This window comes from Pseudomonas migulae (assembly GCF_024169315.1).
Lineage (GTDB): Bacteria > Pseudomonadota > Gammaproteobacteria > Pseudomonadales > Pseudomonadaceae > Aquipseudomonas > Aquipseudomonas migulae_B.
This window is the reverse complement of record NZ_JALJWR010000001.1, coordinates 1,469,355-1,525,041: the sequence shown is the minus strand read 5'-3', so window position 1 is coordinate 1,525,041 and position 55,687 is coordinate 1,469,355. Positions and strand designations below refer to the sequence as shown.

The window sequence follows — 55,687 nt, the reverse complement described above, 5'->3', positions numbered from 1 at the left end:
TCCTTGTTATATCGAGGGGCTTTCGCAGCCCGTTTCAACACGATGGTCGAAGTTTGCGATCCAGAACTCAAACGCATAAATTTAATGGCATCCAGTTGAGAGGCGAATTGATCGTGCAAGCCAGCGACCTTGAGATCGACCTGCTGCGGGCGTTCATTGCCGTGGCGGAAACCGGCAGTTTCACCGCCGCCGCCGAGGTGATTGCCCGTTCGCAATCGGCGGTGAGCCAGAAGATTATCCGGCTCGAGGAAATCCTCGGCATGCGCGTGTTCGAGCGCACCAGCCGCACACTGACTTTGACTCCGGACGGTGAGCGACTGCTGCTGGGCGCGCGCAAATTGATGGTGCAGGTCGACAGTTTCATGCGGGAAATCAAAGCGCCCGCCACGGTCGATCTCCTGCGACTGGGCATCTCTGAAAACCTCGTGCTCACCCAGCTTCCAAAGCTGTTGTCGCGCTTCTGCACCTTGTATCCCGACGTGCAGCTGGAGCTCACCACCGGCCTGAGTCATGACTTGCTGGCGGACCACGAAGCGGGGCGCCTGGACGTGGTGATTGCCAAGCGCAAAATCAGTCCCGGCGCCCGGCGCGGACGGGTCATCTGGCGTGAACCGCTGGTCTGGATCGCCGCGCAGGATTTTGAGATCGAAGCGTCCCGGCCGTTACGCCTGGTGATGATGCGGCCACCCTGCGCCTACCGGGCAATCATGATCGAAGCCATGGCGTCGGTGCGGCGGGAATGGACGTGCGCATGCCTGGCCAGCAATTTGATGGGCGTCCAGGCTGCCGTGGCCGGCGGGTTGGGGATTACGGCGTTGGGCACTTCGTTTCTGCAGGAGGGGATGCGCATTGTGGAACCGTGCGAAAAACTGCCGCCGTTGCCCTCCACCGAAGTGGCGGTGATCGGTGACGAACCGCGCACACAGCATCTGGTTCATCCGCTGGTTTCACTGCTCACCGAAGGTTTGATGTCGGGTACTCGTCTGGCCTGATACCAATTGGCCACTACCTTCGGTAAAGTGTGCGCCGCTCGGGAGATGGATCCCGGGCGTTTACCCATGGAGTTACGCAGTGAATTACCTCAGCAAAGTGCTTGCCGTTTCCCTGTTCGGTCTGGTTCTGGCAGGTTGCACCGGCGCGCCGATGAAGACCCAGCAATACGATGCCAGCCAATACACCGTCGTTGGCCACAGCGAAGCCAGTGCCACCGGCCTGATGCTGTTCGGCGTCATTCCAATCCGCCAGAACAGCCGTTTCGTTCGCGCACAAGACGCGGCGATCAAGGCCAAGGGCGGCGACGCACTGATCAACACCCAAGTGCAGGAAAAATGGTTCTGGGCCTGGGTCCTGACCGGTTACACCACCAAGGTGTCCGGTGATGTGGTCAAGCTGAAAAACGTTCAGTAAGCAGTCACCGCCAGCGCAGCTTGCCGCAATGGCAGGCCGCGCTTGTCGTTCCGGTTAAACCAGGTTGATCACGACGTCGATATTGCCCCGGGTCGCCTTCGAGTACGGGCAGGTCTGGTGCGCGGCATCCACCAGCGAACGGGCGACAACAGGATCCAGGCCCGGCAGGCTCACGCTGAGACGTGCCTGAAGGAAAAAGGCGTTTTCGGTCTTGCCCAGGTCCACTTCGGTATCGACAGACACGTCGGTCGGCAACGTCACTTTCAATGCGATCGCGGCTTTACCCATGGCGCCGATGAAGCAGGCGGACCAGCCGGCGGCCAGCAGTTGCTCAGGGTTGGTGCCACTGCCTGAAGATCCAGGCGCGGAAAGCTTGATATCCAGACGCCCATCGTCACTTCGCGACTCGCCGTTGCGGCCTCCGGTCGTGTGGGTCTTGCCGGTGTAAAGCACGGTGTCGATTGCATTGATCATGGCGGGTTCCTGCTCAGGTGTGTGGGCTCTTCAGCATCTGTCGCTGGGTTCATCGGAGAATGTGAGTCGTTCCGACGGGGCTCACTTTTTCACCTTCATGTAGCGCAGATGTGTCCTGATTCGGCGCTTATGTAACGTTGTGTAAGATCAACCGAGAAAATACAAACCAGTACACAATCGCCCCTGAAGCGGGTGCCTCCAAAGGCACTTTTTTTAATGCGTGGGGTAACCTTTTCTATCCCCGCTGCGGCGCCGTTCATTGATTAGATGGCTGATGCGTGGGGAGCTCTGTCAACCCGTATTCGACAATACGCCATCGGTGTACTAGCGTTTTGCTACTAATCGGTGAGTCAAACGGTGTGTGTCACATCGCAACCATCGCCACCTCAGACCGGTTTAGATCTAAAACATACCGTCGACTAACCTGAGGAACCGTGATGAAAGGACGCCTGTTTATAGTTTGCATGGCCGCTTTTCTTGCTTCTTGTTCAAGTGTTCAGTCTATAAAAGATCCTGGCCCGAAAGATCTGGATGGTTTGGTTTATTACCTGCCCATGAAAGATGTGATTTTAACGGTGACAGTGGGTGATACTAATCAACCGACTACGGCGGCCATCAGTACCACAAGTGCGTACGCGGATAGAAGTCATCGTTATGTGCTGCGGCAGAAAAATGCGATGTTTGCAGATAACGATCTGAACGTTGGTATCGGCGTAAATGGTCTCTTGAGCTCTGCGAAAGCAGAAAGCACAAGCCGGGTGAGTGATGTGTTCAAGAATCTGGGAGATTTGGTCGGCACAGTAAGTACAAAGAGCAACGTTCCACCTCCACCCAAAGAATGCTCGAAGGGTGTGCATACGTTTGTTTTCACCCTGAGTGCTTTGAAAGCGGGAGAAACGCAATGCGGTGTGACAGTCTCCGCCAAGCGATACGATCGTATAGATCAACAAAATAATAAAGATCCAGGCGCTTCAAAGGATTCCGAAGAGAAATACTCTGGAATATTCTATAAGCAAGCGATTCCCTACTTGGTGACAGCGAAAGCAGGCAACAGTTTGAATGTTTCTGAGATTTTGTTTTCCCCTTCTGAGTCTCCCGTGTATTTTTTGCCAGTCACAGGTACTTTTTTCTCCAATAATGATGCTGACTTCACGTTTATTGACGGGATGCCAACAAAGTACTCCCAGAACACAGACGGGGAGCTTGTTGCTCTTCTGAAACTGCCCGCGGATGTTATCGGTGCGTACTTCGGTGCCGTAGGTATGATTTTTGATAGTTTCAAAAAACGTGATGATAAAGAAGTGTTGGCAAGTAAGGCTGAATTGGCTGCCGAGATTCAAAAAAGAAAGTTCAAGGATTGTATGAGTGCCTTGAAAGCCAATGATACTGATGCGTTGACGAAGCTTGGGTGTGATTCATAAATTTTTATCCGGATCGTATGAACGGCTTCAAATCAGTAAGCTAACAGAAAGCCCAGCGTAGGAGCTTTCTGTTGCCATCATGGAGTTTAGGCAGGTTACATCACTTGAATTGTCAGAGCGCCGGAGGATCGGTTATTTCTTGTGATCAATCATCTTTCCGTTGCCTTGTATCGTCGCAATCGCGCCTTTGGATGAGTATTTTTTTATACCAATTGTCGTTTGGTATTCCAGCGCGATAACGGCTATCTGGAACCGGGTGTCGTCATTCGATTGCCACTCCATAGCGCAGTCAGGCAGGAACTCGTGTTTGACATTGGAGATAATGAGTTTTGGATCCCCGCCAACTCGGTCTACTTTGATGTCGGTTATTTTTAAGCAACCATCCTGGTCTTTGCCAACGCTCCACGCTATTTGTAATGGTGTTTTCCTGTCCTCGATTCCAATTGTAAAATTCTTGGTGTAGTTGGTGATTGCCGACAGGTGCGTATCGGTTTTTACCTGGTATAGAGTTTCTTTTTCCGAAGAGGTATTAGCGCATCCAGTTAAAATTGAAAAGAAGAGCGCTGTAGCTCCAAGAAGGTGTTTCATGTCGTGCTCCATGAAGTGTTGTTGGTGCATTCTGTTAGCGTTTATAACTTTTTGCAGGATTAATTACTGGTTTAGTTGTCTACTTCAATGTGTGTGATTGTCGAAAAATTTGCCATGAGTTCACCGCTGGATGGTTCGCTGTAGCTATAGAATCTAATGTGTTGTCCTTGTCCCTGTAGATAACTTGTATAATCCTGTTTTAGTAACGTTTGGTGGTTGTAGGCAAGTTTCAGGCTGATAACTTGACCATTGGTAAAGCCGATTCTGACTTGTGACATGACGTTCCCTCATCGATTTGCTTTGTGTTATTTGAAAAGTCTTGGTGAGTAAGGCTAGTACATCTTTTGAATCGGGGTGTGGATATAAAAATATTGCCGTAGAGGTCAATATAAGTTTTCGAAAAATGCGATGAAAGTACTGGGTTTCATGACAACGGGACGCTCAGCGTCCCGTTTCTTCATCCCTGCGCCAATCAGCTCCCGGCCTGCTTGTTCAACGCCGCTTCAGCCGCCGCAATTTCCGCCTGGCGCTTGATGATCAGATCGCCCATTGGCGGCCCCTGAAAGCGCCGCGCTTCAAAACCAAACCAGACGATGGCCGTCAGCACCAGGAAACCGATGGTGATGTACAGCGCCCAGTCGTTCGGTGGCTGGATGCCGATGACGAAGATCACCACCATCGAGAGCACCGAGAGGATGGCGAACAACGAATACAACCCGCGTCCCATGTTCCACGGTCCCATGGTCGGCCACTTCGCGGTTCCGTAGGTGAACAGGCCCAGCACGATGGGGATGATGAAAGAGAAGAACAGGAAGATCACCGTGCACGACACCACGATGGTGTAGACCGGCGTGGCCCCGATCGAGATCACCGACGATCCCCAGTCGAACAACACGGCCAGGGTGGCGCCGGTCCAGATGGCGGCTACCGGGCTGCGATATTTCGGCGAGACCGAGGCCAGTGCTTTCGAGCAGGGCAGGCCGCCATCCCGGGAGAAGGCGAAGATCATGCGTGACACCGAGGTCACGGTGGCCAGCCCGCAGAGAAATTGCGAGATGAAAATCGCCACGTAAAGCGCAAATTTGATGTTTGGGTCCACTTGGGTATTCATGGCCCAGAAGAACACGTTCCAGCCCTGTTTCGCCGCTTCGTCCATGCTCGGCAGCATGAGGACGAACGAACTGAGCATTACCCAACCGAACAGCAACGACCAGATCACGGACATGACCATGCCGCGCGGCACCGATATCGCCGCGTTGCGGGTCTCTTCGGAGGTGTGCGCCGAAGCGTCATAACCGGTGATGGTGTAGATCGGCAGCAGCAGGCCGAGCATGAATATCCAGCCGTTCGACACCTGTGGCCAGACGCTGCCGCCGGCTTCGCCGGAATAGTTGCCGAAGGTCCACAAACGGGCGAACTCATAACTCGGTGCCGAGATCAGGCAGACGATGGTCAAGGCGAGCGCCGTGGCAAAGATCAGGTAGCCCGAGAAATCGGTGAGCTTCGCGGTTAGGCCGATCCCCAGATGGTTACACAGGGCCTGTATGCCGGTCAGGATCGCCAGGAAAATCACCCTGACCGTGGTGGTGTCTTCCATGCCGAGGGCCGGTCCGAAGGCACCGAAAAAGAAGTAGTAGGTGCCGACGTTGATGGCGCCCAGCACCGTGACCAGCCCCAACAGATTGAACCAGGCCGTCAGCCAGCCGGTGAAGCGGTTACCAAGAATCGAGCCCCAGTGATAGAGACCGCCAGCGGTGGGGTAGGCCGAGGAAATCTGCGCCATGGCCAGGGCAAACACGCCGGAGATCAGGCACCCGATGGGCCAGCCGATGCCGATCGCAGCACCCCCTGCGCCCGAGGTGCCCTGGGCCAGTGAGTTGATGCCGCCGGAGAGGATGCAGATGATCGAAAAGGAAATCGCGAAGTTGGAGAAAACCCCCATTCGTCGCGACAGTTGCTGGGCATAGCCCATGCTGTGCAACACCTTGACGTCATCGTCGTGCACGTCGGTGCCGGGCTGGCTTGCTGGGTTCATGCTGTGTACCCCTTCAGGTTTTGATTCAATCCATCGGCGTCTGCGCAATGGGCTGGCCTTCAACACCTTGTCGTACTGCTCCTTTTTTCAACCGATACCACTGACTGCTCCGGATCTAGAGACGGCCGTGCAAAGCCGCATCGAAAATTTGCGCCACACCGGCCTTGGTCAGTGGCAGCGGGTTGCCGCCGGCCGAGGGGTCGACGATCGCCATGTCTGCGATCAGGTCGGCCTGCCGGTCATCCACGCCCAGTTCCACCAGCGTATGCGGCACACCGATGTCCTTGCGCAGCTTGAGGAGGAAGGCCAGAAAACTGTCGAAGCCGGGGGAGGGCAGTCGCAGATACGCCGCGAGACGGGTGATGCGCTCCTCGATGGCCGGGCGATTGAATTGCAAGACATAGGGCATGAACGTGGCATTGGTCATGCCGTGATGGGTGTCGTACAGCGCGCCCACCGGATGCGACAGCGCGTGCATGCCGCCCAGGCCTTTCTGAAACGCGGTAGCGCCCATCGCTGCGGCGGCGAGCATTTGCGCCCGCGCCTCAAGGTCCGAGGGGGTGTGCACGGCGCGCACCAGGGCATTGGCCACCAGGCGCATGCCTTCCACCGCAATGCCGTCGGCCATCGGATGAAAACCAGGGGCGCAGTACGATTCCAGGCAATGGGCGAACGCATCCATGCCGGTGCCGGCGGTGACTTTTGCCGGCATGCCGACGGTGAGCGCCGGGTCGCTGATGACCACCCGCGGCATCATTTTCGGGTGGAAGATGATGCGTTTGGTGTGCGTGCGTTCGTCGATGATCACCGCCGCGCGGCCGACTTCGGAGCCCGTGCCTGCTGTGGTCGGCACGGCAATGACCGGGGCGATGCGGCTGTCGTCGGCGCGGGTCCAATAGTCGCCGATGTCTTCGAAATCCCACACCGGTCGGGTCTGGCCGCTCATGAAGGCGATGAGTTTGCCCATGTCCAGGCCGCTGCCACCGCCGAAGGCGACCACACCGTCATGCTTGCCGGCGCGCCAGGCGTCGAGCCCGCCGGCGAGGTTGGCTTCGACCGGATTGGGCTTGAGGTCACAAAACAGCGCGACGCCCAGGCCGGCAGCGCGCATGGCCTCCAGCGCGGCCGTGGCGATCGGCGCGCGCGCCAGGCCACTGTCGGTGACCAGCAACGGTCGCTCAATACCCTGGCTGCGACAGACCTCGGCCAGCTCGGCGATACGGCCGACACCGAAGCGAATGCTGGTGGGGTAGTTCCAGTTTCCAGTCAGGCTCATGACCTACACCTCGTGGCGCAGATGAAAGGATTTGGCGCGGGTCAGGTGCTCGTAACCCAGGCGCGAGAGGGTGACGCCGCGTCCGCTGTTCTTGACCCCGGTCCAGGCCAGCGCCGGGTCCAGGTAATCGCAACGGTTCATGAATACGGTGCCGGTGGCGAGCTCGTTGCCGAGGCGTTCGGCGGCGGCGAGATCCCGCGTCCACAGGGAGGCGCTGAGGCCGAACGCGCTATCGTTCATCAGGGCGATGGCTTCGTCGTCACCAGCCACCGGCATGATGCCGACCACCGGGCCAAAGCTTTCGTCGCGCATGACTGACATTTGATGAGTGACGTCGACCAACACCTGCGGCGCCAGGTAGGCACTGCCCGGCGCGTCGGCGGGGAACGCCTTTGGATCGATCAGCGCCTTGGCGCCTTGGGTGAGTGCTTCGGCAATCTGTCCGCGAACAAAATCAGCGGCGCTCGGTGTCACCATCGGACCCAGCGTCGTGGCTTCGTCCAACGGATTGCCCAACACATAGTGGCCAGTCAGCGCGATGAAGCGCTCGACAAATGCCGGGTAGATTGTCTGATCGACATAGATGCGTTCGATGGCGCAGCAGCTTTGCCCGGAATTGAAGAAGCTGCCATCCACCAGATTCTCCACCGCGTGCTCAAGGTCGGCATCGGCGCGGACGTAGGCCGGGTCCTTGCCGCCGAGTTCCAGTCCCACGCCGATGAAACGCCCCGTGGCCGCGGCTTCCATGGCTTTGCCGGCCTCGACCGAACCGGTGAAGTTGACCTGCTGCACCCGGCCCGAAGCGATGATCGCGGACGTCTGCTGGTGGTCGAGCAGCAAGTTATGGAACAGGCCCTCAGGCAACTTGGCGCGGCGCATGGCTTCGGCGAAACGTTCGCCGACCAGCAGCGTTTGCGTGGCGTGTTTGAGGATCACGCTATTGCCGGCCATCAGCGCCGGGATGATCGTATTCACCGCCGTCAGGTACGGATAATTCCACGGTGCGACCACCAGCACCGTGCCCAGCGGTTCGCGTTTGATGCACCGCCGAAAACCCTCTACAGGCGCGGGCTCCACCGCTGCCAACGCATCCGGTGCGATAGCGATCATGTGACGGGCACGCTCTGCAAAACCGCGCAACTCACCGGCGCCGTAGCGCACCGGTCGGCCCATCTGCCAGGCCAGTTCCGGCACGATGTCCGCCTGCATCGACAGCATCGCGTCCACAACGGCGTTGCACAACGCCGCACGTTCGTTCAGTGGTCGGCGCTGCCATGAAACCTGGGCGGTGGCGGCCGCCGACAGGGCCTGCTCGACCTGCACCGCAGAGGCACAATCGCGCTCGGCATAGACCCGGCCATCGACCGGTGAAACAAGCTGAACCTTGGCCGTCATGATGTTCTCAATAGCGCTCGAAGCCGCGCTGCAATTCCCAGTCGGTGATTCGCCGGTCGTACTCTTTCTGCTCCCACTCGGCGGTGTGCACGTAGTGATCGACCACTTCATCGCCGAAGGCCTCGCGCAACATGCTCGAGCCCTTGAGTGCAGAGCAGGCGTCGCGCAGGGTTTTCGACACTTCCGGCAGATGTTCATCGACGTAGGCATCGCCCTCGAACGGCGCTGCGAGCTCGAGCTTCTCGTCGACACCGGCCAGGCCCGCCGCGATCAGCGCAGCGAAGGCCAGATAGGGGTTGAGATCCGCGCCGCCGATGCGGCATTCGATGCGGATGGATTTGCTGCCTTCGGCGCACAAACGGAAGCCTGCGGTGCGATTGTCCCGGCTCCACACCGCCCGCGTCGGCGCGAAGGTGCCGGCCTGGAAGCGCTTGTATGAATTGATGTACGGCGCGAGAAAACAGGTGATGTCGTTGGCGTACTTGAGCTGCCCGGCGACCCAGGCGCGCATCAGTTTCGACATGCCGAACTCGGCTTTCGCGTCGAAGAACAACGGCTTCTTCGCGTTCTTGTCCCACAGCGAATTATGGATATGGCTGCTGGAACCGGCGGCGTCATAGCGCCACTTGGCCATGAACGTGATCGCCTTGCCTTGCAACTGCGCGATCTCTTTGCAGGCGTGCTTGATAATGACGTGGTGGTCGGCCATGGTCATGGCATCGGCGTAACGAATGTTGATTTCTTCCTGGCCGGGGCCCCATTCACCCTTGGAGTTTTCCACGGGAATGCCCGACGCCTGCAGGTGCTTGCGGATCGCCCGCAGCACCGGCTCTTCGCGGGTGGTCTGCAGGATGTTGTAATCCTCGATGTAATGGCCGGCGGTTTTCGGTTGGTGATAGTTGCGCTGGTGGATCGCCTCGTAGCTCTCATCGAACAGATAGAACTCGAGTTCCGAGGCGAACATGCCGGTGTAGCCACGCTCGCGCAGGCGTTCGACCTGTCTTTTCAGAATCGCCCGCGGGCTGTGCGGCAAGTCTTTTCGATGGTGATGATCGAGCACGTCGCACAGCACCAGCGCCGTGCATTCGAGCCAGGGCACGCGCCGCAGCGTGGACATGTCGGGTTTGAGGACGAAGTCGCCATAGCCCTTGCTCCAACTGGCCGCGGCATAACCCGGCACCGGTTCCATGTCGATGTCGTCAGCCAGCAGGTAATTGCAGCAGTGGGTTTCTTCGTGGCCACTGTCGATGAAAAACTCGACCTGGAATCGCTTGCCGACGAGGCGTCCCTGCATGTCGACCATGCAGACCAATACGGTGTCGATTTCACCAGCGGCAGCAGCGCGCTTGAGCGCATCAAAACTGAGGAGGGGCTCGGTCATCACGTCAATCCTGCGTGAAAGGGTTGGGCCTGTCTGAGATAGCTGTTGCAGACGCTCTCCAGAACAACCTAAACCCTGCAGAATCGAGCATCGTGAGCAATGAGCTGATCCAAGCTTAGCCTACTGTTGAAAACTGCAAGTCCTTATAAGCCGCTGGATTCACAGCGTGTAGCCAATCTGGCGCAACAGCTTCGGTGGCGCAAAAGATCCGGCACACCTCAGGAACCGTCTCGACCGTGTTCAGCAGGAAGCTTGAGTGACCGGCGCACGGCGGGCGGCTGTTATCGGGTAAGGTAGGCGCGAAAATGCGCCGGGTGCGCCGATTGACCTCACTGGAACCGAACATGATGAAAGCTGTAGCCCTCACCTTCGTCCTTGCACTGACGGCAGGGGCATTTTGCACACCGGTGGCAGCGGCGGGGGATGTTGAAGCCGGGGCGAAACTGTTCACGCGGATCTGCGGCGGCTGCCATCAAGTGGGCGAGTCGGCGCGGGGCGGTTTCGGCCCGCAACTCAATGGCATTTTCGGCCGTCCTTCGGGAAGCGTGGCGGACTACCAGTACTCCGACGCGATGAAATCCGCCGGCATTGTCTGGACGCGCGAGACACTGACGGCTTACCTCGAAGCGCCGAAGAAAGTGGTGCCGGGCACCCGTATGATTTTCTGGGGGCTCAGCGATCCGGAGAAGATCGAGGATGTGCTGGCGTACTTGCAGACGTTTCAGGCGCAGTAACCGATCAGTCCGTTACACACAACTCACCGGTGGCGCGGATCAGTGCCTGGCCATGCAGGGCATCCTTGATCAGCGCGGATCGCTCTGCGGCCAGCCACTGGGCACAGTTCGGGTCTTTGCGATAAGGCGTGAAATCGGCGTAGTGCTGCAACAGGCGATTTTGCAGCTCGTCCAGCCGTGGCCGGATTTGATTGGCAAGATCCGGCCGTGGCATGTCAGGCGCCTTGCCCGCCGCTTGCCATTGCGCGAGCAGCCCGTATTGCACCAGCTTGTTGGCTTCGATCTGTGCGGCGATCAACTCGGCGACCTCGTCCGGGTCGAGTTTGCGGGTAACGGCCTGCTTCCGGGCGTTGGCGATGACTTGCGCTTCCCGGACGCTGTCCTGGATCGGTTTGTGGCTGTCCCATTTGGTCAGCGCCACCAGATCAGCGATGTTCAGGCGTTCGTTCATCGTCACCAGCAGCGGTTGCAGACTGGCGGGCGCCGGGGAAGGCGTGCCGGCTTGTGCGCCGCAAGCGAGTAAACCGGACAGGGCGCAGGTCAGCAGCAGCGGCAGGCGTGGGGAACACAACATGGGCAAACCTCATTGGGTACGGGACTCGCAATCAGGCTATGTATCACAGGTGAGACAGCGACATTAAGTGGGGACTGATTAATTTGTCCACGAAAAAGCCCGGCGGGTCAGGCCGGGCTTTTTGTTGAGTACCGCGGTAAGGCTATTCATTCATACAGCGCGGCTTTCGATCAGGCGGTCGGAACCACCTTCAGCGACGCGGTTTTCGATCAGACGGTCAGAGCCACCTTCAGCGACGCGGTTTTCGATCAGACGATCGGAACCACCTTCAGCGACGCGGTTTTCGATCAGACGGTCAGAACCACCTTCAGCGACGCGGTTTTCGATCAAACGATCCGAACCACCTTCAGCCACACGATTCTCGATCAAACGATCCGAACCACCTTCAGCCACACGATTCTCGATTAGACGATCCGAACCACCCTCAGCCACACGACTTTCAATCAGACGATCCGAGCCGCCTTCAGCGACAACCGGGTGAGCAGAAGAAGCGGCGAAAGCGTTAACTGCAAAAACCGAGAAAGCGATGCTGAGGAAGAGTTGGCGTTTCATGATGGTGTGCTCCGGGGTGTAGTTGTTTGGTATGGGGCTGATGTTACGCCGCGGATTTTTTAAGAGAACTTCATTGAGTTGATGGTGACTATCGACGTTGGCAATGGTTCTCGGACTCCCTGTTTTTGCGGTGTCGGGGCACGCTGCTGTCGGGGGTGAAACCTTGCGGAACGAGCGGCGGGGGCGCCCGTTTGCAGGCACCGGGCAATCGTTGCTGCGTGTCTGTCGAGGTCAAAGCAGGGTGGCGAGTGGATATCTGCGCGAAGGTGATTATGCTTCAGGAAACCTTGCAGCGATGTGAGGCGGTCAGCCTGTTGCCAGGCTTCATGAAATCCGTAGTCCGATGACTTCAGCCCAGGGCCTGGGTGCGGCAGTGTCAGTGAGGTGCTCCGGCCTACAACAAGAGCAAGACGGAGAAGACTCATGGCCGCAATCGACAACACCACCACGGGCAACGTGCCCAACCACGGGGTCACCAAGGAGGAGCGCAAGGTCATCTTCGCCTCGTCCTTGGGCACCGTATTCGAATGGTACGACTTCTATCTATACGGCTCTCTCGCCGCGATCATCGCCAAACACTTTTTCGCCGGCGTCAACGAAACCACGTCCTTCATCTTCGCGCTGCTCGCGTTCGCGGCGGGGTTTGCCGTGCGGCCCTTCGGCGCGATTGTGTTCGGCCGACTGGGCGACATGATCGGGCGCAAGCACACCTTCCTGATCACTATCGTCATCATGGGTATCTCCACCGCCATCGTCGGTTTTCTGCCCGGCTACGCGACCATCGGTGTGGCGGCGCCGATCATCCTGATCACCCTGCGCCTGCTGCAAGGCCTGGCCCTGGGCGGTGAATACGGCGGGGCGGCGACCTACGTGGCCGAGCATGCGCCGAAGGGCCGGCGCGGTTATTTCACCTCGTGGATTCAAACCACCGCGACCCTCGGTCTGTTCCTGTCGCTGCTGGTGATCCTCGCCTGTCGCACGATCCTCGGCACCGAAGCCTTCGAGGCCTGGGGCTGGCGGATACCGTTCCTGCTGTCGATCCTGCTGCTTATCATCTCGGTGTACATCCGTCTGCAACTCAGTGAGTCGCCGGTGTTCCTGAAGATGAAGGCCGAGGGCAAGGCGTCCAAGGCGCCGCTGACCGAATCCTTTGCCCGCTGGGACAACCTGAAAATCGTGATCATGGCTTTGCTCGGAGGTACTGCTGGCCAGGCTGTCGTCTGGTACACCGGGCAGTTCTATGCGCTGTTCTTCCTGCTGCAGACGTTGAAGATCGACGCGCAGACCGCCAACTTGCTGATCGCCGGCTCGCTGCTGATCGGCACGCCGTTCTTCGTCATATTCGGCAGCCTGTCCGACCGTATCGGGCGCAAGGGCATCATCATGGCCGGCTGCATACTGGCGGCGGTGACCTACTTTCCGATCTTCCACGCGTTGACCCAGTACGGTAACCCCGACGTGTTCATCGCCCAGGAGAAGAATCCGGTGACGGTGGTCGCTGATCCAGACCAGTGCTCGTTCCAGTTCGACCCGGTGGGTAAGGCCAGATTCACCAGTTCCTGCGACCTTGCCAAGACGGTGCTGGCGAAACGGGCCATTCCTTATAAAAACGAGAAGGCTGAGCCGGGCACCGTCGCGCAGGTTCGTATCGGCGACAAGGTGATCCCGAGCTTCGAAGGCACCGGCATGCCGGCCGCCGACTTCAAGGCTCGCAACGACGCCTTCGTCGCCACCCTCGGCACTGCCCTCAAGGATGCCGGTTATCCCGAGAAGGCTGACCCGGCCAAGACCAATTACCCGATGGTGTTGTTGCTGCTGACCATCCTGGTGATCTACGTGACCATGGTTTACGGCCCGATCGCTGCGTGGCTGGTGGAACTGTTCCCGGCGCGCATCCGCTACACCTCGATGTCGCTGCCGTATCACATCGGCAACGGCTGGTTCGGCGGCTTCCTGCCGACGGTGGCCTTTGCGATGGTCGCGGCTACGGGGGATATCTACTACGGGTTGTGGTATCCGATCGTTATTGCGGTGATGACGGCCATACTCGGCATATTCTTCCTGCCGGAAACCAAGGATCGGGAAATTCATCACACTTAGGGTTGTGTCCGAGAAAGCCCGGCGATATGGGGTTGGGTGGGGGTATATCCGTTTTTGCGGTAACGGCGGCTATTGGTTCCGCCCTTACCGCGGGTTACCTGGAAAAGCGCCAAGTAACCAAGCGCTTTTGTCCCTTTCGTTCGGTGGCTCGCTAAGGCTCGCCATGGTCCTGCTCCGTGGGCCTGCCGCCATCGGCCATCCATGCCGAGAACCTCCACTCGGTCTCTCGAGGGGGCGACCACCGCCACCGCACCGCGAGGCGGCCTACCGGCCGGCCTGGCTCTTTGGGTATACGCATCCCCTGTGGGAGCTGGCTTGCCAGCGATGGTCGTTAACGATAACGCGTACTGTCTGATTGAACGCGGTGTCTGGACGTCCATCGCTGGCAAGCCAGCTCCCACAGGGAAACGCGTTCAGGCGGGCCGCAAGTCGTAAGTGATAGGATCAAACGTCTGTAACTCGCCAAGAGATTTGCCCATGGATCGCTTGTCTACGTTGTTCTCGCAGTTCGGCGTACGCGCACACCTGTTTTATAACGGCAGGCTTTGCGGTATGGCGTCGTACGATGGCGCCGACCAGCGTGGTCATTTTCATCTGCTGCAAGCCGGTAGCGTCACGTTGCGCGGGGGGGAGCGCAAAGATTCGCTGTTGACCCGGCCCAGCCTGATTTTTCTGCCACGCCCAAGCCGGTATCAACTGCTCGCCGGTGAACCCGAGGGGGCTCAACTCTTGTGTGCGTCGATGGTGTTCGAAGGCGGGATCGATAACCCGTTGTCGGCTTCGTTACCCGATTGCCTGGTGTTGTCCCTGGAAGAGTTACCACTGCTGGCGGATACGCTGCGATGGATGTTCGTTGAGGCGGCCGCCGGGCATTGTGGCCGGGAAGCAGCGCTGGATCGTCTGTTCGAATTACTGATCATCCTGCTGTTTCGACACCTGCTCGATCAAAACCAACTGCGTACCGGAATGATGGCCGGGCTGGCCGATTCGCGGCTGGCGCGCTCGCTGGTACAACTGCACAACGCACCTCAACGAGCCTGGTCGGTTGCGGAGCTGGCGAGCGAGTCGAACATGTCGCGTGCGGCCTATGCCGCGCATTTCCGTGTCGTTATAGGGCAGACACCTGCGGATTATCTGTTGAGCTGGCGTATCAGCCTGGCGCAGAAGCGTTTGCGTGAAGGCCGGCCGATCACGTTGATCGCCGCCGAGGTCGGTTATGAAAGTCCTTCGGCACTTGCTCGCGCATTTCGTCGCAAGACAGGCTACAGCCCTCGGGACTGGATGAAAGATGTGACAGGAGAGGGGGCAGAACTTTCTTGAGGGGGCATGGCCTGAACACATCGAATTGCTTCAGGCCATCCCGAGGGAGGAATCATCGGTTCAACGGTTTTCCAGCGTGGTCAAAGAGTGGCCGGCCACGAAAATGGAAGCGAAGAGCAACCCGATGTCTTTCAGGAGAAACTGGCCCGGCGCAACCGAAATGGCGGGGAAACCGAGGCCCGGTTCAATCACGCCCGGTGTCGAGAACATAAAGCTCAGGGTCGTGAAAAACAGGCCGGCTGACAACGCGCCACCGATCAATGACAGTTTGGGTGACAGCAGTCGACCTGCAATGAGCGCACCGATCGAGACTTCCAGAATGCCGAGCAGACTGGAGAAGGTATCCGCACTGAAAATGTTGTAGACCCAACCCAGGAAAGGACTGTTGCTCACCAGCGGAACCAGGCCTTGCGCTTCGTAGTGAGTGAACTTCATGCCACCGAACCAGAAGTAGATAACGGCGAGGGCAAAGTACGCACCGTAGGTTCCAATTGCTGTGGTTTTGATCCCGAGCGATGATTTTCCGGAGGCGGTGCTGGTTTCGTAGTTTTCGATGCTTACGGTTTTCATGATTCAGGCTTCCAATAGTGGGGTGGCGATACCTTTCACAACCCAGCGCTGTGTACGCTGGGAGTGGGGATAGTGTTGCCTTTGATCACACGCTATTGGGTTCTGAACGTATTGCGTCCGATGCAGATCGTCTTGACTCGTTGCAGGAGTTGAAAGAGCAGGGCGGCTTCGAAAACTCAGGTGTCCCGGGTTTTTTGGAAGGTTCGCTGTTCATTCAGGCAATCTGCCCAGTGTTGACTTACCGCACCATCCTCGCCCTGCACCGGATCGCGCTCGGGAAATGGCAGCCTGTCGATGCTCGCCTGTTGCTCAGCGCTTGGCGCCTCGCGGCAAATATCGGCGTGCTGCCCGGGCGGGTAGGCGCCGACTACCAGGAAATCGTTGCTCGAGTCGAGGTTGCAGTGGCCGGTTCCCGCTGGCAGCAACACTACATCACCTGCACTGACGTCCAGCACATGACCGTCTGGACCGCCTAGCATCAAGCGCGCATGACCGCTGGCAATGCCAAGCACTTCATGACCTTTGGTGTGATAGTGGTGGAAGTCGTAGATCCCGTAACGCCATTGCGGTGGCCAGCCATTGGCCCTGAACGTTTTCTCGAACAGCGCCGCCGGATCGCTGCCATCGACGGCAATTGCCTTGGGGTAGACGAGCACCGGCAGGCGCGGGTTATTGGGCACCCAGCCGTTGGCTTCGAGCAGCAGGGTTTGCGCGGGGGTGGGTAGGGAATGCGAGCGGGCCATGGGAGGATCTCCGGAACGGTTAACGCTGATTCCGGTGTGACCAACGTCCCGGTATCGAATTCGGTCCGGCAGACGAACAGTCTCAGGATGTTCGCGCTCGCGAGTCGACGCTAATCCTCTCGCGGAGGTGGCCAGGCTTGCTTTACCATTCAGGCCCACCTGCTCAAGTGGCACGCGAGCCGATGTTTGCGCGCCGTATTCAAATGGAAGGATTCCTGCGTCATGTCCAATTCGTTGTTCCGCAAGCTCGCCTTTTCCAGCCTTCTCGTACTTGCTGGTTGCGCCACGTCGACTCCAAATTTTCCGACACCCGTCAAGTCCAAGGCCATTGAAGCCTTCACCGATATCTGCCTGAAGACCGCGCCAACTTTCGCTGGGTCGGCCGAAGCAGCCAAGCGTTATGGCATCGATGACTTGCAGGACATGGGCTTCACCCGTATCGGTTTTACCAGTGACAAAAACCTTGCGGTTCAGTTGTCTGAAAAGGAATGTGTGGTTACCACGCCGAATCAACCGGACGACAGTCTTACCCGGCAATTGCTGAGCGCTGCACAACCTTATTCGCAAACGACCGTTGCGGATCGGGTGCCATCGAAGGTTCGGATTCAGGGTGGTAATTTTATTCTTCAGCATGATCGTAAGGGGGGTGAGGCTTACGTGTTGTTGCGTAATAACTGAGTGGTGGTTTTGGACTGGGGTTTGGGTACATATCCGTTACCGAAGCAACGGATATACACCCAAGCGCGAAACCAGCATCAACCGTCGCACCACGCTCACTCGGCCAACCCGGCCAACCGCAGCCCCTGCGCAAAACGTGCAAGATCCTCAGGCCGCTGGATAGGCAACCAATCCCTCAAGTTGGAAATACGCAACGACGGATCCAGCTCATGCAGGCGCAGAATCGCCTCCTTCGCCTTGTCCATCCGCCCGCTGAGCGCATGACTGGCCGCCACGAGAGCCACAGAAGGCAGCAGGGTAGGCAGGTTCCTCAATGCCTTTTCCGCCCAGTCCGTCGCACAGTCGAAGCGTCCGGCAAAGAAATGCGCAAGGGCTATGCCCACCTGCATCCTGAACATTTCCGGATCCAGCGGACTCAAGCGAACGGCATGGTTCAGGTTCTCGATGGCGGCGTCTGTTTCACCGCGCAATGCACGCAAAATACCGCCCAGATACCAGGCCGGGGCGAGGTTGGGATTGAGCAGGCGTGCCCTGTCGAGCAGGGCAATGCCGCCATCGAGGTCGCCGGTGAGATGGGCCAGTGCATGTCCGCTTCTCGTCAACGCCACCGCATCGTCACGACCGAGTGTCATGGCCAGACGCGCAAGCCGCGCGCCTTCGGCGATCTCTCGGGGTCGGTCCGTCATCCAGCCATTCAACTTGCGCCAGAAATGACACCACGCCGCCGTGCCATAGGCCGATGCAAACTCCGGGTCGAGCTCGATGGCTTTGTAGAACAAGGACAGCGCTTCCTCGATGGCTTCCCGTGTGCCGCTGTGCAGTTTCGCCATGCCACGCAGGTAATAGTCGTAGGCGCACAGGCTTTCCGTCGGCTTGCGCTTGGCCCGCTCGATTTCCGCCCGCTCGAGCTGCGGCGCGATAGCGCCGACGACGCTTTCAGCGATCTGATCCTGCAACTCGAAAATGTCGTGGAGCGTGCCTTCGAAACGTTCCGCCCAGAGATGCGTCCCGGTCGTTGCATCAATCAGTTGCCCGGTGAGGCGTACCCGGTCACCGGACCTGCGCACGCTGCCTTCCAGCACGTAACGCACGCCGAGCTCCTGGCTGACGCCCTTGACGTCCACCGCCCGGCCTTTGTACGTGAAGCTTGAATTGCGCGCGATGACGAACAGCCAGCGAATACGCGACAGGGCGGCGATGATGTCTTCAACCACGCCGTCGGCGAAGTAATCCTGTTCCGGATCACCGCTCAGGTTCTGGAACGGCAGGACGGTGATCGAGGGTTTGTCCGGAAGGGAGAGGGGATAGGGGGCGGGTTCATTCGGGTCCACGGGCACGCGTGCGCCGAAACCCTGGCCGTCAGGCTGTGTTGCCCCTGCGGTTTCGCCATCCTCGACCTCGCCGATGAAGCGGTAACCCTTGCGGGCGACCGTGCGAACCAGGCGCTGTTCCTCGCCGGTATCGCCGATGGCCTTGCGCACCGCATTGATGTGGCTGGTGATCGTCGATTCCGAAACGACCCGGCCGCTCCACACCGCCTTGAGCAGATCGTCCTTGCTGACGACGCGATCGCGGTGGCTGACGAGCTGCAGCAATAAATCGAAGACCTGTGGCCCGATGGGCACGACTTGCCCGCGCGAGGTGAGTTCCCGGCGCTCTTGATCGAGCACATAGTCTTCAAACACGAATGGCAAGGCGAGTATCCCCTGGTCGAGCGGGTGATTAGTACGAGAAGCCAATAATACGGCAGCGCGTAACCGGCTGCATCGTCGAGCAGGGATGACATTCAAACGGCGGTTTTTTTTGGACGAGAAACCAGGCTGGTCGGTATCAGGATCGGGCTGGTGCGATACGCGAAGGGGCGTGCTGAGGATTCACTTCAAAAGAAAAAGCCCGGCTGATCAGGCTGGGCTTCTTGTTGAGTACTTCGATCAAGCCATTCATTCATACAGCGCGGCTTTCGATCAGGCGGTCAGAACCACCTTCGGCAACGCGGTTTTCGATCAGACGGTCGGAACCACCTTCGGCGACGCGGTTTTCGATCAGACGGTCGGAGCCACCTTCGGCGACGCGGTTTTCGATCAGGCGGTCGGAACCACCTTCGGCGACGCGGTTTTCGATCAGGCGGTCGGAGCCACCTTCAGCGACGCGGTTTTCGATCAAGCGATCCGAACCACCTTCAGCCACACGATTCTCGATCAGACGATCCGAACCACCCTCAGCCACACGGCTTTCAATCAGACGATCCGAGCCGCCTTCAGCGACAACCGGCTGAGCAGAAGAAGCGGCGAAAGCGTTAACTGCAAAAACCGAGAAAGCGATGCTGAGGAAGAGTTGGCGTTTCATGAGTGTGTGCTCCGGGGTGTAGTTGTTTGGTATGGAGGCGATGTTACGCCGCAGAATTTTTAAGAGAACTTCATTGAATTAATGGTGACCATTGACGAAACCAATAGATGGACGAGGCCCATGTCGTCCGAGTGATGGCACCTGGCTAAGCGTTGCTTGATTGGATCCACAGTGGCACCCTCAGCGCCCGTTGCACCAAGGAGCCTGGTGATCAAGGAATGAGTGGATACGTACCCAACCCCCCGAAAAACTTCCGCTACGACGAAGCCAAACCCGTCGACATCCACGCCAAGCGCTGGGCCGAGTACGAGAAATACGGCAAGGCACCGGCGGCGGCGAAGGAAAAAGTCAGAGTTGCGTTGCGCATTGGCGTGTTCTTCGATGGGACGCTGAACAATGCGGGTAACTCGGCGTCAGGATTATTGTGCGGCGCCCATCACCCGATTCGCCCGGAAGACGTCGATGCGAGCTGCAAGCCGTATATGGCGGATCCGGAGGGGAGTTATGGGAATGATGTGAGTAATGTTTTCAAGCTGTATGAGCTCTATCCGACAGCGGAAGTAGCCGGAAACGATGCGTCATCCAAACTCGTACAGCGCAGTCTCTACGTAGACGGGATCGGCACCGATGCGGGCGCTGAAGACAGCATGGGCGCCGCGGCGACCGGGCGAGGAGACGCAGGCGTAGCGGGGAAGGTACAAAAAGCGTTTGTCGCCATGAAAGCACTGATCAAGGAAGCAATCGATCGCAATCCTGACGGTGAGATTACATCGCTCACATTCGACACCTTCGGGTTCAGTCGAGGCGCCGCCGCTGCCCGACATTTCGCCAATGAAATCGTACGTTGCAAACTAGGGCCTCTGGGCGAAGTGCTCCGCAACAACCCCAAGGGGTTCAGCTCCAGTTTCGATGCCCGGTACAACAGCGAAATCATCATGGGGTTCATTCGCTATACCAACGCACCAACTGAGAGTGGAGTACGTGTGCGCCATCCTCATGTGCCGGACTCTAGCTGGAGAGTGCTTTGATGCGTGCTTTGGTTTTATTACTTGGCCTGTGGCTGGTGACTGGGTGTCAGGCTTCGGACACCCTCTCAAAAAGCGAGCTCACCAGGAAATGGTGGAGTCTCAGCTTCAACCAGCCGAATTACATGAAAGTTTGGGTCGAAGACAGCCAGGTCGAAGACATCAACGGCAAATTATTACGCCGAACAGGTGGTGGAACGGCTGCAGGAAATGAGCCGGAAGACGGCACGGAGTCCGCGCGGGGATGGGGACAGATTACGGGAGGAATCCGGGAAGTCGTGGGAGCGGATTTGCCAAAACGTATCTATGTTCGCTGGCAGTCTGTAGTGGAGTCAAAAACCTATCGGGTCTGGATCGATATGCCTGAGGAAGCTCGGCAAATCATGCGGGCAACAGTGAACGAGCCTTGCCCGACGACGCCGGACGAACCTGCCGGTACGATTGCATTGGTCTACGTAGGCCTCGCACCTGGAGGGATTGCGCAGGTTTGGGTATCGGACAAATGCATGAAGCCCGTAAAAGTCGCGCGTGCCCAAGCAGAAATAGAACCCTTGGGACCCCACCTCGGAAAATCCGGTGGCAACTATTACCCGTTGTCCGACGAGTCCAAACGCTACGTCGAACAATTCGGCATCCCCTACGGCAGCTGGTAATCATCACCGCACAAAAAAAACGGGCGCCTATCAAGGCGCCCGTTTTCATTCCCGCATTACGCCGTCATGCTTCACTGATCTGACTGACACTCGTCACCTGCCCATTCCAGATCATCTCGTAATGCGCCGCCTGAATAACCGATAAAACCGGCTTCGGCGTCATCAACGCCCAGCAATGACTGCCGTGCATGCGCACCGAGTTATAACGAAGCCCGGGGCAACCTGCCTCTTTGACCAACTTCCCCAAACGCCGGGAATGCGTGTAATCGTCCGGATCATAAACAGGGTCGGTCATCGCAATGGACGTCGCATCCTTCATCCCTGCATCCACAAAAGAGCAGGACAACCCCCGGAAAACGAACCGCTCATAGTTCAGGTCTGGCACGTTCGACCAGTACAGACTCTGGTGATGTTTCACTTCGGCCAATGCCGTTTCCAGTGTGTCCGCCAGGTACAGCACCCCGAAACGGCCATCGCTGAACCGCGAACCCGCGGGGTTGACGTGGGTGAATGGTGCTGTGGCGTAAGAGCAGCCCGGAATACCGAACGGGATGTCACTGCGCGGGATCAACTCAAGGCGACCCACTTCATTTTTCAACCTGGGATTGGTGAGTTCCTGGATCTGATACAGCACCTCGAACTCGTCCGCGTCGGCGACGTCATCAAACAGCGCCACCGGTGGGAACTTGGAATTGACCAGTCGATAGGCCTGCAATGGCTCACCGGCAAGTTCTACCAGTTCGCTCAGCCTCACCATTGCGCACCACGCAGCACGTCGATGCGGCGGAAGGTTTCATACAAGGAAATCATGTCGCCCTGAGCCATGATCTCGAGCGGCGAGCGACCGTTGAAGAATTCGTTATCGTTGGCCATCGAAGGGAAGCCGTAGACGTTCTCCGGGTTATCGAACACCAGGCGCAAGGCGGCGTGGATATTGAGGACAAAACTGATGCGCTGCATCTGGTCCGCGTCCAGCGCGACGGCCCAGTCGGGATCGAGCTGCCGTGCGCGGGTGTAGGTGCTGCGGGAAATGCGCAGGATACGGCAAGCCTGATCGCTGGACGCTCCCCACTTTTCGAGGATGCCGACAGCGGCACGCAGGCCCGTTACACACTGGCGCTTGCTAAAGGCTTGTTGCTGGAGGGCAACGGCCATGTTTAATACCTCTTTTTGAATCCATAGATTCAAAAGTAGGTAAAAAGCGTCTATAGAGCAAGTTCGTGGCGACCAGTGGAGGCTGCTATCGTTACTAACCTTCCGAGCGCATAAATGAGAGGAGGCGCAGCATGGACCGATTGACCGGTGGTTGCCTGTGCGGCAACGTCCGAATTGAAGCGTCGGGACGCCCTTACCGGGTCGGCCTATGCCACTGCCTCGACTGCCGCAAACATCATGGCGCGCTGTTTCACGCTTCCGCGATATTCCCCCAGGACGCGGTGACGATCACCGGCGAAACACGCGACTACGCCGGGCGGTTTTTCTGTCCGCGCTGCGGCTCTTCGGTTTTTGCCCGCACTGACGATGAAATCGAAGTGAACCTGGGATCACTGGATGCGCCCGACCAACTGACGCCCACTTACGAAAGCTGGATCACCCGTCGCGAGTCCTGGTTGCCGCCGTTTCCGCTCACGAGACGATACGCGCGCGACCGCGAAGGCACGGGGCGTTTTGAGGAGTAGGGCGGCTTCACACCAATGTCAGGACCGCATCGCCAACACGCCTGCGTTCAACCGATGTCACGACGTCAACGATTGCAGCTTCTTCAGGATCTCGGCGCTTGGATCAGCATTCTTGGCTGCGCTGGATTGTTCGCTGTCGGATCCGTCCGTCACGATACCCGCGAGGATTTCAGCCAGGTTGTGAAAGTGCCCGGTCTTCTTCTCGGCAGGGTCCGCGCCACCGCTCTGATTCAATGCCGCTTCCAGCGACAAATGCTGGGACAGCCACTCAGGGGTGGCTTTTTCTTCAGGACTCATGTTGTCCATGAACGCCAGCGCCGCCGTGGCGCGACCGAAAGGGTCATTGATGAACGGGTCTTTCCAGTTTTTTTGCTGGTCCGCCGGGCCGCTGTAATAACCGGTGGCGAGCCGGGCTTGCTGGCGCATCAACGCTTGCGCCGAGGCTTGTTCCTGCGCGGTGAACTTGCCGCCCTGATTGGTGGCGACGGCGTTCAGCGAACGTCGGTCCAGATCGCCCATCAACGCATTACGGTCTTCATCGCTGCCGGTATACGGCTTGCCGCTGGCAGTCATCAGTGCGTATTTTTCGTCCATGCGCTTGCGGGCATCAGCGGCCACTTCGGCAAACGTCTTGTCCTTGGAACTGGAGATCGCACCAGGCTTGGAGACGCCCAGAACAAGTGCATCGGCGTTCATCCCCGAACGCACCGGGAAGAACGGCGCGTTACCCGCGATCGAGTTGCTGTACTCGGTAGAGGTACTGGACAGGCTCACTGAGTCATTGTTCTGCGGCTTGGCCTGATCATCTTGAGCGACGCGTTTTTGCGCATCGGCCGCAGCCTTTGCATCGACGGCAGAGGTGTAGGCAGACATCGCCGCATTCGTTGAAGTTGAAGCAATGATCATTGTTCTTCCTTGACGAGGAGGGGCCAGGCGGCCGCATTGAGACGATTAATGTCGGACAAGGTACGCTGAAATTGTGAACCTGGCATTTCCATGTATCAACGATGCAACAAATGGCCTATCAACGGGCCTGCTGCAGGTCGTTGCTCGCGACGGTCCGGTCCACCAGGCGGATGCGGTCGCGTCCGCCACGCTTGGATTCATAGAGTGCGGTGTCGCCTTGCTCGATCAATGCCGCCAGACTCGCTGGCGGCTGGTCAAACAGGTTGGCACCCATGCTCAGGGTGACCGGTTCAGGTGTGGCGAATGTCTGTGAGGCGGTGTGGTGAAACTGCTCACGCAGTGTGTTGCCCAGTTCCACGATTCGCTCACTCGATGTGTTATTCAACAGAATGACGAACTCGTCACCGCCCAACCGCGCGGCCAGCGCACCTTCTGGCAGCACCGAACGAATCATCTCGCTCAGCGTGACTAGCAGCTGGTCACCGGCGGTATGGCCGTAGAGGTCGTTGACCAGTTTGAAGTTGTCGATATCGATCAGCAGCAGGGCGCCCGGTCGAGTGCTCGAGACATCGTCCAGCAGACGCGACGCCCGCACCTCGAGGGCGCGGCGGTTGTACAGGGCGGTCAACGGATCACGTGCGGCCAGTCGGGCGATCCGTTTCTCCCGTCGGTAGCGCTCGGTGCCGGTCATCGAGAGCGCGATCAACATGATCGCCATCGCACCCTCGACCAATGAAATCTGGATGATCTCGCCCCGAAAAGCCGCCAGATCGATCAGCGTGCCAGGAACGACAACCGATATCGCCTTGATGAAGTAGAACAGCCCGTGAGTCAGCAGCACATAACGCAGCTGCACCGCCCCCACGCTCAACGACTTGCCGTGGGGACGCAGGAGGAAGCTGGCCCTGAGCGTGGGCAGGGCCACAAGCAGCGAGTTGGCCACCAGCATGATCTTCGACCACGACGGTTCGTCGGGCAGCAACAGCATGGCAAGCCAGGCGACAAAGATCAGGTACCAGGCGCGAGAAAGACGCACCTGCGTGAAGCGCGCCACCCCCAGCAGGAAAAGCCAGTGGGCCGTCACCAACAGGCCGTTGGCGAACCAGATGCCGATCAGCAGAAGCCCGCTGCCGCGCAGCAATGCAAGTGTCGAGCCCACGGTGATCGTCGCAAACCCCGCGCTCCAGAACAGCAGCGAGGGTTCACGTATGCTGCGCCACTCCACCGCCAGATACAGCGCGGCAGCCGCTGCGAGGGCGATCGAGAGGGTCAGCATCGTTGGAGGGTCGAGCGCCATAGCCTGACTGGTTTGCCTGATTTGCGGTTAAGGGCTGTGATTGTAAGCGTTCGAGACGTTTTTTCGCAGGGCCCGTTATCTGGATATCGCACTGTCGATTTCGCCGTGCCTCGTTCGACTATGGGGCAGGGAAGGCCTCGCAAGGTCACTGTGATTGCCGGCCTTCCCTGCACCAGAACGTTCACCAAGACGAACCGGGAGAAGACCATGCGCACACTCACCGTTGCCGCTTTCATCAGTCTGGATGGCGTCATTCAAGCGCCCGGCGGGCCCGAAGAGGATCGCAGCGGCGAATTCCGCTTCGGTGGCTGGATCGTGCCCTACGCCGATGAAGCCACCGGCCAGGCCATTACGGATCTGTTCTCACAGCCGTTCGAGTTGCTGCTGGGGCGTCGCACCTACGACATCTTCGCGGCGTATTGGCCGCGCATTCATCACCACCCCATTGCAGACCCCTTCAATCAAGTACCCAAGCACGTGGCCACGCATCGAGCCGATACGCTTGAGTGGCACAACAGTCATGCGCTGAAGGGAAACCTTACCGATGGGATTCGTGCGCTCAAGCAGCAGGACGGCGCCCGGTTGTTGACGCAGGGCAGCGGCGATCTGGTGCGCCAACTGCTGGCAGCCGGGTTGGTGGACGAGCTTCGGCTGATGATTTTTCCCGTGGTGCTGGGGCGCGGCAAGCGTCTGTTCGACGACAACGCCCTGGCGTCGGCCTTCACTTTGACGCACTCGACCACCACGCCGGGCGGTGTACTGATCGCTCGCTACGAGCGCAGCGGCGAGGTGCGCACAGGAACCTTCGAAGATGTTGAGTAGCAAGCGTCGGAATTGGACGCCTTGATTTGCCTGACTGGCTGCTTGGCTAGAATGAAATGTCAGCCCATTGTTGGAGAAGCAAAATGACCAGTAAAAACACCATTTGTCTCTGGTACGACGGCGATGCACTGGAGGCCGCGACCTTCTACGCTCGCACCTTCCCGGACAGCGCGGTAGGCACTGTCCTTCACGCGCCCGGCGACTACCCGGCGGGCAAGCAGGGTGATGTCCTGACTGTCGAATTCACGGTGATGGGCATCCCGTGTCTCGGGCTGAACGGCGGGTCGGGGGTCAAGCACAACGAGGCCTTCTCGTTCCAGGTGGCCACCGACGACCAGGCCGAGACGGACCGCTTGTGGAACGCGATTGTCGGCAACGGCGGCCAGGAAAACGTCTGTGGCTGGTGCCAGGACAAGTGGGGACTGTCGTGGCAGATCACCCCGCGTGTCCTGACAGCGGCGATCAACCATCCCGATCGAGCGGCGGCCAAGCGCGCGTTCGACGCGATGATGACGATGGGAAAGATTGATGTTGCGGCGATTGAAGCAGCGGTTGCGGGTTAGTCCGTGGCACTCAGGGTCGGGAGCCTCGTGAGTTTTGCCGAGCGCACCCAACCCTCAACCCATTCCGCCCTTATTTCTTGCCGATCGTAGCCTGAGCTGGCGCCACAGCACTTACAGCATTTTTTTGAATTGAATTGGACTTTTCGAGGATGGCGTTAACTTCATCGCTACCCTTGTTTTTGGGTTTGCAGTCGATAAGGTCAAACGTGTAGCCGAGTTTTTCATCGGGTACCGCAATGGCCGCTCTGTCCTCTGACATGGGCGCTACGTTTACCCCCTTTGTATCCGGGAGACCGCAGTAGGTGGTGGGCAAATGGAATGAGGCGAAGGCGATTGCCTGTTTCAGTCGTGGTTCATAGAAATTCTTGCTGGCTATTTTTTCAGTGAGGCTCAGCAGAATGATCACAGCAAAAAACACGGCCACCAGCGCTGCCACGTCTCGTAGATTCGACCCGTTTTTTTTACCGTGCTTTTTCTGGCGAAAATCACGGTACAGGCTGCGGAAAAACAGAAAGACGATCACGGGCAAACTCACATACCCGAGCAACAACGACAAACTCAGGAACCAGATGGTTGGAGTCAGCAGGAAGGTGAGCAGTAATTGAGCGCCCGGCAAATCCTGGGGTGACAAACCCGTCAGCTCGGCAATCCCTGCGTCCGAATAGATTTTGGATACGGTGGCTACACCAATGGCTACAGCCCCCAGCAGAGCTTTCAACATCCCTCCGTAGTTCGAAACAATTCCCGGTATTTTCCAGTAGCAGCAAAGGTAAGTCAGTGCGGTAAGGCACGAAAGCGACAGTAATGCGATGCCTGTCATGGGGCTTGGCTTTATGCCAAGCAACGTCAAAGAACCCGCCGCGTACAGCGCGATGGTGCAAGCGACGAACGCAGTCAATGAGTACTCAGTTGCGGTCCATGCCTTTACTGCTTGAGTGTGGCGGTAATACCACCTGCGCTTCTCAAGTGAGCCGCGAACGTTGGCGGCGTAGCCGAAGAGTGCAGGCAGAAATCCAAAAGCAATAAGTAGTGTGAAGGCGGCGAGCATTGATTACCTCTATATCCGTATTGAGATGTCTTGTTCTTTATGGAAGCTGTAGCGAGTGCACGGGGACGTTCTGGCTACGCAGCAATGTATCGCCATCGCCGCTGATTTCTTGAACTTGAAAGGCCCTCGGCATTGACTCACCCCTTGGCCCGGTGACGCAGCCGCGAATAAGAAATCAGCATGCTGGTCAGTTCTTGTGTGACATGGCTGAACGGTGACATGCGACGGCTGATCAAGCACACCTCACGCGACTCCAGCGGCTCCCGAATCGAAATGCTGGTCAGCGCCGAGGAAAACAGCTTCATGCCGGGAAGCATGCCGGGCTCAACGGTCAGGTAATCCGTCTCGGAGATGATGTGCAGGATTTCCAGCAGCGATTCGGTGGTGATCGCGATCTTCGGAGGTGGCAAGCCCTGGGCCCTGAACAGCTCGATCAGATGGTTCTCCGCGCTACCCGCAACACCGGCCGGGCGGACGCTGATCCACTGGCAGTCAGCCAGTTCGCGCACTGAGCGAGCCGCCGCCAGGGGATGTCCCTTGCGCGCAATGACGCTGGTTTTCGAGTGGTAAAGGCGCTCAATGTGCAGGTCGATATCGCAGACATCGGGACTCAGGGGACACATCACAAAGTCGAGCCGGCCAGCGCGAATCATCTCGATCAGCCGCTTCGTCTTTCCACCGGCAACGTGTAGCTGCACCTTTGGAAAGCGGCGGGTAAAACTGCTGAAGACCGGCATCAGACACGCAGACAGTGGTTCTGCCGAGACACCCAATGCGATCTGACCTTCGGGCGTGGCATTCCATTGTCGGACGTCCAGTACAGCGCGATCGCAATCCAGGATGATCGAGCGTGCCCGGGTCAGGAACACCTTGCCGGCCAGGGTCAGGCTGATGCCTTGGTTGGAGCGCACCAACAAGGTGACCCCCAGTTCTCTTTCCAGACTTTGAATCGACTCTGTCAGCGTGCTCTGGGCAGCGTCCAGTGCTCGTGCTGCCGAACGAAAGCTGCCCATGTCGACAACCGAGCAGAACGCTCGCAGCTGGATCAGCTTCATGAAGCCGTGACCCAGTTGTTGCCGTTGTGGCCATGAAAAGCGTGATCGGAAGAGGTAGACATTGGCTGAATCTCCAAACGGCAAGGGCTGCGGCGGCTTGTTGTCGCAATCGATTAGATCGCATACGATTTATATTCAAGCAGAGACCCAGCGATGTCAAAGCCCATGCCGGGTCTTGGCGACGAGCGGTGATGTGATTTGCGAAGGGCAGAGGGCTGAACGGAAAAGCCGAAGGTGATCGGTTTTTCCGTTCTTCTCGGTGCTTGGTTGCACCTATAAAATCAGTCCCGTCAGGTAGTTACGTGTCATTTCTGCTATTTGGCTCTAATAAAAACCTCAAGGAATCACTGATGAGCAAAATCGAAAAAGTCCTGGTCACCGGCAAGACTCACACTAAGCTGAGCAGTTCCGGCAACACCTCACGCGGGCACAACGGCAACCTCGACATCGAACTCTCAACACCCGGGAGCGCCAAACCGGCCCACGTCTTCGTCGCCACCCAACCGCACCCGACGGCCGAGCAGTTGTTTGCCGGCGCATGGTCGGCCTGCTACATCGCAGCGCTCGGCCTGGCGGCCAAAGAGTTGAAGGTGACTATTCCCGCCGACGTGTCCGTCGATATCGAGATCGATCTGGGGCAAACCGGGAACGCTTACTTCCTGCAGGCCGGGCTCAATGTTCACCTGCCGGGCCTGCCTCATGAAGTCGCGACCGCTATCGCCCATGCAGCGGATCAGATTTGCCCGTACTCGAAGGCAACGCGCGGCAATATTGATGTTTATTTGAATGTCCAGACGGCGTGATTGAACGGGCTGCCTTGTCACTCGGCAAACTATAAAAACCTATTGATCAAAGTGCGTTGCAACGCCATCTGTAAATAACTTCCCCCGTGCTCAATCAAACAGGCGCTCTCGTGAGACTTCGTGCCTTAGGAGCCTGCATGCCAAAAAACATCAAACCACTTTCTCTAACCAGACGGAAATTCTGCGGTGCTGCAGCCGTGACCTGTGCTGTCGCACCGCTGGGATTACTCGGTTTCTCCATTAGGACTGACGCGATGACGAATACTTCATCAAAAACAAATAATGTTTCCACTGAAATACGCCCCTTTCACTTCATCGCCCCGGAGGCTGAACTTACAGAGTTGCGTAGACGCATAGACGCAACGAGATGGCCGGACAAGGAAACCGTCAATGATTCCTCTCAAGGCGTACAGCTCGCGACGATCCAGAAACTGGCCAGGCATTGGTCAACCAAATATGACTGGCGAGTAATTGAATCAAAGATAAATGCAGTCCCCAACTTCATCACGAACATTGATGGCCTGGATATCCATTTCATTCATGTCCGCTCAAAACACGAAAATGCGTTGCCACTGCTTATGGCCCACGGCTGGCCAGGTTCGGTGATCGAGTTGATGAAAGTCATCGGCCCACTCACCGATCCGACGGCGCACGGTGGCAATGCCTCCGATGCGTTCAGCCTGGTGATTCCGTCGATGCCGGGTTACGGCTTCTCGGAGAAACCGAAAGTGGCCGGCTGGAATCCCGAGCGTATCGCCGATGCCTACGTCGAGCTGATGAAACGCCTCGGATACACCCGATACGGGGCGCAAGGGGGGGATTGGGGTTCCATTGTTGTCGACTTGATGGCTGCCAAGGCGCCACCCGGCTTGATCGGCATTCATTCGAACATGCCTGGTGTCATCCCGCCTGACATTGATGCGGCACTGTTTCGTGGCGAGCCGATACCCAGCGGTCTTTCCGAGGAAGAGCAGCGAGCGGCTGAACAACTCGCCAATACCTACAAGCACATTGGCTACGCAATCATGATGGGTGACCGGCCTCAGTCGCTGACAGGCCTAACTGATTCACCGGTGGGTCTGGCGGCTTTCATGCTCGATCACGATCCCAAAAGCTACGAGATGATTGCGCGTTCCATTGACGGGCAACCGGAAGGCCTCACGCCCGATGACGTCCTCGACAACATCACGCTGTTCTGGCTGACCAACACGGCCGTTTCCTCGGGGCGGCTCTATTACGAGAACAAGTCGACTTTCTTCGCGGTCAAGGGCGTCAACATCCCGGTGGCGGTCAGCGTGTTTCCGGATGAGCTGTATGAGGCACCGAAAAGCTGGTCGCAGAAGGCCTATCCCAAACTTGTGCATTACAACAAGTTGCCCAAAGGTGGACACTTTGCTGCATGGGAGCAGCCGGCGCTTTTCTCGCAGGAAGTGCGGGTCGGGTTCAAGTCGCTGCGATAAGTGACAGGCCCACAGGCAGTGAACACCTGACTCTTGTCGTGTAGATGATCAGCTGGTTCGGGTCGTTATCGTGTTGCCGGCAGATCTGGCCGTCGACAGCGATCTCGAACTGGGCCAGACTGATCCCGCCTACCTCCTTCAGGCCCGACCGACCCTGCAATATCGACGTTGTCCTGAGCGCGATGAGGGCGTGATGTCTGGATGTGGTTCTTATATCGCGTGCGATACAAGCGCGTGCGTACAACTTGCAAACCTGAGGGAATGATCATGAGCAAGATCGAAAAAGTACTGGTCACCGGCAAAACCCACACCACCCACAGCAGCGCCGGCACCACGTCGCGCGGCCATAACGGCACCGTCGACATAACGCTATCGTCGCCCGGCGGCGGCAAACCGGAACACGAGTTCACCGCCGTCCAGCCGCACCCGAAAGCCGAGCAATTGTTCGCCGGGGCATGGTCAGCCTGCTACATGGCTTCGGTGGGGCTGGCCGCCCAGCAGATGAAATTGACACTGCCGGCCGATACGGCCGTCGACATCGAAGTCGATCTGGGCCAGACCGGTCCGGCCTATTTCCTGCAGGCCCGACTGACCCTGATCGTGCCGGGCCTGACCCAGGAAGTCGCGACCGAACTGGCCCATAACGCTGATCAAATGTGTCCTTACTCCAAGGCAACACGCGGCAACATTGACGTCGCCCTGAACGTCCGCACCGAGTAACGCACGACACGGCCGGCTCACCGGGTTCATCCCTGTCGACCGGCCGTCGGCTGCTACAGGTCTGAAACGCCCGCGTCGCACTCGTCGATGGTTGAAGCACTTCCGATATCATCGCATACGATGTACAGTTTCAGCCTTGCAAGACTGGCCAAAGAGAATGCCCATGAAAACCACCGACAAGACAGCCGCCCTCGACCTGAAGCTCTCTGAATTCCTGTGTTTTGCGGTCTATTCCTCCAACCTTGCGTTCGGCAAGGCTTACAAGCCAATGCTCGAACGGCTCGGACTGACCTACACGCAATACATCACCCTCGTTGCGCTGTGGGAGGAAGACAACCAGACCGTTGGCAGCCTCGGCGAAAAGCTGTTCCTGGAATCCAACACCCTCACGCCGATCCTGAAGAAGCTGGAGGCAATGGGGTATGTGCTGCGCCAGCGCGACCCGGAAGACGAACGCCAGGTGCGGATCAGCCTCACGAAAGAGGGGCGAAAACTGCGTGAAGGTCTCTCGGAAGATGGCTTCCCGCAAACCGGTCTTGACCCTGACGACTTCGTGCAAATGCAGAAGGCGATTGTGAAGTTGCGGGGCAATCTCATCCGTTCGACGAAAGAGCGGGAGTAAGAAGGCGCAGGTTAGAAGCGGGTTGTGCAGAATCGTTACTCACCCCCGTGGTTCGGCCACCAACAACAACGACTGCGGCACGGGGCTTTGCGGGTGTTGTGGCTCCTGCAAACTGACCAGCTGAAAACCCGCCATGTCCAGCGCATTGAGCCAGCTGGACAAGGTGCGCAAGTACCACGGCATTGGTTGCCACTGTCCCTTGAACCCGGTGAACGTCTCTTCCCGCCAGCCATCCTGATAGTCGCCGGCCGCTGCGGTCCACGGATGCAGCGTCTGGATGACCAGCGCACCACCCGGGGCGAGCAGGGCGTTCATGGCAGCGAGCAGCGGGATGATGTCCTGGTGCAGCAGTGCGAAGTTGGCGCAGATCAAGTCGTAGTCGCGGCCGATGTCCACCTGCGCCTCCGCCAATTCTCCATAGCTTGCCAGCTGCACCTGCGAAGAGCCCGCTGCCCGCGCCGCCTCGACCAGCGTCGCATCGCCATCCACACCGACCACCTCGATGCCCCGTTCAGCCAGCGCGCGCAACAGCCAGCCTTCGCCACACCCCAGGTCGAGCACGCGCTCGGGCTGGCGGCCTGTCACTGCCAGCACGATCGCCTGATCGGTCACCTTGAGGCGGCTTTCAATGGTGCCGGTGCGGATGGCTTCGATCCAGGCTTGGGCGTTGTGGTGCCAGCTCTGGAGGAGGGCGGATTCGGGGGCAGGCATGTCGATGTCCGGCGTGGGGAGTTGGATTCAAGCATAGGACAAAGGGCAGCCATCGCTTTGGGGCAGCTCTTGCCCCGCTCCGATACGCTGCCCCAAAACCGCTAATCGTCATCCGCGTTATGACAGGCGCGATTCCCGTGCCGCGCTGTTCAAGCGTTCATCCGCGACACCGATGCGCGAGAACACCAGCCACGCAAACAGCAGCACACTGCAACCAATCAGGACGGATGCGCCAGCTCGACCGACGCGAAGCCCTTGAGGCGCAGCGTCAGTGCGCCGAGCATCACCGGGACGCCCAGGTTGTACGTCCAGAACTGGGCTGCCGCCACGCGCCCTTCGGTGATGGACGGGTGCGCGGTGCCGATGATGCCGAACAGGGCCATCGACACCCATCCCAACAGATTGACATGGGCATGTACCGCGAACAGCGAGTGGTCGCCGGAAGCGCCCATCGCCACGCCCAGCATCACGCCAAGCGCAAAGTAGATCGCAGCGAGCCGAAACCAGGTCCGCGAACGGGGGTTGTGATTCATGGCATTCACCTCATGCGCCCTGAGGCGCGCTCAGTTGCTGAAATGTAATGGGCGACCCTTGCAGGTTGGTTGTCGTATGTCTATTGTGAGACTGTGTCTCACGAATAGACAGGGTCTCATATATTCCATGCCCACTCCGAAGTCAAGCCCGTCGAACCCCAACGGTGATCCGCAAGGTCGCGCCAACCAGAAGCTGCGAACGCGCCAGGCGCTGATCGATGCCGCCGTTGCTTTGCGCGAAGAGGGCCAACACCCGACAGTTGCGCAAGTGGCTGAACGCGCAATGGTCTCGCGCGCCACGGCGTATCGCTATTTTCCCTCGACCGAGGCGTTGATCAGCGAGATGGCGGCCGACCGCGAAATGAAGCCGCTGGAAAGCTTCTGGCGGCCGGGAGACGATCCGGTAAAGGGCATTGGCCTGGCCGCGAACGCGTTGAACAAACTCTTGATCGACGACGAGATCGGCCTGCACGTGATGGAACGCTCGTTCATGTCGGTGTGGCTTGAAAGCGAGACTCACGAACCCCTGCGACCGGGCCGACGTATGAGCTACATCGAGCCGATCGTCGACTCGCTGAAGGACGTGCTCACACCCCGGGCGCGCAAACGCCTGAAGCAGGCGCTGTCGATCGTCATCGGCACCGAGGCGTTGATCGCCGTGCGTGATATCAGTGGCGCAAGCGTTGAAGAATCACTCGATGCGTCTGCGTGGGCGGCGAGGGCGCTGGTTCGTCAGGCGCTGGCGGAGGCTGAGGAGGCACGCCGGAAGCGAAGGTGATGCCTGGCGGCATCGCGTTAGCGCCGCTTATTCAAGATTTGATCAGGCCGCCTGCTTCGTGAAGGCGCCAACCCGCTGATTTTCGCCAGTTCGCCTATTCTCATATTCCACCCAAAAAGCCGTTGACCTTAAAGCTGACTTTAAACCTGAAGTGAACTGGCGGCCGAGCGGCGCAACATTTCATTGAGGAGAGGCGAACATGGGGTATGTCACTACGCAGGACGGTGTCGAAATTTTTTACAAAGACTGGGGTCCACGGGATGCCCAAGTGATCTTCTTTCATCACGGATGGCCACTCAGTGCGGACGACTGGGATGCGCAGATGCTGTTTTTCCTGGCGAACGGCTACCGGGTCATTGCCCACGACCGCCGCGGCCACGGGCGATCGAGTCAGGTCTGGGACGGGCACGACATGGATCACTATGCTGATGACGTCGCGGCCGTCGTCGACCATCTTGGCGTGCAGGGTGCCGTCCATGTGGGGCACTCCACCGGCGGCGGTGAAGTCATCCATTACATAGCTCGCCACGGTGAAGACCGGGTGTCGAAGGCCGTGATCATCAGCGCGGTGCCACCGTTGATGGTTCAGACCCCGAGCAATCCGGGCGGTTTGCCAAAGTCGGTTTTCGATGACTTGCAGGCACAGCTGAAAGCCAACCGCGCACAGTTCTACCATGACGTTCCGGCCGGACCTTTCTACGGTTATAACCGCCCTGGTGCAAAACCATCCGAGGGCATCATCCGGAACTGGTGGCGGCAGGGCATGATGGGCTGTGCAATAGCCCATTATGACGGGATCGTGGCCTTCTCTCAGACCGACTTTACCGACGATCTGAAAAGCATCACGATCCCCGTGCTGGTGATGCATGGGGATGATGATCAGATCGTGCCTTATGAAGACTCCGGGCCTTTGTCCGCCAAACTGTTGCAAAACGGCACGCTGAAAACCTACCCGGGCTATCCCCACGGAATGCCCACGACGAACGCCGATGCAATCAACGCCGATTTGCTCGCTTTCGTACGAAGCTAGGCCACTGGAGGGGCGGGTAAAATCCCGCCCCTGCCTTCTACTGTCCGTCAGCGACAAATATCATCTGCCAATCTCCTGGCTTGCTGAGTCGCAGCCTCGCGCGCGTCACGATCAACGTCTTCCCCCAGGATGGTTTTCTCCACGATCACCGAATGCACATCGGTCACACCGATGAATTGCAGCCAGGCTTCCACATAGGGCTTCTGGAAGTCGAAGCGCTCTGCCGGTGTGGTCGACTGCGCCGAAAAATCCAGGCCGCGGGCGTAGGCCACCACGGCGGTTTTGTTGTGCAGCATGCCTTCCAGACCGCGCTCCGGGTCAACGCTGAACAGGATGTCTTTCTGCGAGACCAGGTCGATGAAGTGTTTGAGTTTGTACGGGATGCTGAAATTCCAGAGCGGTACGGACATCACCAGCACATCCGCGCGGTGCAGGTGCGCAGCCAGATCCTTCAAGGTGTTCCAGGCGGCCTGTTGCGCCGGGGTCAGGGCGGTGCCATTGAGTCCGGCGTATTTGGCCTCCATCGCCTGATCATCGAATTCCGGCAATGCCATGTTCCAGAGGTCGAGCGTGATGATTTCGGTGTCCGGGGTGTGTTCCTGATAACGCGCAATGAAGCTGCGGGCGACTTCAAGGGACGCCGAACGCTGCTTGCGTGGAGAACATTCAATGTGGAGAAGAGTCGTCATGGTGCGCCTCGATTGCTGGGGTAGGGAGGCATTGCAACATAGTTGTAATTGAAATATAAATTGTGAATTAACACTCAATTGATCACGTATAAAACTATGTTCGATACGCTGCTGCTCAAAACATTTGTCGCTGTGGTCGATGAAGAAGGCTTCAGTCGCGCAGCCGAAAAGCTGCACCTTACTCAGTCTGCGGTCAGTGGCCATGTACGGCGACTGGAGGAACAGATTGGTAAACCGCTGCTGACGCGGACCACCCGTTCCCAGCAACTGACGCCCGATGGCGAGCGCCTGCTGTCTTATGCACGCACGATCCTTGTGTTGAATCGCGATGCCTGGGCAGAACTGACGCGTACGCCGTTTCACGGGCGGCTGCGGATTGGGGTGTCCGAAGACTTCGTCGAATCTCGACTGCTGCGCACTTTCCAGGATTTCGCCGCGCAGTACCCAGGGATGGAGATCGACGTGCAAGTGAGCATTCCTGGCATGTTACTGGCGCTGATGAAGCAAGGGCATCTGGAATTGGTCATCGGTTCTCTGTGCGAAACCAGCGAAGCGGGGCTACTGCTCTGGCAAGAGCCGCTGGTGTGGGCCTGGTCGGCGCAACCCGTCACGCAGCTACCGACGCCGTTGCCGCTGGCCCTGTTCCCCGAGCCGTGCCCTTATCGCGAGGTAGCGCTGAAGCGACTGGCTCAGGCGGGGATCGCCCAACGCACGGCCATGTTATGCAGCAGCACGGCCGGGTTGCAGGCAGCGGCGCTTGCAGGTTTCGCGATAGCGCCCATGCCACTCAGTCAGTTGCGGCAAGGACTGGCAGTACTTGGGGCTGAACAAGGGTTGCCGGAGTTGCCGGATGCGGAGTTTCGGTTATTCACCTCACCTGAAGCGGATCAGGCGATTGTGGCGGCGGTCACCCAGCTCATTGTGGAGTATTGCTCTACGCGCAGGGCATGAGCGGGGTTCCTTGCCATGGGCAGTGGGCGTGCAACCCGGGAGCGCAATTTTGAACTCCCGATGCAGGGGCTAACTCCTACTCACATGGCACTGCACATGACCACGATGTGGCGATGACCCACCAACCGCTGCATAGCCGCGAGCCCGGCGCGATATTCGAAACCGATCTTCCAGCACGCCTGGACCGTTTGCCGTGGGGCCGTTTTCACTCACTGCTGGTGTTCGCGCTGGGCATCACCTGGTTGCTCGACGGCCTGGAAGTGACCCTCGCCGGCTCGGTGTCAGGCGCGCTGAAAAACAGCCCCGACCTGCGCATGAGCAACTTCGATATTGGCCTGGCCGGCGGCATCTACATCGCCGGCGCCGTGCTGGGTGCCCTGGTGTTCGGCTGGCTGACCGATCGCCTCGGGCGGCGCAGGCTGTTCTTCATGACGTTATGGTTGTATGTAGGCGCCACGGCGGCCACGGCGTTCTCCTTCAGCCTCGAAAGCTTCCTGCTGTTCCGCTTCCTCACGGGCATGGGCATCGGCGGCGAATACACGGCGATCAATTCGACCATCCAGGAATTCACCCCGGTACGCTATCGCGGCTGGGTCGACCTGACCATCAACGGCACCTTCTGGTTAGGCGCAGCGCTTGGCGCCGGCGGGGCCATCGTCCTGCTGGATCCGCACGTGGTCGGCGGCGACCTGGGCTGGCGCCTGTGCTTCGGCATCGGTGCAGCGCTGGGCCTGTTGATCCTGGTGATGCGCCTGTGGCTGCCGGAAAGCCCGCGCTGGCTGTTGATCCATGGTCGGCACGATGAGGCACAACGGATCGTCGAAGGCATCGAAGCGCGTCTGCGCGAACAAGGCCATGAACTGCCGGCCGTGACCAGCCAACCCCTGCGCCTGCACGCGCGGGACCATACGCCGCTGGCGGAGATCTTCCATACCCTGTTCGTCAGCTTCCGGCGCAGGGCGCTGGTGGGGATGACCCTGATGGCTGCGCAGGCCTTTTTCTACAACGCGATCTTCTTCACCTATGCGCTGGTGCTCACCGATTTTTACCAGGTGCCCGCCGAGCATGTCGGTTGGTACGTATTGCCCTTGGCACTGGGTAATTTCTGCGGGCCGCTGCTGTTGGGGCGCCTGTTTGACGTGATCGGCCGACGCGTGATGATCAGCTTCACCTACGCAACGTCCGGAATCCTGCTGGCGCTCAATGGCTATGCCTTCCAGCAGGGCTGGCTGGATGTCACCCAGCAAGCCGCCGCGTGGATGGTGATCTTCTTTTTCGCTTCGGCAGCGGCCAGCTCGGCCTACCTGACCGTGGCAGAAACCTTCCCGCTGGAAATCCGCGCCTTGGCCATCGCCGTGTTCTACGCGTTCGGCACCGGCCTGGGCGGCATCATCGGGCCAACGCTGTTTGGCCAACTGATCCAGACCCAGCAGCGCAGCAGCCTGTTGACGGGTTACCTGATAGGCGCCGCGCTCATGTGTGTGGCAGCGGTGGTGCAAGCGGTGTGGGGAGTGGCTGCGGAGCGTCGAGCGTTGGAGCAGGTGGCCAGGCCGTTGTCGCAGGCTGGGGATTGAGGGGGGCTACTTGTCAATGAGCAACCTGTTGGCCCTTTTGTCAGGATGACCATTTCTGCATCCCAGGGGCCGAGCGAAGTCATATAGTCAGTGTACTGATTTTGAATCTCTCTCCACGATGGGTAAGGATGCTTGGAGAGCAACACGCCTGTTTGGGTGTAAATAATTTGAATCTGCATAAATCCATTTTCCGTATGTAGACAGCGGTCTGAGTCTAGGCCGAACGAGTGGAAATCCTTTTCATGAATGTCTTCAAATCGGCGGTTTCTGGCCGAAAAAAGCGTCGGATGAGTGTCCGTTTCTGACCGATAGCTGCCTGTTGGAAGAGGCAACTTTCTACCCAAATCCAAGGGTGGCTGACCATCGGTGGCCGCAGTACAACCGTCACGAAAAATCGCATCTCCCTATAAGCAGACTGCCGCGGATCACTTCATACACAGCAGATCAACGTCGCCCAGTCCGAGTGCTCACATCCACCCACACGGCCAACACCAGAATGCTGCCCTTGACGATCATCTGCCAGTAACTGTCGACGTCGAGCATGGACATGCCGTTGTCCAGGCTGGTAATGACCAGTGCGCCGAGGAGGGCGCCGTAAACGGTGCCGGACCCCCCGCGCATGGAAGTGCCGCCGATGAAGCAGGCGGCGATGGCGTCGAGTTCGCCCATGCTTCCGGCCGAGGGTGAACCGGCGGCCAGGCGTGCGGTGTTGACCACGCCGGCGAGGGCGCACATGACTCCCATGATTCCGAAAATCCACAGCTTCACGGCCTGCACATTGATACCGGACAGACGTGTCGCTTCCATGTTGCTGCCCACGGAATACACGCGCCGGCCGAACACGGTCTGGCTGGTCACGTAGCTGAAACCGCCCAGCAGAACCAGCAGAAGCAGGACCGGCACGGGAATGCCGTCATAGCTGTTGAGGGTCTGGACGAATCCGGCTAGCACCGCGCCGATCAACAGCACACGCACGACGTCACGCACCAGTGAATGTGCCGCAAGGCCATGAAGGGCGCGATTGCGTCGTTGTTTCCAAGTCAGGAACAACGTCAGTGCGAACAGCAGAACGCCCAGGCCCGTGCCGATTGTGTGGGGCAAATAACCCTGACCGATGTAGACGAGTTCCGGCGATACCGGGGCGATGGTCGTGCCGCCGGTAATCCCCAGCAAAATGCCGCGGAAAGCCAGCATGCCTCCCAGCCCGACGATGAATGACGGAATGCGCAGGTAGGCGGCCATGTAGCCGTTGGCGAGGCCGATCAGCAGCCCGCACAGGGCCACAAGGCACAGGTTCGCCAGCAACGGTACGTGGTAGACCACGTCGAGAATAGCTGCGACGCCTCCGAGCAGGCCCAGCAATGAGCCGACCGACAAATCGATCTCTCCGCTGATGATGACCAGCACCATGCCGCAGGCGAGAATCCCGGTAATGGACATCTGGCGCAGCAGGTTGGAAAGGTTGCGCGGTGTCAGGAATCCGCCCTCGGTCTGCCAGCTGAAGAACAGCCAGATAAACGCCACGGCAAACACCAGCGCGAGCATCTTGTAGCGAGTGAAGAGCTGTTTGACCTGGTTCATTTACGCGGATTTCCGATCATTATTGTTATGGCCATCAGGCTGGCTGAGTGCGGCGGCGAGCAGTTGTTCCTGGGTGAGTCCGTGGTTGATGAAGTCACCCCGCAACTGGCCTTCGCCAATCACCAGAACGCGGTCGGAAACGCCGAGCACTTCGGCCAGCTCTGACGACACCATGATGATCGACACGCCTTCGGCCGCCAGCGCCCCCATTAGCTTGTAGATCTCGTACTTGGCGCCGACATCCACACCTCGGGTGGGCTCATCGAGAATCAGCACCCGGGGCTTGGTCAGTAGCATCTTCGCCAATACGGCTTTTTGTTGATTGCCGCCGGACAGACTGGTGATTGGCAGGAACGGGCTCGCGGTCTTGAGGTGCAGGCGTGAAATTTCTCGATCGATGCTGCCCAGTTCGGCTTCGGCATCGATGCGGGTCAGTTTCGAGTAGCTGTCCAGCACGGCCAGGGTGATGTTCTGGCCGACGCCCAGGTCTGGAATGATGCCCTGGCGCTTGCGGTCCTCGGGCACCAGGCACAGGCCGGCACGGATTGACTTGAGCGGCGTGCGGGTGTCGATGAGTTGGCCGTCCAGCCAGACTTCGCCTTCTTGGCGACCGGGGTAGGCGCCGAACAGCGCTGTCACCAGTTCGGTGCGGCCTGCGCCGACCAGTCCGGCGATGCCGAGGATTTCCCCGCGTTTGAGGCTGAATGAAATATCGTCGACTCGTTTTCGCTGGGGGTTGTCGACGTCGTAGCAAGTGATGTGGCGGGCCTCGAAAATCACCTCGCCAATGTCGTGTGGCTCGGTGGGGTAGAGGTTGCTCATTTCCCGTCCGACCATCTGGGTGATGATCTGTGGAATATCCATGTCCACCATGGCAGTCGTGGCGATGTGTTTGCCATCGCGGATCACCGAAATGGTGTCGCACACGGCGGCCACTTCATCGAGCTTGTGGGAGATGTAGACACAGGCAACACCCTTGGCCTTGAGGTCACGGATGATGTCCAGCAGCACCTCGATTTCCGAACGGGTCAGGGCCGATGAAGGCTCGTCAAGAATTAGTAGGCGCGCGTGCTTGTTCAGTGCCTTGGCGATTTCCACCAGCTGCTGATAGCCGCCGCCGTACTGCGAAACCGGCAGCGATACGTTCATGTCCGGCACTTTCAATTCACGCATCAGGGCTTCGGCGCGGTGGATCATCGCCGGGTAATTCATCCGCCCACCGGGCAGCGTTAGTTCATGGCCCATGAAAATGTTCTCGGCCACCGACAGGTCGGGAACCAGGGTCAGTTCCTGGTGAATGATGACGATGCCAGCGGCTTCCGTTTCGCTGATCGATTGCGCCTTGAGTGGTTGACCGTCCCAGAGGATTTCTCCGTCCCAGGTGCCGTGGGGGTACACTGCGGAAAGGATCTTCATCAGCGTGGACTTGCCGGCGCCATTCTCGCCGCAAAGCCCTACGCATTCCCCCGGCTTGACCTTGATGTCGATGCCATTGAGCGCTGTGACACCGCCGAAGGTTTTGACGATACCGTTCATTTGCAGCAGATAGTCGGACATGGCAGAGACTCATAGCGGCAGGGACGAGGCGGGTCCCCGCAGGAGCGAGCTGGCTCCTGAAGGGGGCATTACCGGGCGATGATCACTGCCCGGCAATCTGCGCCTTGGTGTAAAACCCGTCCTGTTCCAGCAAGTCGATGTTGTCCTTGGTCAACGGAGTCGGGGTGAGCAGGATGGTGTCGACTTTTTTGCTGCCGTTGTCGTATTGCGAGCTGTAGGCGGGTTTCTCGTTACGCGCCAGTTGCACCGAGAGCTTGGCGGCTTCGGAGGCGATGAGTTTGAGCGGTTTGTACACGGTCATGGTTTGCGTGCCGGTGATCACTCGCTTGACCGCTGCGAGGTCTGCGTCCTGCCCCGAAATCGGCACCTTGCCGGCCAGTTGCTGAGAGGCCAATGCCTGGATGGCGCCACCTGCCGTGGCGTCGTTGGAAGCGACGATGCCGTCGATTTTGTTGTTGTTGCGGGTCAAGGCGTTTTCAACAATGCTCAGCGCTTCGGTCGGGTTCCATTCCTTCACCCATTGTTGGCCTACGATCTTGATATCCCCCTTGTCGATGGCCGGTTGCAGCACTTTCATCTGACCTTCGCGCAGGACTTTTGCGTTGTTGTCGGTAGGCGCACCACCGAGCAGGAAGTAATTGCCCTTGGGCGCTGCGCGCAGCACGCCGCTGGCCTGCATCTCGCCGACTTTTTCGTTATCGAAGGAAATGTAGGCGTCGATATCCGCGTTGAGTATCAGGCGGTCATAGGACACGACCTTGATCCCGGCTTTCTTCGCTTCCGCCACTACATTGGTCAGGACCGTGGCGTTGAACGGCACGATGACGATCACATCGACGCCACGGGAAATGAGATTTTCGATTTGCGAAATCTGCTTTTGCTCGTTGGCATCGGCCGACTGTACAAAGACCTTGGCGTCCATTTTCTCCGCCGCTGCGACGAAGTAATCGCGGTCACGCGACCAGCGTTCCAGCCGGAGATCATCAATGGAGAAACCGATTTTCGGGTGGGCAGCATCGGCCATCACCGGTAGCGACAGCAGCGCCAGGGCGCTGGCCAATAGCGCGCGTTTCACATTCTTCATGGTGGTGCGTCCTTTTGTTTTTGTTTGAAAGACACTGCCTGACGATGAGTCTCGGGCTGGTAGAACTGTAGAGAATTGGCAGACGCGGCGGACACAGATTTGTCGTGCGAATGTCACAACGTTGTTGCGCCCGCAGACGCCATGGCGATCAGCGATAGATGAACCGGTTGACGACGTTTTCGAGCATTTCCTGCCTGCCGCTGACGGCCTGCGGATTCAGTTCGTTGGCGAAGGCATGTTCGGCCAATGACTGGAGGTTGAACTCACCCGTCAGCACCGCCTGCCCGAACGGCTGCTGCCAGCCGGCGTAGCGTTGATCCTTGAGCAGTTGAAGCTGATCGTTCTGCACCATGGCGGCTGCCCGCTCCAGGGACAGGGCGAGGACATCCATTGCGCCGACGTGACCATGGAACAGATCGATCTCACCGAGGCTCTGGCGGCGAACCTTGGAGTCGAAGTTGTACCCGCCATTCTTAAACCCGCCGGCCTTGAGGATTTCATAGGTGGCCAGGGTCATTTCTTCGACGCTGTTGGGGAACTGATCGGTGTCCCAACCGTTCTGCGGATCACCGCGGTTGGCGTCGATGCTGCCGAAAATCCCCAGCGAGATGGCGGTCGCAATCTCGTGATGAAAGCTATGACCGGCCAGGGTCGCGTGGTTGGCTTCGATGTTGACCTTGATTTCCTTTTCCAGGCCGAACTGCTGGAGAAAGCCAAACACGGTGGCGCTGTCGTAATCGTATTGGTGCTTGGTCGGCTCCTGCGGCTTGGGTTCGATCAGCAGGTCACCTTTGAAACCGATCTTGTACTTGTGCTCGACCACCATGCACATGAAGCGACCCAGTTGTTCGCGTTCACGTTTCAAGTCGGTATTGAGCAGGGTTTCGTAGCCTTCGCGACCGCCCCACAACACGTAGTTGGACCCTTTCAGGCGTTGGGTCGCGTTCATGGCGCTGAAGACCTGGGCAGCGGCGAAGGCAAACACTTCGGGATCCGGGTTGCTGGCGGCGCCGGCGGCAAAGCGCGGATTGCTGAAGCAGTTGGCGGTGCCCCACAGCAGCTTGATCCCGCTTTCCTCCTGATGTCGCTCCAGATGATCAATCATTTGCGCGAAGTGGTTGCGGTAGTCCTTCAACGAATTGCCTTCCGGGGCGACATCCGTGTCGTGGAAGCAGTAATAGTCGATACCCAGTTTGGAGAAGAACTCGAACGCGGCTTCCGCCTTGCCAATCGCCAGCTCCATCGGGTCGCCGGCGTGTTGCCACGGGCGCTTGAAAGTACCTGCGCCGAACACATCGGAGCCCGGCCAGACGAAGGTGTGCCAATAACAGGCGGCCATGCGCAGGTGTTCGCGCATGGGTTTGCCGAGGATGATTTTGTCGGCGTCGTAGTGACGGAAGGCGAGGACAGAATCGCTGGAAGGGCCTTCGTAGCGAATCTTGTCGACATCGGGGAAGTACAGCATTGGCAATGTCCTTGTTGTTCTTGGCGGTGTCTCGATACTAGCAACGGCCCCATGCCTGCTGATTATGAAAATCACCAACACTGGGTGCGATTTTGCGTATTGAGATTCGTGGTCTGCGCGCCTAGTCTGTGCAAACCGCCTCCATGAGAAGGGGCCCCGGAACAAGCCTGAAAATAATGAAAACAGTACCGCCTGTTCACCGCATCGCACTGTTGTTCAACGGGAGCAAGATCTATGACCGGGGTATCATCAGCGGCATCGGCAACTACCTGAGCAGCACTCGCGCGTCCTGGGACCTGTTCCTGGAGGAGGATTTTCTCTGCCGGTTGAAAGGGATCGAGCGCTGGCAGGGTGACGGGATCATTGCCGACTTCGACGATCCGCTGATTGGCGAGGCGCTGGCCGACATCAAGTTGCCGGTGGTGGCGGTGGGTGGTTCTTATCAGGATGAGCGCGCCTACCCGAAAGGAATCCCTTATGTTGCCACCGACAATAACGCATTGATCACCCTGGCTTACGCGCACTTGATCGAGGCGGGGCTGCAGCGTTTTGCCTGCTTCAGCCTGCCTGAAGCGCAGGCCAATCGTTGGGCGCAGGAGCGGGAAAAAGCCTTTCGACGGCTGATGCAACGTGACGGCCTGCATGCCGAGGTCTACCGCGGCATGGGCACAAGCGCACCTCTCTGGGACAGCGCCGTCGAACAACTGATCGCCTGGCTGCAAAGCCTGCCTAAACCCATAGGTATCATCGCCGTCAGTGACGCCCGTGCAAGGCAGTTGCTGCAGGCCTGCCTGACCGCCGGAATCGCCGTACCGGAGCAGGTGGCGTTGATCGGCATCGACAACGATCCGCTGACACGCAGCCTGACCCGGGTCCCATTGAGTTCAGTCATTCAGGGCACCGAAACTATGGGCCGCACCGCCGCGCAACTGCTCCACCAGATGCTGCACGGCATGCCGTCCACCGGCACGCACATCCTGATCCCGCCGGATGCGATCAACGTGCAGGTGTCGAGTTTGCACCAACCGTTGGGCAACCCCTACGTCATGCAAGCGCTGCTGTTTATCCGCCAATATGCCTGCCAGGGCATCAAGACCGCGCAAGTGGCAGCTTATGTCGGCGTCTCTCGCTCATCGCTGGAGTCGCACTTTCGCACTGTGAGGGGCTGCAGCGTGCATGATGAGATTCTGCATTTCAAACTGGCGGCGGCGACGAGCGGGTTGGAAAATACCGAGACAGCGATTGCGGAAGTTGCCCGCACGTGTGGATTCAAATCCGCACAGTATCTGCACACGGTGTTTCGTCGCGAGTTTGGCTGTACGCCCCGTGAATACCAGCAGGGCGCTTTAGTGGTGCCGGGTGCAATTGGTTGATTGTTGTGGGGTTAGAAGGGTTGGTTTGGCCAGAAGTAGTCATTCGACATTCCCTTTGCCAAGGGCCCGAAGCAGGGATGCGGCTTGTCCAAAAGCGCAAGAGACGGCCGATTTAACATCGCCGTAGTACGAGATCTAATTGGCGCATTAACGCAAACGCTCATTTGTGCTGGCGCCGTCTACCAGGCGTTGAATGCCGAGCGGATTGGCGTTTTTCAATGCGTCGGGAAGCAAACTGTCCGGGTAATTCTGGAAGCAGATCGGTCGCAGGAAGCGGTTGATCGACAGCGTTCCTACGGACGAGCCTCGGGCATCCGAGGTGGCGGGGTAGGGGCCGCCATGAACCATCGCATCGCAGACCTCGACACCGGTCGGGTAACCATTGAGCAAAAGGCGACCCGCCTTCAGTTCCAACACTGGAATCAACTCGGCAAACATCTCCAGATCCGCAGGTTCGGCAATCAAGGTCGCGGTCAGTTGCCCCTGCAAACCGTGCAGCGCGTGCTGCAGCTGTTGCCGGTCATTGACCGCAACGACGACTACAACCGGGCCAAACACCTCGTGCTGCAGCAGTTCGTCATGGTTGATCAGCAGTTCTGCGTCCGCTTCGAACAGTTGTGGGTTAGCCTGGATACCTGCTTGAGGATTCCCCGCTCGATGGTGGATCTGCGGATGATCATGCAGGCGGGTCAGGCCATCGGAGTAATTGCACAGCCCGCCGGCGTTGAGCAGGGTATGTGCAGGCTGAGCGTTGATCTGCCAGGTCAGCTCATCGAGAAACGCATCGAACTCGGGAGAGCGTATTCCGATCACCATTCCAGGTTTTGTGCAGAACTGTCCTGCCCCTTGAACCACAGAGGCGCAGACCTCGGCCGCAATGTTTGCACCACGGGTCTTGAGGGCCTCTGGCAGCACCAGTACAGGATTGACACTCGACATCTCGGCGAACACCGGGATGGGTTCTGGTCTTGCCGCTGCCATGTCACACAGCGCCCGGCCGCCCTTGAGCGAACCGGTGAAGCCAACAGCCTTGATTGCCGGGTGTTGCACCAGCCAGGCACCGACCATCCCGCCGTAAATCATGTTGAAGACACCGGGCGGCATTCCGGTCTGTTCGGCGGCGCGAATGATTGCCAGAGCGACCCATTCCGCCGTATCCATGTGCCCGGGGTGTGCCTTGAATACCACCGGGCAACCGGCCGCGAGCGCAGCGGCGGTATCACCGCCCGCCGTAGAGAAGGCCAAGGGAAAATTGCTGGCGCCGAATACGGCGACCGGGCCGATACCGATGTGGTATTGGCGCAGATCGGGACGGGGCAGGGGTTGACGGTCAGGCAGGGCACGATCGATACGTGCCCCAAAGAAATCCCCACGTCGCAGCACCTTGGCAAACAGTCTCATCTGCCCACTGGTACGGGCACGTTCACCCTGAATACGTGCGGCCGGCAGCGCCGTTTCGCGGCAGACCGTCGCGATGAATTCGTCACCCAAGGCGTCGAGCTCATCCGCGATGGCGTCGAGAAACGCCGCGCGTCGAAGGGGCGGCAGGGTGCGGTACAGCGGGTAGGCCGCCGCCGCCGCATGGGCGGCAGCATCCACTTCCTCTCGCGTGGCTTCAGTAAAGTAGCCCGGCAGTTCCTGCCCAGTGGTGGCGTCGAAACTTTGCAGGCGCGAGTGACCTTCGGCGCTGCGTGCGCCATTGATAAAGTTGTGTCCGGTGCTGGCGTTCATAGGCATTCTCGTTTTGGCTAGCGTGGCTTGATCGCGGCAGAAACCAACCCGCGACCGTGTAAGTTATCGAGCAGGGCGCGATAACCCATCTGCCAGGCCGGCGCGCGATCGCTTGTCGTCACGCGGTTGACCAGCGTGCCGAACCTGGCGCTGCTGATGGCGACCAGATCACCCTCTTTATGGGTGAAGCCTCCGCCGGGTAGATCGCGGTCTTGCTTGGGGGCAAACAGCGTGCCGAGGAACAGCACAAAGCCGTCCGGGTACTGATGGTTTTCGTTGAGTGTCTGAGCGACCAGATCCAGCGGGTCGCGGCTGATTTGATTCATGGAGCTGCTGCCATCCATGATGAAACCATCGTCGCCTAGGACACGCAGTGCGACTTCTGCCGTGCGCACGTCCTCGATGCTGAAGGTTTCATCGAACAGTCGGATAAACGGCCCAAGCGCGGTCGACGCATTGTTGTCTTTGGCTTTGGAAAGCAACAACGCACTGCGCCCTTCGAAGTCGCGCAGGTTGACGTCATTGCCCAGCGTAGCGCCCTGTACCTTGCCAAGACTGGAAACGGCCAATACCACTTCGGGCTCTGGATTGTTCCAGCTGGACTTCGGATGGATACCAATGTCCGATCCGTAACCCACCGCTGACAACGGCTGAGCTTTGGTGAATATCTCGGCGTCCGGGCCGATGCCCACTTCGAGGTACTGCGACCACATGCCCTGGCTGATCAGCACTTCCTTGAGCGCGGCGGCCTGGGAAGAGCCCGGCACGATGTCCCCGAGGTCAGTACCGATGCTCGCTACCAGCGTTGCGCGAATGCTATCGGCCTTGGCCGGGTCGCCCTTGGCCTGCTCTTCGACCACCCGCTCAAGCATGCTGGTGGCGAAGGTCACCCCGGCGGCTTTTACCGCTTGCAGGTCAATCGGCGCCAGCAGCCATGGCTGTGTTTCGTCGCGCATCGAGACATCGCTGTTGCGCAGTAACGCGTCAACGCTGATTAGCGCCTGCTCCAATGGCAGGCTGCGCAGGTAAGCAACGGGGTCATCGAGTTCAAGCAGGGCCGAAACGGTCGCCACCCGAACGCTGATGTCATAGACCTCGCGGTCTTTAAGCAGGACGATGGCAGGCCCTGCCGTGGCGCCAGGAATCCACACGCGACCGATCCAGGTGCCTTCCGCGAGGTCCTGGGCTGGAGTGTTCAAATCCGACAATGTGATGGCAACGTTTGTTTGGGGCATGAAAAAAACCTCGGCAGAAGTGGCAATTCAGTGGGAATGACGTGGGTCGCCGCTGCGTGCGATGACCCGCAGGTGCAAGGTCGCGGGCTCCAGGCAACCACCGGTCGAGAGTTGGCCAACCTGCTGTCGGTAGAGTTCCTGCCATGGCGTTTGCGAGGCTGGAAAGGACGGTTTGAACGCCGCCTGGCGGCGTGCCATTTCGCTCTCATCCACCAGGAGATCGACGCGGCGAGCGTTGAGGTCGACGCGAAGGCGATCATTGGTTTCCAGCAAACCGATGCCGCCCCCCACCGCGGCTTCAGGGGACATGTTGAGTATCGACGGGCTGGCCGAGGTCCCGCTCTGGCGTCCATCACCCAGGCAGGGCAGGGAGTCAATGCCTCGTTTGATCAGTGCTGCGGGTGGGGCCATGTTGACCACTTCGGCGCTGCCCGGATAACCCACGGTGCCGCAGCCCCGAATCACCAGAATGCAACGCTCGTCGATGTCCAGAGCCGGGTCGTTGATGCGCGCCTGATAGTCCTCGGGGCCATCGAAAACAATGGCTCTGGCTTCGAAACTGTTTTCCGCGCCCGGCTCGGACAGGTAGGTTTTGCGGAATGCTTCGCCCACCACCGACATCTTCATGATGGCGCTGTCGAAGAAATTACCGCTCAGCACGATGAACCCGGCCCGTTGAATCAAGGGATTTTCGTACGCATGGATCACATCGGTATCGCTGGCGGCCGTATGGCTGACGATCTCGCCAACGGTCTTGCCTGAGACCGTGTCGCAGCCTTCATGCAGTCGCCCGGCTTTCTGCAGTTCGTGCATGACTGCCGGGACGCCGCCCGCGCGGTGGAAACCCTCGCCAAGGTATTTCCCGGCGGGCATGCAATTGACCAGCAGGGGCACGTCTTCGCCAATCCGTTGCCAGTCTTCCAGGCTGAGATCGATGCCGGTGTGCCGCGCGATAGCGATGAGGTGCGGCGGGCAATTGGTCGAAGCCCCCAAGGCCGACGCCACGGCAATGGCATTTTCAAAGGCTTCGCGGGTCATGATTTGGGTAGGACGAATATCCTGACGGACCATGTCGACGATGCGCTTGCCAGTCGCATACGCCATCTGGCCGCGTTCACGATAGGCGGCCGGAATGCTCGCACAGCCGGGCAGCGACATACCCAGCGCTTCGGCCAGCGCGTTCATCGACAACGCGGTACCCATCGTGTTGCAGTGACCGATCGAAGGAGAGGCCGCCGTGGTCATCTCCATGAAGCCTTCATAATCGATCTCTCCACTGGAGAGCAGGTTGCGCGCATGCCAGAGCACCGTGCCGGAGCCGATCAATTTGCCTTTGTGGTGCCCATCAAGCATTGGACCGCCCGACAAGACGATCGCCGGGATATCAACCGTCGCGGCCGCCATGAGACAGGCAGGGGTGGTCTTGTCGCAGCCAGTGGTCAGCACCACGCCATCCAGCGGGTACCCATGAAGAATCTCGACCAGGCCCAGGTACGCCAGGTTGCGATCCAGTGCGGCAGTCGGACGCCGGGTTTGTTCGGCCATCGGGTGCACCGGGAACTCCATCGGAATGCCGCCGGCATCGCGAATACCTGCTTTGGTGCGTTGCGCGAGTTCGAGGTGATGACGGTTGCACGGCGCGAGATCGCTACCGGTTTGAGCGATGCCGATGATGGGACGGCCCGATTGCAATTCCTCGCGCGTCATACCGTAATTCATGAAGCGTTCGACGTAGAGCGCGGTCATGTCAGCATGACTGGGATCGTCAAACCATTGTTGACTTCGCAGAGGCAGAGGAGTGTTTTCGGGCATGGTTTTTATCTCTTGTTAGAGGCATATCAGCGGAAAGTGAACCACCGCAGGAGGCGACAAACAGGCGAATCATCACCGCCGTCGGCGTTCGAATGGCCTGATGTTACCGGTAACATTTTATTTGTAAAGACCCAATCTCGAAGTTCGAATGGGCGCTGGACACCTTTGCAAGGAGCAGAGGTCGGCCTGCCAACGGCCATGTATAATCAGCGACCTTCTGTGTTGGCGGCATTGATTTCCAGGGTCCGCCCGGTCATTTTCAGGAAAACAGGACGTTCATGAGTTACGAGGATTCAGGCAAAACCACCACGCCGCCGCGAATGGCCGACGTCGCCAAACTGGCCGGTGTTTCGAAGATGACGGTTTCCCGGGTCCTGGCCGGTCGCGACGTCTCAGAGCGCACGCAGAAGCTGGTACACGAGGCGATTGAAACGCTCGGCTATCTGCCTGATGCCTCTGCAGGAACCCTGGCCACCGGACGTTCGGAGTTTATCGTTGCGCTGGTGCCGTCTTTGGCGAGTTCGAACTTTGCCGACACCGTCCGCGGCCTGAATGATGCCGTTAGCGAACATGGCTTGTGCCTGCTGTTGGGTGACACGGATTATCACCTGGAGCAGGAGGCCTTGCTGGTACGCACGCTGCTGCGCCATCGACCCGTCGGGGTGATGCTGACGGGCAGCGCGCATCTGGATGAAACCCGCAAGCTGTTACGCCAGGCGCAAGTGCCTGTTGTCGAGACCTGGGACATTCCAGCCGATCCACTCGAGCAATCGGTTGGATTCAGTAACCTGGCCGCCGCTGCCGCAATGTATGAACATCTGCATCAGCAAGGTTATCGACGAATCGGCTACATCGGGGGTGCATCCGTTCTCGACCATCGGGGGCAGCAACGTCAGCAAGGCTACCTTCAGGCTGTCGCGGCGTTGGGGGCAGGTGAGCCCCGGGTGATGGAATATGGCGAGTCGCCTATCACCATGAGCCATGGTGGAGAGTCCGTGAAGCGACTGCTGGAGAAGTGGCCGGACACAGACGCGGTCATGTGCGTCAGTGACCTGTCAGCGTTCGGCGCGATCATGGAATGCCATCGGCAAGGGCGACGAGTGCCCGGGGACATTGCGATCGCCGGTTTTGGCGATTTCGAAGTCTCACGGTACTGCACGCCGACGATCACCACGGTCTCGGTCGACCCCTACGGAATTGGCCGCCGTGCAGGTGAGTTGCTGGTTGCCAGTGCCGCTGCCCAGCGTCTTGGACTGCCTCGTCCGAAGGCGTCGGATGTCGTCGAATTCAAAATCCTGGCGCGCGAAAGCACCTGAATTTTTTTAACCGGGCGCGCTTGCTTTGCGTCGAATTTAATTGCTAAATTAAAAATGTTACCGGTAACGGACTAACTTGCAGCGTCTTTTTTCCCTGTGGATTGGCCTAGGTCAGCCCAAGGAACTCAAGGTCGCAAGCCAAAAACAAAAACAATCGGCATGACGACATGCCTTGAGGTCAACACATGGAATCAGTATCTCAGCGTCCTCTCGAAGGAGAGGGCTCGGCGGAGCTTACCTCCGAGGATCGTACCTACCGCAAAGTCATCCTGCGCATCCTGCCGATCCTGCTGTTCTGCTACATGGCGGCGTACCTGGATCGGGTCAATATCGGTTTTGCCAAGCTGGACATGCTCAACGATCTGCAATTCAGCAACACGGTCTACGCCCTGGGCGCGAGCATTTTCTTCTGGGGCTATTTCCTCTTCGAAGTCCCTAGCAATCTGTTCCTCCATCGCTTCGGCGCACGCCTCTGGATCGCCCGCATCATGATCAGCTGGAGCATTGTCTCCATGGCGGTAGCCTTTACCGTGCCGCTGGCCAAGTTCTTTCACATTGAATCGGAAACCATGTTCTACGTGCTGCGCTTCCTGCTGGGAATCTGCGAAGCCGGTTTCTTCCCAGGGGTGATTCTTTACCTCAACTACTGGTTTCCGACGCATCGCCAAAGCCGCGTAATGGCGGGCTTTTTGATGGCCATGCCGATCAGCCTGACGTTGGGCGGGATTCTTTCCGGGTGGTTGATGGGCGCGATGCAGGGTGTCCATGGCATGGCCGGCTGGCAGTGGATGCTGATCATCGAAGGCATCCCGTCGTTGATCATGGCCGTTGTCGTGGTGACGTTGCTGGTCGATAAAATCGACAATGCCAAGTGGCTGAGCACGGCTGAAAAGAACATGCTCAAAAACAACCTCGACCGAGACAACACGGCGAAGGCTTCCAGTCTTCGGGATGTGATCTTCAACGGTCGCGTGTGGTTACTGGTGTTGATTCTGCTGACGTTCAATACGGGTTTTTACGGACTGGCGTTCTGGATGCCGACGATCATCAAGTCCACCGGTATTTCCAACACCCTGCACATCGGTTTGCTGACCGCGATTCCCTACGCCACCGCCATCGTCGCCATGACCCTCAACGCCTGGCACTCCAATAAAACCGGTGAGCGCCGATTGCACGCGGCCATCCCGGCATTCATTGGCGGGTTGGGCCTGATTGGCAGCGCCTTCTTCGCCCATAACCTGCCGGTGTCGATTTTCTTCCTCAGCATCTCCGCGTCAGGGTTGCTGAGCCTGATGCCAATTTTCTGGACACTGCCCGGCACGGTTTTATCGGGTGTGGCTGCAGCAGCGGGTATCGGCATGATCAACGCAATCGGCAACCTCTCCGGGTTCACCGGTTCCATGATTACAGCCATGGCCGAGACACTGACCGGCGACATGAACAACGGCACCTATGTCCTGGGTGGTTGCCTGCTCGTCAGCTGTGTGTTGATCCTGCTGATTCCAAAATCGATGCTATCCAGAGACATCAAGGCCTGATTGGCCGTCGATTCGCCCGACCCTGTTCCGTGAGCAGGGTCGACGGCGGAGCGGTGCAGAGAGAGGCGTTTTGATTCAGTCCGCTCGTGAGAAGTAGTTTTGGTTCTGAATCCGTTCGGGATTGTTGCCCGGTGAGGTTCAGGCGGAGAGTCTCATTTATCCCGAAAAAAACTTCAACGCGCAGACAATCGAGACGAGGTTGTGGGGCAATGCGCCTGGGATGTTAGTCAAGCATATGTTGTCAGGGGGGCGAGGTGAAAGGTCCACGGAGACCTCCAAACCCGACAATCTCAGGGTAGAGCCGACCTCTTTTTCAAGCCTGAGGACAATGTCCACTTTTGGCCGGATAGCGACGATCTAGCATCGACCTTCGCTATAGATGGTCAGAATTCCGTCTGTTCCGCCATTTCCAGGGCATCATCGACTTCGATACCTAAGTATCTAACGGTGCTTTAGGTTTCTTTGTCCTTCGATAGATTAGCGATGCCTTGCTTCTCCGTAGCGTGTGAGTACCGTCCCGGGCGACAACACGTTTACCCGAATGCCGGTGCCCTTCAGGTCCTCGGCCCAGGTGCGCGCAAGGTTGCGCACTGCCGCCTCGAAGCGGCCCTTCGCGAATGGCCGCTAAAGGGTGTGTCTGTCGCTCCTGCTTTGCTCAGTTACACGCCAGCGCATCATCCGGATGTGATAGCGGCTGCACCGCCAGGTGCGGAGTTTCGCCGAAGAACTCGATCAGCAGTTCAGTGAGCACACGTATTTTGCGGGCTGGATGCGGACCCGGCGGGCGGATGATGTAGGCGCCGGCCGGAGGGGGTGGATGGTTTGTCATGATCGGCACCAGTGCGCCGGATGCCACGTGTTCATGGGTGAGGCAGTCGGGCAGGTAGGCGACACCGAGGCCTGCGGTTGCGGCGGCGACGAGGGCGGTGCCGTTGTCGGCCTTGAAGCGTCCTTGCGGACGAACCGTGATGATCTTGTCGCCATCCATGAATTGCCAGGCTTCGGTGCCCTGCATGAGCGCCTGATGGGCGATCAGTTCATCCGGTGTCTCGGGGGCGCCGTGGGCCTTGATGTAGTCGGGGCTCGCGACGAGTTTGCCGTAGACCGGGCCAATCCGCCTTGCGATCAGATTGGAGTCCTGCAGATACCCCACCCGGATGGCGCAATCGTACCCCTCAGCAATGAGGTCAACGAAGCGATCGCTGTAGCAGGTCTGGATGTGCAGCTCCGGATGACGATGTGCCATTTCCGCCAGCATCGGGGCGAAGTGAGTCGGGCCGAACGACAGCGGGACGGCCACGCGCAAGCGGCCGCGAAGGGCGCCGGCGGGCAGGATCGTTTCCTTGGCGATGTCGATCTCGGTGCAGACTCTGGCGGCGTAGTCCCGGAACGTCGCGCCGGCCTCAGTAAGCGCCGCCCCGCGAGTGGAGCGTGCCAGCAGTTGCACGCCCAGTTCGGTTTCAAGCCGAGCCAGGCGGCGACTGACGATCGATTTCGACACGCCAAGACGCAGTGCAGCCTGCGAAATTCCCCCGGCATCGGCCACTTCCACGAAGGTCTGTAGCTCTTCGATATCCATTCTTGCGTTCCCCTTTTCGCGACACAGCACATCGCGCAATGCTACTACTGCATCGAAGATGGGAACAGCACAATGGATTTTCCAGGCACGGCATCATTCGCATGTGTCCTGGAATCCATCAGTCGCACAGGCTCCGGCCTTTTCACAAACGTGCGTCACCCATGAAAAGGATTTGCCAATGGCAAGCGAGACTCTCCGCAACCCCGATACCGATCAGCTACTGACCCCGGAAAATTCGGCGTTGATCATCATCGATTATCAGCCTGTTCAGGTTTCTTCGATCCGCTCGATGCCGCGTGATGAACTCGTCTTCAACATCACCAGCGTCGCCAGGGCGGCGCTCAACTACAAACTTCCGATCATCCACTCGACCGTCAATGTCGCGACCGGCCGCAACAAGCCGCCGATTCAGGAGCTGCAAGAGGTGCTCGGCCATCTGCCGACCTATGACCGCACCTCGATCAACAGCTGGGAGGACACGGAATTCAAGCAGGCAGTCAAGGCGCTCGGGCGCAAGAAACTCATCATGACTGCGCTCTGGACCGAAGCCTGCCTGACATTCCCGGTGCTCGACGCGATCCAGGAAGGCTATGAAGTTTATGTGCCGGTCGATGCGGTTGGCGGCACATCGCTCGCCGCACACGAGGCGGCGTTGCGCAGAATGGAACAGGCGGGCGCGAAGCTCATCAGCCGGGTGCAGATGTACTGCGAACTGCAGCGCGACTGGGCGCGAGAAGTGACCGTACCGGGCTTTATGGGCGTGTTCGAGAACTTCGACGGGTTCAACGCTGAAAAGGCTCTGGTTGAGGCGGACAAGAAGGCCTGATTAGCGGGCAGTTGATGAAGGTAGTGCTCGCGAAAGCGGGCGCTGCCTTTATTTTTTGTAGCAGCGCTGCGGCCAGC

Annotated in this window: 52 protein-coding genes and 2 pseudogenes; 24 read left to right on the top strand and 30 right to left on the bottom strand. The window is 58.7% G+C overall.

Annotated features, from left to right (window positions below):
* Positions 1-113 precede the first annotated feature (113 nt).
* Positions 114-992 (top strand): LysR substrate-binding domain-containing protein, encoded by an 879-nt coding sequence (locus J2Y86_RS06930; protein ID WP_253429109.1) that lies wholly within the window; start codon positions 114-116, stop codon positions 990-992.
* Between the two features lie 79 nt (positions 993-1,071).
* On the top strand, positions 1,072-1,407 hold the full coding sequence (locus tag J2Y86_RS06925; protein ID WP_253429106.1) for a hypothetical protein: 336 nt from the start codon (positions 1,072-1,074) through the stop codon (positions 1,405-1,407).
* 54 nt (positions 1,408-1,461) lie between these two features.
* Here J2Y86_RS06925 and J2Y86_RS06920 read toward each other — a convergent pair whose 3' ends face one another.
* Positions 1,462-1,881 (bottom strand): organic hydroperoxide resistance protein, encoded by a 420-nt coding sequence (locus J2Y86_RS06920; RefSeq protein WP_253429104.1) that lies wholly within the window; start codon positions 1,879-1,881, stop codon positions 1,462-1,464.
* A gap of 437 nt (positions 1,882-2,318) precedes the next feature.
* Between J2Y86_RS06920 and J2Y86_RS06915 the strand changes: the two genes are divergently transcribed.
* Positions 2,319-3,302: a hypothetical protein gene (locus tag J2Y86_RS06915; protein WP_253429103.1), complete on the top strand. Its 984-nt coding sequence runs from the start codon at positions 2,319-2,321 to the stop codon at positions 3,300-3,302.
* Between the two features lie 132 nt (positions 3,303-3,434).
* Here the strand turns inward: J2Y86_RS06915 and J2Y86_RS06910 are convergent, their stop codons facing one another.
* The 5 genes from J2Y86_RS06910 to J2Y86_RS06890 all read right to left on the bottom strand — a co-directional run bounded on the left by J2Y86_RS06910 (position 3,435) and on the right by J2Y86_RS06890 (position 9,977).
* Positions 3,435-3,890 carry a hypothetical protein gene (locus J2Y86_RS06910; RefSeq protein WP_253429101.1) on the bottom strand — a complete coding sequence of 152 codons (456 nt, stop codon included), beginning with the start codon at positions 3,888-3,890 and terminating at the stop codon, positions 3,435-3,437.
* 472 nt (positions 3,891-4,362) lie between these two features.
* Positions 4,363-5,925 carry an amino acid permease gene (locus tag J2Y86_RS06905; protein ID WP_253429099.1) on the bottom strand — a complete coding sequence of 521 codons (1,563 nt, stop codon included), beginning with the start codon at positions 5,923-5,925 and terminating at the stop codon, positions 4,363-4,365.
* Between the two features lie 115 nt (positions 5,926-6,040).
* Entirely contained in the window at positions 6,041-7,201 is a 1,161-nt protein-coding gene (locus J2Y86_RS06900) for an iron-containing alcohol dehydrogenase (protein WP_253429097.1), read from the bottom strand.
* Positions 7,202-7,204: 3 nt separating this feature from the next.
* Positions 7,205-8,596: an aldehyde dehydrogenase family protein gene (locus J2Y86_RS06895; RefSeq protein WP_253429095.1), complete on the bottom strand. Its 1,392-nt coding sequence runs from the start codon at positions 8,594-8,596 to the stop codon at positions 7,205-7,207.
* Between the two features lie 7 nt (positions 8,597-8,603).
* Positions 8,604-9,977 (bottom strand): glutamine synthetase family protein, encoded by a 1,374-nt coding sequence (locus J2Y86_RS06890; protein ID WP_253429093.1) that lies wholly within the window; start codon positions 9,975-9,977, stop codon positions 8,604-8,606.
* 344 nt (positions 9,978-10,321) lie between these two features.
* Between J2Y86_RS06890 and J2Y86_RS06885 the strand changes: the two genes are divergently transcribed.
* On the top strand, positions 10,322-10,711 hold the full coding sequence (locus tag J2Y86_RS06885) for a c-type cytochrome (protein ID WP_253429091.1): 390 nt from the start codon (positions 10,322-10,324) through the stop codon (positions 10,709-10,711).
* 4 nt (positions 10,712-10,715) lie between these two features.
* On the opposite strand, the gene J2Y86_RS06880 is transcribed toward J2Y86_RS06885, so the two are convergent.
* Positions 10,716-11,285, bottom strand: a complete 570-nt coding sequence (locus tag J2Y86_RS06880) for a chorismate mutase (protein WP_253429089.1) — start codon at positions 11,283-11,285, stop codon at positions 10,716-10,718.
* Positions 11,286-11,435: 150 nt separating this feature from the next.
* Positions 11,436-11,837, bottom strand: coding sequence for a hypothetical protein (locus J2Y86_RS06875; protein ID WP_008030819.1), 402 nt, complete (start codon positions 11,835-11,837; stop codon positions 11,436-11,438).
* Between the two features lie 423 nt (positions 11,838-12,260).
* Between J2Y86_RS06875 and J2Y86_RS06870 the strand changes: the two genes are divergently transcribed.
* Positions 12,261-13,937 carry an MFS transporter gene (locus tag J2Y86_RS06870; RefSeq protein ID WP_253429087.1) on the top strand — a complete coding sequence of 559 codons (1,677 nt, stop codon included), beginning with the start codon at positions 12,261-12,263 and terminating at the stop codon, positions 13,935-13,937.
* Positions 13,938-14,414: 477 nt separating this feature from the next.
* Positions 14,415-15,257: a helix-turn-helix transcriptional regulator gene (locus J2Y86_RS06865; protein WP_253429085.1), complete on the top strand. Its 843-nt coding sequence runs from the start codon at positions 14,415-14,417 to the stop codon at positions 15,255-15,257.
* A 60-nt stretch (positions 15,258-15,317) separates the two neighbouring features.
* On the opposite strand, the gene J2Y86_RS06860 is transcribed toward J2Y86_RS06865, so the two are convergent.
* Together J2Y86_RS06860 and J2Y86_RS06855 are read right to left on the bottom strand one after the other, a co-directional pair.
* Entirely contained in the window at positions 15,318-15,827 is a 510-nt protein-coding gene (locus J2Y86_RS06860; RefSeq protein WP_253429083.1) for a YkgB family protein, read from the bottom strand.
* Between the two features lie 176 nt (positions 15,828-16,003).
* Complete coding sequence (locus J2Y86_RS06855; RefSeq protein WP_253429080.1) at positions 16,004-16,570, bottom strand: cupin; 567 nt, start codon at positions 16,568-16,570, stop codon at positions 16,004-16,006.
* 222 nt (positions 16,571-16,792) lie between these two features.
* Here J2Y86_RS06855 and J2Y86_RS06850 point away from each other — a divergent pair, with 222 nt between their 5' ends.
* Complete coding sequence (locus J2Y86_RS06850) at positions 16,793-17,248, top strand: hypothetical protein (protein WP_253429078.1); 456 nt, start codon at positions 16,793-16,795, stop codon at positions 17,246-17,248.
* A 95-nt stretch (positions 17,249-17,343) separates the two neighbouring features.
* Here J2Y86_RS06850 and J2Y86_RS06845 read toward each other — a convergent pair whose 3' ends face one another.
* Both J2Y86_RS06845 and J2Y86_RS06840 read right to left on the bottom strand, forming a co-directional pair.
* Complete coding sequence (locus J2Y86_RS06845) at positions 17,344-18,942, bottom strand: winged helix-turn-helix domain-containing protein (protein ID WP_253429076.1); 1,599 nt, start codon at positions 18,940-18,942, stop codon at positions 17,344-17,346.
* A gap of 250 nt (positions 18,943-19,192) precedes the next feature.
* Entirely contained in the window at positions 19,193-19,594 is a 402-nt protein-coding gene (locus tag J2Y86_RS06840) for a hypothetical protein (protein WP_253429074.1), read from the bottom strand.
* 218 nt (positions 19,595-19,812) lie between these two features.
* Here J2Y86_RS06840 and J2Y86_RS06835 point away from each other — a divergent pair, with 218 nt between their 5' ends.
* Positions 19,813-20,622 (top strand): DUF2235 domain-containing protein, encoded by an 810-nt coding sequence (locus J2Y86_RS06835; RefSeq protein WP_253429072.1) that lies wholly within the window; start codon positions 19,813-19,815, stop codon positions 20,620-20,622.
* Positions 20,622-21,272, top strand: a complete 651-nt coding sequence (locus J2Y86_RS06830; protein WP_253429070.1) for a DUF2931 family protein — start codon at positions 20,622-20,624, stop codon at positions 21,270-21,272. The genes J2Y86_RS06835 and J2Y86_RS06830 overlap by 1 nt, the downstream gene beginning before the upstream one ends.
* 64 nt (positions 21,273-21,336) lie before the next feature.
* Here J2Y86_RS06830 and J2Y86_RS06825 read toward each other — a convergent pair whose 3' ends face one another.
* Positions 21,337-22,029, bottom strand: a complete 693-nt coding sequence (locus J2Y86_RS06825; protein ID WP_253429068.1) for an RES family NAD+ phosphorylase — start codon at positions 22,027-22,029, stop codon at positions 21,337-21,339.
* Positions 22,023-22,427 (bottom strand): antitoxin Xre-like helix-turn-helix domain-containing protein, encoded by a 405-nt coding sequence (locus tag J2Y86_RS06820; protein ID WP_017338284.1) that lies wholly within the window; start codon positions 22,425-22,427, stop codon positions 22,023-22,025. The genes J2Y86_RS06825 and J2Y86_RS06820 overlap by 7 nt, the downstream gene beginning before the upstream one ends.
* A gap of 131 nt (positions 22,428-22,558) precedes the next feature.
* Between J2Y86_RS06820 and J2Y86_RS06815 the strand changes: the two genes are divergently transcribed.
* Positions 22,559-22,951, top strand: coding sequence for a GFA family protein (locus J2Y86_RS06815; RefSeq protein WP_253429066.1), 393 nt, complete (start codon positions 22,559-22,561; stop codon positions 22,949-22,951).
* Positions 22,952-23,008: 57 nt separating this feature from the next.
* Here J2Y86_RS06815 and J2Y86_RS06810 read toward each other — a convergent pair whose 3' ends face one another.
* A complete protein-coding gene (locus J2Y86_RS06810) occupies positions 23,009-23,857 on the bottom strand; it encodes a hypothetical protein (protein WP_253429064.1) in 849 nt (282 codons plus the stop codon).
* Positions 23,858-23,975: 118 nt separating this feature from the next.
* Positions 23,976-25,154 carry a GGDEF domain-containing protein gene (locus J2Y86_RS06805; protein WP_253429062.1) on the bottom strand — a complete coding sequence of 393 codons (1,179 nt, stop codon included), beginning with the start codon at positions 25,152-25,154 and terminating at the stop codon, positions 23,976-23,978.
* 207 nt (positions 25,155-25,361) lie between these two features.
* Here J2Y86_RS06805 and J2Y86_RS06800 point away from each other — a divergent pair, with 207 nt between their 5' ends.
* Together J2Y86_RS06800 and J2Y86_RS06795 are read left to right on the top strand one after the other, a co-directional pair.
* On the top strand, positions 25,362-25,976 hold the full coding sequence (locus J2Y86_RS06800) for a dihydrofolate reductase family protein (protein ID WP_253429060.1): 615 nt from the start codon (positions 25,362-25,364) through the stop codon (positions 25,974-25,976).
* A gap of 83 nt (positions 25,977-26,059) precedes the next feature.
* Positions 26,060-26,539: a VOC family protein gene (locus tag J2Y86_RS06795; protein WP_253429058.1), complete on the top strand. Its 480-nt coding sequence runs from the start codon at positions 26,060-26,062 to the stop codon at positions 26,537-26,539.
* 70 nt (positions 26,540-26,609) lie between these two features.
* On the opposite strand, the gene J2Y86_RS06790 is transcribed toward J2Y86_RS06795, so the two are convergent.
* Entirely contained in the window at positions 26,610-27,587 is a 978-nt protein-coding gene (locus J2Y86_RS06790; protein ID WP_253429056.1) for a hypothetical protein, read from the bottom strand.
* A gap of 137 nt (positions 27,588-27,724) precedes the next feature.
* Positions 27,725-28,642 carry a LysR substrate-binding domain-containing protein gene (locus J2Y86_RS06785; protein ID WP_253429054.1) on the bottom strand — a complete coding sequence of 306 codons (918 nt, stop codon included), beginning with the start codon at positions 28,640-28,642 and terminating at the stop codon, positions 27,725-27,727.
* Positions 28,643-28,992: 350 nt separating this feature from the next.
* Between J2Y86_RS06785 and J2Y86_RS06780 the strand changes: the two genes are divergently transcribed.
* The 4 genes from J2Y86_RS06780 (at position 28,993) to J2Y86_RS06760 (ending at position 32,247) form a co-directional block, all read left to right on the top strand.
* Entirely contained in the window at positions 28,993-29,445 is a 453-nt protein-coding gene (locus J2Y86_RS06780; protein WP_253429052.1) for an Ohr family peroxiredoxin, read from the top strand.
* Between the two features lie 137 nt (positions 29,446-29,582).
* Positions 29,583-30,905 (top strand): epoxide hydrolase family protein, encoded by a 1,323-nt coding sequence (locus J2Y86_RS06775; protein ID WP_253429050.1) that lies wholly within the window; start codon positions 29,583-29,585, stop codon positions 30,903-30,905.
* 267 nt (positions 30,906-31,172) lie between these two features.
* Positions 31,173-31,625, top strand: a complete 453-nt coding sequence (locus J2Y86_RS06765) for an Ohr family peroxiredoxin (RefSeq protein ID WP_253429048.1) — start codon at positions 31,173-31,175, stop codon at positions 31,623-31,625.
* A 163-nt stretch (positions 31,626-31,788) separates the two neighbouring features.
* Positions 31,789-32,247, top strand: coding sequence for a MarR family winged helix-turn-helix transcriptional regulator (locus J2Y86_RS06760; RefSeq protein WP_253429046.1), 459 nt, complete (start codon positions 31,789-31,791; stop codon positions 32,245-32,247).
* Between the two features lie 39 nt (positions 32,248-32,286).
* On the opposite strand, the gene J2Y86_RS06755 is transcribed toward J2Y86_RS06760, so the two are convergent.
* Positions 32,287-32,958 carry a class I SAM-dependent methyltransferase gene (locus J2Y86_RS06755; protein WP_253429044.1) on the bottom strand — a complete coding sequence of 224 codons (672 nt, stop codon included), beginning with the start codon at positions 32,956-32,958 and terminating at the stop codon, positions 32,287-32,289.
* Positions 32,959-33,075: 117 nt separating this feature from the next.
* Positions 33,076-33,491, bottom strand: a pseudogene (locus J2Y86_RS06750) (hypothetical protein).
* A gap of 127 nt (positions 33,492-33,618) precedes the next feature.
* On the opposite strand from J2Y86_RS06750, the gene J2Y86_RS06745 reads away from it, so the two are divergent.
* Positions 33,619-34,269: a TetR/AcrR family transcriptional regulator gene (locus tag J2Y86_RS06745; protein ID WP_253429040.1), complete on the top strand. Its 651-nt coding sequence runs from the start codon at positions 33,619-33,621 to the stop codon at positions 34,267-34,269.
* 199 nt (positions 34,270-34,468) lie between these two features.
* Positions 34,469-35,299 (top strand): alpha/beta fold hydrolase, encoded by an 831-nt coding sequence (locus J2Y86_RS06740; RefSeq protein ID WP_253429038.1) that lies wholly within the window; start codon positions 34,469-34,471, stop codon positions 35,297-35,299.
* A 47-nt stretch (positions 35,300-35,346) separates the two neighbouring features.
* Here J2Y86_RS06740 and J2Y86_RS06735 read toward each other — a convergent pair whose 3' ends face one another.
* Positions 35,347-35,988: an FMN-dependent NADH-azoreductase gene (locus tag J2Y86_RS06735; protein ID WP_253429036.1), complete on the bottom strand. Its 642-nt coding sequence runs from the start codon at positions 35,986-35,988 to the stop codon at positions 35,347-35,349.
* Positions 35,989-36,084: 96 nt separating this feature from the next.
* On the opposite strand from J2Y86_RS06735, the gene J2Y86_RS06730 reads away from it, so the two are divergent.
* Positions 36,085-36,939 (top strand): LysR family transcriptional regulator, encoded by an 855-nt coding sequence (locus J2Y86_RS06730; RefSeq protein ID WP_253429034.1) that lies wholly within the window; start codon positions 36,085-36,087, stop codon positions 36,937-36,939.
* A gap of 113 nt (positions 36,940-37,052) precedes the next feature.
* Complete coding sequence (locus J2Y86_RS06725; protein ID WP_253429032.1) at positions 37,053-38,513, top strand: MFS transporter; 1,461 nt, start codon at positions 37,053-37,055, stop codon at positions 38,511-38,513.
* Positions 38,514-38,957: 444 nt separating this feature from the next.
* On the opposite strand, the gene J2Y86_RS06720 is transcribed toward J2Y86_RS06725, so the two are convergent.
* The 4 genes from J2Y86_RS06720 to xylA all read right to left on the bottom strand — a co-directional run bounded on the left by J2Y86_RS06720 (position 38,958) and on the right by xylA (position 44,200).
* Positions 38,958-40,094 (bottom strand): sugar ABC transporter permease, encoded by a 1,137-nt coding sequence (locus tag J2Y86_RS06720; protein ID WP_253429030.1) that lies wholly within the window; start codon positions 40,092-40,094, stop codon positions 38,958-38,960.
* Positions 40,095-41,651, bottom strand: a complete 1,557-nt coding sequence (gene xylG / locus J2Y86_RS06715) for a D-xylose ABC transporter ATP-binding protein (RefSeq protein WP_253429028.1) — start codon at positions 41,649-41,651, stop codon at positions 40,095-40,097.
* Positions 41,652-41,733: 82 nt separating this feature from the next.
* Entirely contained in the window at positions 41,734-42,735 is a 1,002-nt protein-coding gene (gene xylF, locus J2Y86_RS06710; protein WP_253429026.1) for a D-xylose ABC transporter substrate-binding protein, read from the bottom strand.
* Positions 42,736-42,883: 148 nt separating this feature from the next.
* Positions 42,884-44,200, bottom strand: a complete 1,317-nt coding sequence (gene xylA / locus J2Y86_RS06705) for a xylose isomerase (protein WP_253429024.1) — start codon at positions 44,198-44,200, stop codon at positions 42,884-42,886.
* A gap of 176 nt (positions 44,201-44,376) precedes the next feature.
* On the opposite strand from xylA, the gene J2Y86_RS06700 reads away from it, so the two are divergent.
* Complete coding sequence (locus J2Y86_RS06700) at positions 44,377-45,573, top strand: XylR family transcriptional regulator (RefSeq protein WP_253429022.1); 1,197 nt, start codon at positions 44,377-44,379, stop codon at positions 45,571-45,573.
* Positions 45,574-45,720: 147 nt separating this feature from the next.
* On the opposite strand, the gene J2Y86_RS06695 is transcribed toward J2Y86_RS06700, so the two are convergent.
* Genes J2Y86_RS06695 through J2Y86_RS06685 form a run of 3 tightly spaced genes read right to left on the bottom strand, consistent with a single transcriptional unit; the run spans position 45,721 to position 50,351 of the window.
* Positions 45,721-47,304, bottom strand: coding sequence for an aldehyde dehydrogenase (NADP(+)) (locus tag J2Y86_RS06695; RefSeq protein WP_253429020.1), 1,584 nt, complete (start codon positions 47,302-47,304; stop codon positions 45,721-45,723).
* A gap of 17 nt (positions 47,305-47,321) precedes the next feature.
* Positions 47,322-48,539 (bottom strand): fumarylacetoacetate hydrolase family protein, encoded by a 1,218-nt coding sequence (locus J2Y86_RS06690; protein ID WP_253429018.1) that lies wholly within the window; start codon positions 48,537-48,539, stop codon positions 47,322-47,324.
* A 27-nt stretch (positions 48,540-48,566) separates the two neighbouring features.
* Complete coding sequence (locus J2Y86_RS06685) at positions 48,567-50,351, bottom strand: IlvD/Edd family dehydratase (RefSeq protein WP_084321192.1); 1,785 nt, start codon at positions 50,349-50,351, stop codon at positions 48,567-48,569.
* Positions 50,352-50,629: 278 nt separating this feature from the next.
* Here J2Y86_RS06685 and J2Y86_RS06680 point away from each other — a divergent pair, with 278 nt between their 5' ends.
* Positions 50,630-51,667 (top strand): LacI family DNA-binding transcriptional regulator, encoded by a 1,038-nt coding sequence (locus J2Y86_RS06680; protein ID WP_145316928.1) that lies wholly within the window; start codon positions 50,630-50,632, stop codon positions 51,665-51,667.
* Between the two features lie 185 nt (positions 51,668-51,852).
* Positions 51,853-53,205: an MFS transporter gene (locus J2Y86_RS06675; protein WP_253429016.1), complete on the top strand. Its 1,353-nt coding sequence runs from the start codon at positions 51,853-51,855 to the stop codon at positions 53,203-53,205.
* A gap of 504 nt (positions 53,206-53,709) precedes the next feature.
* Here the strand turns inward: J2Y86_RS06675 and J2Y86_RS06665 are convergent.
* Together J2Y86_RS06665 and J2Y86_RS06660 are read right to left on the bottom strand one after the other, a co-directional pair.
* Positions 53,710-53,805 (bottom strand): annotated as a pseudogene (locus J2Y86_RS06665) (SDR family oxidoreductase); the annotation flags it as partial.
* Positions 53,806-53,860: 55 nt separating this feature from the next.
* Positions 53,861-54,784 carry a LysR family transcriptional regulator gene (locus tag J2Y86_RS06660; RefSeq protein ID WP_253429014.1) on the bottom strand — a complete coding sequence of 308 codons (924 nt, stop codon included), beginning with the start codon at positions 54,782-54,784 and terminating at the stop codon, positions 53,861-53,863.
* A gap of 178 nt (positions 54,785-54,962) precedes the next feature.
* On the opposite strand from J2Y86_RS06660, the gene J2Y86_RS06655 reads away from it, so the two are divergent.
* Positions 54,963-55,610, top strand: coding sequence for a hydrolase (locus tag J2Y86_RS06655; RefSeq protein ID WP_253429012.1), 648 nt, complete (start codon positions 54,963-54,965; stop codon positions 55,608-55,610).
* Positions 55,611-55,687 lie beyond the last annotated feature (77 nt).

What these genes read in the sequence shown, in the direction of transcription:
- J2Y86_RS06695 (WP_253429020.1), bottom strand. Translation starts at nt 47,304, where the DNA reads ATGAACGCCAGCACCGGACACAACTTTATCAATGGCGCACGCAGCGCC.
- J2Y86_RS06875 (WP_008030819.1), bottom strand. Translation starts at nt 11,837, where the DNA reads ATGAAACGCCAACTCTTCCTCAGCATCGCTTTCTCGGTTTTTGCAGTT.
- J2Y86_RS06725 (WP_253429032.1), top strand. Translation starts at nt 37,053, where the DNA reads ATGACCCACCAACCGCTGCATAGCCGCGAGCCCGGCGCGATATTCGAA.
- J2Y86_RS06660 (WP_253429014.1), bottom strand. Translation starts at nt 54,784, where the DNA reads ATGGATATCGAAGAGCTACAGACCTTCGTGGAAGTGGCCGATGCCGGG.
- J2Y86_RS06820 (WP_017338284.1), bottom strand. Translation starts at nt 22,427, where the DNA reads ATGGCCGTTGCCCTCCAGCAACAAGCCTTTAGCAAGCGCCAGTGTGTA.
- J2Y86_RS06655 (WP_253429012.1), top strand. Translation starts at nt 54,963, where the DNA reads ATGGCAAGCGAGACTCTCCGCAACCCCGATACCGATCAGCTACTGACC.
- J2Y86_RS06885 (WP_253429091.1), top strand. Translation starts at nt 10,322, where the DNA reads ATGATGAAAGCTGTAGCCCTCACCTTCGTCCTTGCACTGACGGCAGGG.
- J2Y86_RS06865 (WP_253429085.1), top strand. Translation starts at nt 14,415, where the DNA reads ATGGATCGCTTGTCTACGTTGTTCTCGCAGTTCGGCGTACGCGCACAC.
- J2Y86_RS06905 (WP_253429099.1), bottom strand. Translation starts at nt 5,925, where the DNA reads ATGAACCCAGCAAGCCAGCCCGGCACCGACGTGCACGACGATGACGTC.
- J2Y86_RS06805 (WP_253429062.1), bottom strand. Translation starts at nt 25,154, where the DNA reads ATGGCGCTCGACCCTCCAACGATGCTGACCCTCTCGATCGCCCTCGCA.
- J2Y86_RS06685 (WP_084321192.1), bottom strand. Translation starts at nt 50,351, where the DNA reads ATGCCCGAAAACACTCCTCTGCCTCTGCGAAGTCAACAATGGTTTGAC.
- J2Y86_RS06675 (WP_253429016.1), top strand. Translation starts at nt 51,853, where the DNA reads ATGGAATCAGTATCTCAGCGTCCTCTCGAAGGAGAGGGCTCGGCGGAG.
- J2Y86_RS06755 (WP_253429044.1), bottom strand. Translation starts at nt 32,958, where the DNA reads ATGCCTGCCCCCGAATCCGCCCTCCTCCAGAGCTGGCACCACAACGCC.
- J2Y86_RS06745 (WP_253429040.1), top strand. Translation starts at nt 33,619, where the DNA reads ATGCCCACTCCGAAGTCAAGCCCGTCGAACCCCAACGGTGATCCGCAA.
- J2Y86_RS06860 (WP_253429083.1), bottom strand. Translation starts at nt 15,827, where the DNA reads ATGAAAACCGTAAGCATCGAAAACTACGAAACCAGCACCGCCTCCGGA.
- J2Y86_RS06835 (WP_253429072.1), top strand. Translation starts at nt 19,813, where the DNA reads ATGAGTGGATACGTACCCAACCCCCCGAAAAACTTCCGCTACGACGAA.
- J2Y86_RS06870 (WP_253429087.1), top strand. Translation starts at nt 12,261, where the DNA reads ATGGCCGCAATCGACAACACCACCACGGGCAACGTGCCCAACCACGGG.
- J2Y86_RS06735 (WP_253429036.1), bottom strand. Translation starts at nt 35,988, where the DNA reads ATGACGACTCTTCTCCACATTGAATGTTCTCCACGCAAGCAGCGTTCG.
- J2Y86_RS06700 (WP_253429022.1), top strand. Translation starts at nt 44,377, where the DNA reads ATGAAAACAGTACCGCCTGTTCACCGCATCGCACTGTTGTTCAACGGG.
- J2Y86_RS06895 (WP_253429095.1), bottom strand. Translation starts at nt 8,596, where the DNA reads ATGACGGCCAAGGTTCAGCTTGTTTCACCGGTCGATGGCCGGGTCTAT.
- J2Y86_RS06785 (WP_253429054.1), bottom strand. Translation starts at nt 28,642, where the DNA reads ATGAAGCTGATCCAGCTGCGAGCGTTCTGCTCGGTTGTCGACATGGGC.
- J2Y86_RS06855 (WP_253429080.1), bottom strand. Translation starts at nt 16,570, where the DNA reads ATGGCCCGCTCGCATTCCCTACCCACCCCCGCGCAAACCCTGCTGCTC.
- J2Y86_RS06780 (WP_253429052.1), top strand. Translation starts at nt 28,993, where the DNA reads ATGAGCAAAATCGAAAAAGTCCTGGTCACCGGCAAGACTCACACTAAG.
- J2Y86_RS06915 (WP_253429103.1), top strand. Translation starts at nt 2,319, where the DNA reads ATGAAAGGACGCCTGTTTATAGTTTGCATGGCCGCTTTTCTTGCTTCT.
- J2Y86_RS06890 (WP_253429093.1), bottom strand. Translation starts at nt 9,977, where the DNA reads ATGACCGAGCCCCTCCTCAGTTTTGATGCGCTCAAGCGCGCTGCTGCC.
- J2Y86_RS06680 (WP_145316928.1), top strand. Translation starts at nt 50,630, where the DNA reads ATGAGTTACGAGGATTCAGGCAAAACCACCACGCCGCCGCGAATGGCC.
- J2Y86_RS06760 (WP_253429046.1), top strand. Translation starts at nt 31,789, where the DNA reads ATGAAAACCACCGACAAGACAGCCGCCCTCGACCTGAAGCTCTCTGAA.
- J2Y86_RS06800 (WP_253429060.1), top strand. Translation starts at nt 25,362, where the DNA reads ATGCGCACACTCACCGTTGCCGCTTTCATCAGTCTGGATGGCGTCATT.
- J2Y86_RS06825 (WP_253429068.1), bottom strand. Translation starts at nt 22,029, where the DNA reads ATGGTGAGGCTGAGCGAACTGGTAGAACTTGCCGGTGAGCCATTGCAG.
- J2Y86_RS06690 (WP_253429018.1), bottom strand. Translation starts at nt 48,539, where the DNA reads ATGCCCCAAACAAACGTTGCCATCACATTGTCGGATTTGAACACTCCA.
- J2Y86_RS06840 (WP_253429074.1), bottom strand. Translation starts at nt 19,594, where the DNA reads ATGAAACGCCAACTCTTCCTCAGCATCGCTTTCTCGGTTTTTGCAGTT.
- J2Y86_RS06730 (WP_253429034.1), top strand. Translation starts at nt 36,085, where the DNA reads ATGTTCGATACGCTGCTGCTCAAAACATTTGTCGCTGTGGTCGATGAA.
- xylG (WP_253429028.1), bottom strand. Translation starts at nt 41,651, where the DNA reads ATGTCCGACTATCTGCTGCAAATGAACGGTATCGTCAAAACCTTCGGC.
- xylA (WP_253429024.1), bottom strand. Translation starts at nt 44,200, where the DNA reads ATGCTGTACTTCCCCGATGTCGACAAGATTCGCTACGAAGGCCCTTCC.
- J2Y86_RS06880 (WP_253429089.1), bottom strand. Translation starts at nt 11,285, where the DNA reads ATGTTGTGTTCCCCACGCCTGCCGCTGCTGCTGACCTGCGCCCTGTCC.
- J2Y86_RS06850 (WP_253429078.1), top strand. Translation starts at nt 16,793, where the DNA reads ATGTCCAATTCGTTGTTCCGCAAGCTCGCCTTTTCCAGCCTTCTCGTA.
- xylF (WP_253429026.1), bottom strand. Translation starts at nt 42,735, where the DNA reads ATGAAGAATGTGAAACGCGCGCTATTGGCCAGCGCCCTGGCGCTGCTG.
- J2Y86_RS06920 (WP_253429104.1), bottom strand. Translation starts at nt 1,881, where the DNA reads ATGATCAATGCAATCGACACCGTGCTTTACACCGGCAAGACCCACACG.
- J2Y86_RS06795 (WP_253429058.1), top strand. Translation starts at nt 26,060, where the DNA reads ATGACCAGTAAAAACACCATTTGTCTCTGGTACGACGGCGATGCACTG.
- J2Y86_RS06720 (WP_253429030.1), bottom strand. Translation starts at nt 40,094, where the DNA reads ATGAACCAGGTCAAACAGCTCTTCACTCGCTACAAGATGCTCGCGCTG.
- J2Y86_RS06740 (WP_253429038.1), top strand. Translation starts at nt 34,469, where the DNA reads ATGGGGTATGTCACTACGCAGGACGGTGTCGAAATTTTTTACAAAGAC.
- J2Y86_RS06830 (WP_253429070.1), top strand. Translation starts at nt 20,622, where the DNA reads ATGCGTGCTTTGGTTTTATTACTTGGCCTGTGGCTGGTGACTGGGTGT.
- J2Y86_RS06900 (WP_253429097.1), bottom strand. Translation starts at nt 7,201, where the DNA reads ATGAGCCTGACTGGAAACTGGAACTACCCCACCAGCATTCGCTTCGGT.
- J2Y86_RS06775 (WP_253429050.1), top strand. Translation starts at nt 29,583, where the DNA reads ATGCCAAAAAACATCAAACCACTTTCTCTAACCAGACGGAAATTCTGC.
- J2Y86_RS06765 (WP_253429048.1), top strand. Translation starts at nt 31,173, where the DNA reads ATGAGCAAGATCGAAAAAGTACTGGTCACCGGCAAAACCCACACCACC.
- J2Y86_RS06790 (WP_253429056.1), bottom strand. Translation starts at nt 27,587, where the DNA reads ATGCTCGCCGCCTTCACACTACTTATTGCTTTTGGATTTCTGCCTGCA.
- J2Y86_RS06910 (WP_253429101.1), bottom strand. Translation starts at nt 3,890, where the DNA reads ATGAAACACCTTCTTGGAGCTACAGCGCTCTTCTTTTCAATTTTAACT.
- J2Y86_RS06810 (WP_253429064.1), bottom strand. Translation starts at nt 23,857, where the DNA reads ATGATCATTGCTTCAACTTCAACGAATGCGGCGATGTCTGCCTACACC.
- J2Y86_RS06815 (WP_253429066.1), top strand. Translation starts at nt 22,559, where the DNA reads ATGGACCGATTGACCGGTGGTTGCCTGTGCGGCAACGTCCGAATTGAA.